This is a genomic window from Neorhodopirellula pilleata (assembly GCF_007859915.1).
GTDB lineage: Bacteria > Planctomycetota > Planctomycetia > Pirellulales > Pirellulaceae > Rhodopirellula > Rhodopirellula pilleata.
Genome location: NZ_SJPM01000001.1, coordinates 1,253,771 through 1,311,441 on the forward strand (window position 1 = coordinate 1,253,771; position 57,671 = coordinate 1,311,441).

The following is a 57,671-nucleotide window of genomic DNA, read 5'->3' on the forward strand; positions in this document are numbered from 1 at the left end:
ATCGAACTGTTCGACGAGGCCGGACGGTTGGTCGCCTCGACAACGACGGGAGATGACGGTTCTTATGAGTTTACCAATCTGCCGTCGGGCAACTACACGATCCGCGAGACCCAACCGGCCGGGTATTTTCAGGGCGGTCAAAAAGCGGGTAGCGGCGGCGGGGACGACAGTCTCGACGACGTCATTTCGCAGATCCAAATCGGCGTCGGTCAAACGCTGGTGAACTATGATTTTTGCGAAGTCTTGCCGGGCTCGATTTCAGGCAAAGTCTTCAGCGACGTCAACACGAACCGAAAGTTTGACGACACCGAACTTCCTATTTCAGGCGTCTTGATCGAGTTGGTCGACACTCAAGGGATTGTGGTCGCGACGACACGAACCGACGCCGACGGGTGTTACCGATTCGATGGATTGCCGCCGGGCACCTATCAAGTTCGTGAGACCCAACCGGAAGGATTCTTCCACGGCGGCCAGGAGGTCGGAACGATCGGCGGACGCATTCTCGCATTCGACGTGATCGGCGAGATCGTCGTTCGCGGCGGTGATGCTGGGGAGGAATACAATTTCCCGGAACTGCCGCCGGCGACCATTTCGGGATTCGTGTTCCAGGATGGCGACGCGTTGGTCATGAACAATGCGCCCGATCCGTTGGACCTTCGCCAATTTCGCGACGGGCAATTGACCGACGACGATGCACGATTGTCATCCATCACATTGGAACTCCGCGACTTCAGCGGTGTGCCGATCGACGCGGCCGGCAATCAACTCGGCGGCACCGGAGGCGTGATTCGGGTCACGACGGATGCCAGCGGATACTACGAATTCACTGGACTGCGTCCCAACCGCGTTTATTCGGTCTATCAATCGCAACCGGACGGTTTCATTGATTCGCTCGATACGGCCGGATCGACGGGCGGCTTGGCGGTCAACTTGGCGGACTTGGGCGTGGACGGTCTTGCCGTATTGACTCAGCGGCTCGCACCGGGAGCCGATCCGAACTTCGATGCGATTTTCGATATCGTGGTCGCCCCAGCGGAAACGAGTCAGCACAACAACTTCAGTGAGATTGTGATTAAGGATCAACCGTTGATTCCGCCGCCGGAGAACGATCCACCACCTCAGATTATCGCTCCTCTGGTTCCGATCCAAACATTTGCGACGCCGATCCGACCGGTCGGGTTGCCGCAGTTTGAGGACGTGCCGCCGCCGGTCCTTGCGAACGACGAATGGGAAGTCAGCTGGCACTTGAGTGTCATCAACGGCGGATTCCCTCGGGGCGATGGACAGGACGAAGAAGGCTTGTTCACGGTAGCCGGCTTCACGATCAATGATGGTCGATTAGATTTCCAAAGAGCGTCGGCCCGCGATGCCGACCAAGATGTTCTCTTTGGTGGATTGCCGGACTTTCTGTTGCAAGTGGACCTCTCGAAAGGGCGTTGGCAGTTTCTTCCACGCAAGTCCGAGCTTGGTTCCGGTGACGAGGAAACGCCAACCCAGATCCGGCTCGGACACTCCGACGCGGTCGCCTTGACGGGCGACTTTAACGGGGACGGCGTCGATGAAGCCGTTTTATTTTGGAGCGGCCAATGGTTCGTCGATTTAAACGGCAACGGCCTATGGGATGCGGGCGATCTGTGGGTGCGCATGGGCACGGAACTCGATCGTCCGGTCGTCGGGGATTGGGACGGGGACGGAAAAGACGACGTCGGTATCTTTGGTCGGCGTTGGCACAATGATGCGATGCGGATTCGCCGCGATCCGGGGCTTCCTGATCCGGCGAACCAACGTCGACGACGTTTACAACGTGAGGATTTGGTTCATCACGAACCGACCGAAGAAGAGCGACAACAACGAGTGCTGTTGCGTGGCCAAGACGGCGAATTACTCGCCGACGCGGTCGACCACGTATTCCAATACGGCGAACAGGTCGACACGCCGCTGGCGGGTGATTGGAACGGAGACGGCATCGACCAAATCGGTGTGTTCCGGTCCGGTCAATGGTTGCTCGACGAAGACGGCGACGGACGTTGGACGAGACGCGACCAACCGTACACGTTCGGTAAGCCTGGCGACGAGCCGGTCGTGGGTGACTTTGACGGTGACGGGATCGATGAGATCGGCGTCGTGCGGGGCGATCTATGGATCATCGACACCGACGGGGATCGCCGATTGACAGGTAACGATCGTCGGATTCAAGTCCCCCGTTCGAATCCGGACTCACAACCGATCGTCGGTGATTTTGACGGTGACAAGATCGACGAACCTGGTTACTACGACGCCGGTTGATGGCCGATCAAAGTAACGCGACACAAGTGTTGCCTGCTATGATGGGATGCTCCCCCGTCGTTCCCTCGTTTGCAGGCGCATCATGTTCGTCCTTTCACGCAATATCCGAGTTGCCGTTATATTGATCGGAGTCGTCGCTGGAATTTTCCAATCCGCCCGCGTTCAGGCTCAAGACCAACTCACAACGCTAACGATCAATCGAGAGATCGCGGCCAAGGCCCTTCGTGATGCGGGTGGCTACTTTCATCAACAAGTCGCTCGGCATGGCGGTTATGTCTATCACACGATGCTCGACACGAATCAGCGTTGGGGTGAAGGCATCGCTAGTGAGGATCAGATCTGGGTGCAGCCTCCTGGAACGCCAACGGTGGGGCTCGCGTTCTTGCGAGCTTATTTTGCGACCAACGACCCCGCTCTATTGGACGCCGCCCGCGATGCAGCCGAATCGCTCGTCGCGGGACAATTGAAATCCGGTGGTTGGACTAATTGCATTGACTTCGATCCCAAAGGAAGCCAAGTCGCCGATTATCGCAATCTGCCTGGTCGCGGACGCAACAACTCGTCACTCGATGACGGGCAAACGCAGTCCGCGTTGTTGTTTCTGATGGCGTTCGACGAAGCCACCGAGTTTCAAAACGCCTCGGTACACGGTTCGGTCGGGTTGGCCCTTGAAGCGCTGTTGGCGGCGCAGTTCGGCAACGGCGGGTTCCCTCAAGTTTGGACAGGCCCGATCAACAAAGGGATTTCGAAAAAAGCAAGCTTGCCCGAACAGGACGCTCAAACGGTGACACGGATCAAGAACTATTGGGACATGGCGACACTCAACGACAACGTCACCGGCTATGTCGCCGACGTCTTGATCGAGGCGGACCGGATCTACAACGATCCCAAGTTTTTGAAACGACTGATACGATTAGGCGGTTTTCTGAAACTCGCCCAATTGCCGTCACCACAAGCGGGTTGGGCGCAACAATACGACGACGAAATGCGACCGATCTGGGCCCGGAAATTTGAGCCGCCGGCGGTCAGCAGTGACGAGACGATGGAGGTCCTTGAGACGCTCATGAAGATCAGCTTGGCCACGGGCGACCGGAGTTTCCTCGAACCGATCCCGGCGGCCGCCAAATGGCTGCAGGCTTCGCGACTTCCGGCCGGTGATTTTGCCCGTTATTACGAATGCGGAACCAACCGTCCTCTGTACATGAAACGGGTCGGAAAGAACTACGAACTGACCTACGACGATTCCGACTTGCCCGATCATTATGCTTTCAAGATCGCTGACCGAACCGCGACGCTCGGCCAGAAATACAAGAACGTGTTGGCAGGCAAGCCATTGCAACCTCAAACGCCGATGTCGAAAATCACCCAACAGGCCGTCACCGCGATCGCTAGCCTTGATGACGAACATCGATGGGTCAGTGTGTACGATGGAGCCAGGTTAGTCGGGCAACCCAAGATGCCGATCGGTGCGAGGTATCTTTCGAGCGAAATGTTTGCCGAAAACATGATGGCAATTGCGGACTACGTGCGGATGATCGAGTGATCCGCGAAACAAACAAGAAACTCAAATTCACTTTAAGTGCTCGCCACTCCCCATTGGTGTTCCCGTCTCGGACTTACGATTTGCCCGAATCCTCCCCTAACCCATCCGCCACCATTCAACTTCGCGATGCCACTGTTCGGTTCCCTGACGGTATCGATGCGGTCGCGTCAGTTAGTTTGGAGATTCAACCCGGGGAGCGGATGGCGATCGTCGGACCGAGCGGTTGTGGCAAGACAACGCTATTGCGTGCCATCGCTGGGTTGCAACCATTGACCTACGGGACGATCGAGCGAGATCAAGACGAGAGCGGATTTGGGTCGACTTCATTTGTATTTCAGCAACCGGCGCTGCTACCGTGGCGACGCTCGCTCGGCAATGTCATGCTTCCGTTGGAACTGCAGAATCGAAACAAGCTTGCCGGCAGACAACAACCGGTCGATCGTGCGGGTCGGATCGAGGCGGCCATGAAGGCCCTCGGTGAGGTCGAACTTACTGAAGCAGCGGACTTATTACCGCATCAGCTATCTGGCGGAATGCGGATGCGAGTTTCGATCGCACGAGCCTTGGTGAATCAACCGAATCTGTTGTTGTTGGATGAACCTTTTGCGGCGCTCGACGACGTCTTGAGAATGCAACTCGGAGACTTGGTGACCCGATTGTGGACGACTCACGGTTTCACGATGGTCTTGGTCACACACAATATCGCCGAGGCCATCGAGCTTTGCGATCGAATTTGCGTGATGCATCGTGGCCGAGTCAGCGTCGTTTTGAACAATCCGGTTCACACTCAACATGACTTCGCTACTAAGTCAGCTGACTTGCGACGGATGCCCCGGTTCGGAGAATTTTATGGCACCGTCAGTGATCATTTACGGGAGGTCGTTCGTTCTTGAAGAATGAAATTCATGAATGAAGAATGGACCGATCGGCACGACCGAGCGAGAAAACGTTGGCTGACGGAATTAGCATTGTCGTCGGCCAGCGTGATCGTCGTTGCGATCATCGCCGTCGTGGTTTGGTACGGCAGTGTTCGTTGGTTCGATTTGCCGCGTATTTTGTTGCCGACCCCAATGGAGGTCGTCGATGCCGGCTGGCAACGGCGCGGCGATCTGCTGTCCGCTGGGGCAATGACCTTGTATACGGCCACGGTGAGTTTGATCGTGGCGATCGTGATCGGCTCATTGCTGTCGATCGTATTTAGTCAATCGAAGCTGCTCAAGCGAGCATTCTTTCCCTACGTCGTGTTTCTGCAGACAGTCCCGATCGTGGCGATCGCGCCTCTGCTGATCATTTGGAGCGGCTATGAATTCCGAACGGCCGTGATCGCGACCGTCATCATTTGTTTGTTTCCCATCGTCAATAACGTCACCACGGGATTGATTTCGGTCCGCGTTGAACATCGCGAACTGTTCCAACTTTATGGTGCTTCACGCTGGCAAACTCTCATTCGTTTGCAAATCCCGACGGCGATCCCCTATCTGATTTTAGGGGCGCGGATCAGCAGCGGATTGGCAGTCATCGGTGCCATCGTCGCGGAATTTTTTGTCAGCAATGGGGCCGATTACGTCGGCTTGGGCGCGTTGATGACGGCCTGGCAAGGCTTGTTGAAGACGGATGCCCTGATCGCCGCCTTGGCCGTTTCGACCCTGCTAGGATTGATCTTGTTCGGAGCCGTCGTGTTGATCGGTCGGTTCTTCTTGTACCGCTACACGCGGGTAAACTAGTGCTTCGTTAAAATTTAATTTTAGGGTGCGCCGAACGCTCTAGCGGGCTGTTGATCTAGTCTTCATCGAAACCCGAAGCGTGAGCGAGGGATACATACAAAGGACTTAATGGCGATGAATCCCTCGCTCACGCTTCGGGTTACGATTAAATCAACACGCCCCTAGCGTCGGGCGTTGAGCAATGCCCGCGGCTAGCGCCGTCGGCTCACTTCACTAACCCTCAATTTAAATTTTGACGAGGCAGTAGTGGTGTTTTTTTCCTTGAGGTGGACTATGTCGAAGTTTCCCATCGCGTTGACCGGATGTATCGGAGCGATCGTTTTGGTGTTGACCGGATGTGCGGGTGATCGACCGGTCGATGCCAAGGCAACTGCTCTGGCAACCGCCGGTTTGGAAACCGTTTCCGTGCAGTTGAACTGGTATCCCGAGGTCGAACACGGTGGCGTGTACCAAGCGATGGTTGACGGTGGCTATCGTGACGCAGAGATCGAGATGACGATCCGTCCGGGCGGACGAGAAACCCCGGTCGCCCCGGAATTGTTGCTCGGTCGCAGCCAGTTTGCGATCACCAATGCCGACGACGTGGTGTTGTTTCGCAAGGAAGGCGCGGACATTGTGGCCGTGTTGGCAGCGGTTCAGGACCATCCGCGTTGCCTGTTGGTTCGAGCCGACAGCGGCGTCGAGGGATTCGATGACTTAGCCGGGATGACATTGCAGTGCCAACCCGGGCGAGCGTTTTTGCCCTTCCTTCGTCAGCGTGGGTATCTCGAGGGTGTCCGCGAGGTGCCGTACTTCAACTCCATCGCCGCGATGGTCAACGATCCTAAAACGATGGTGCAAGCCTACAGCGTTGCGGAGCCTTTAATCGCCAGGCAACAGGGGCTGGAAGTGCGCACGTTGATGGTCAGTGAACTGGGGTGGAACCCCTACTCGAGTGTTTTGGTCACGACAGGGGAATTGATCCGCAAATCTCCGGAATTGGTCCGCAAGGTGGTCCGGGCGACTCAGGAAGGCTGGGTTGACTATCTCGACTCCCCCGACCGTGCCAATGAAGTGATTTTGAAAGCAAATGGCCATTCGATGACGCCCGAGGCATTGAAATTCGGTAGTGAGGAGTTACGACCCCTGGTTTACGGTGGCATTCGGGCGATCGATCAGGTCACCGACGCTCAGCGAAACTCGCTGGGCCAAATGACGCAAGAGCGGTGGCAGCGACTCCTGGACCAAATGTCCGAGCTGAAATTGATCGAGGATGGGTCGATTACCCCAAAAGATTGTTTTACGAACGAGTTCCTGCCGTAGAGGGCTGGATTCGCGGATTTCCCGCCGAATCACGATTTTCGCCGCGAAAATTGCGATGTGCGGCCGGTTCGGACCTTCATCTCTCGGCCGAAGACGCTGTCATTTGACCGGCGATCGGGCGGTAAAATGGCTTGCCGCCGATCCCAAGGGGGAACCAAAACCCCGTCTCATCCGTCCAATCCGGCAATACTGGTACAACCGTTTGGGAACCAAAATTCGTTTCGACTGTCGGGAACCCGAAGGGAATTGCCATTGAAAGGTCATTGGGGCTGAAGGCGCCGTCTCGATCCGATTACGCTGTCAGTCGAGTTAATCTGCGCGGATTGGGTGACCGCGACGGTCTGTGCCGAAAAACCTTGTCCTACCGATCCCTGCGGGTCGACTTTTCCGATACGTCTCGCTTTTCTAATTGCTCGTTTGAAATCGACGCCGATGAATCTTGCTCGAAAATTACGTCAACGTTTGGCTCAAGCTATTGCTTCGGACTCACAGACTTCCCGTCCCTCGGCCGACCATCGTCGTTCATCAGGCGGCTCCCGTCATGACGTGAAAGTTTCTGCCGCCCGGGGCCCGTTGCTGCTCGAGTCGCTCGAACGGCGCCAAATGATGGCGGGCGACGTCGAGCTGTTATTCACCGATCCGTCGGGGGATATTCCTGATATTTCGGCGATGACCGATCAATCCGCAGCAACCGGTTCGAGCAGTCGTGCCGTCGGAAATCTGGCCGCCGAAGGTGAACCTGGTTTGAATCTGGTCGCTTTGGCGAAGTGGCTGGGCGATCAAGGCTTCGAGTTCTATGGTGCCGAGTGGTGCCCGTTCTGTACCGAACAAAAACAGCTTTTTGAAGACGGCGGCGAATACCTCCCGTTCACTGACATCACGTTGCCCAATGAGACTCGGTCACAGGATCCTCAATTTGCCAGTTTGAACATCACACAGTACCCGACTTGGATCTTGCCGGATAATTCTCGGCTCGTCGGGGTGCAATCGATCGAAACCTTGATGCAACTGAGCAACTTCACCAACCCGACCGACGAGCGGCCGACGTTCGCGACGATCGGGGCTCAAACGGTGGCGATCGGTTCGCCGCTGCACATTCCGGTCGATGCCTACGACGCCGAAGGCGGCCCGCTGACCGTGACGGTCTCTGTGGCCAATCCTTCGTTGCTTTCCGCCACGGTGTTGACCGGCAATCGTTCGTTGCGTTTGGACATGGACGGTTACGGCGACATGGTGTTTGAATTGTTCGAACAACGGGCCCCGGTCGCGGCCGGACGGGTGGCGACGTTGGCGGAGGACGGTTTTTACGACGGCATTATTTTCCACCGGGTCGTCGATGACTTTGTCATTCAAGGCGGCGATCCCCAAGGGACCGGCACCGGTGGATCACCCTTGGGCCAATTCGACGACGACTTTCATCCCGACTTGCAACACAATCGCTCGGGTGTGCTGTCGTTCGCCAAGTCATCCGACGACACCAATAACTCTCAGTTTTTCGTGACCGAAGTCCCGACCCGTTTCTTGGATTTCAATCATTCGGTATTTGGACAATTGGTCGAAGGCGATAAGGTCCGCGAAGCGATCAGCGAATCCCATGTGGGAGCGAACGACCGGCCGACCAACACCGTTCGCATCAATAACGCGACGATCTTCAATGACACCGAGAACAGCGTCGTGATGTTGAAGGCGCTCGGCGGAACCGGAACGACCAACGTTACCTTCACGATTACCGATAGCGATGGGAACCAGTTCCAAGAAGTCGTTCCGGTTACCGTTACTCAGGACGTCGACGCCCAGAGTAACCCGATCAACAGCCAACCGTACCTCAACCCGATCAACGATCCGGTCGTCGCCAATGGCCGAAACGCGACGTTGCAACTCGGAAGCGTCGACGTCGAAGGCGACCCGGTTCAATACTTCCTATCGGGCACCAACGCCAACGCGACCGCGACGATCAACGCGACCACCGGTTTGGTCCAAGTGACCGCTGCGGAAGGCTTCACCGGCAGTGTCGATTTTGCTGTCGGTGTGCGTGCCGCGACCGGAGCGGGCAGCGCGTCCGATAATCAGGTCGTGACGTTCTCGTTCAATCAGTCCGCAGTCGCAACCCCCACGTCGATCGATCTGCGAGCCAGCAGTGATTCGGGGACCAGTTCGGCTGATAACATCACAAACATTGGTTCGTTAACATTCGACATCACGGGTGTGACCCCCGGGGCCACGGTCCAAATCGTCGATACTTCCGACAATTCGGTGATCGGCACGGGCACGGCGACGGGCAGCACTATCGCCGTCACAACCAACAATCTATCGGCCATCGGACAAGGGACCTATACCCTCGCCGCCCGCCAAGTCGTTGGCGGTAACACGGGCAGTTTGTCGTCAACGATTACCGTCGTCTACGACACCACGTCGCCGACCTTCAACACGGCGACGGTTCGCACCACCGCCAATGTCGACACCGCGTACTCCACCGACTTGGTGAGTGCTGAAGAAGGCAGCGGTGTGATTTATTCATTGGCCGGTTCGCCTTCGGGTGCGACGATCGTTCCCGGCACTGGCGTGATCAATTGGACGCCCACACAAGCCCAACTGGGAACGAACACCTTTACGGTGGAGTTGCGAGACGCCGCCGGAAACGTTCGCAGCGAAAACTTCACGGTCAATGTGGCGGGAGCGCCGATCGCTGGCATTCGTTTGGAACTGACCGATGCGAGCGGAAACCCGATCAATTCGATCGATGTCGGGCAACAGTTCATCTTGAACTTCTATGGCGTCGATGAGCGACCGCAGATTGACCGTGGTGGGATATTCGCGGCCTTCGCCGACGTGTTGTTCGATAGCACCTTGGTTCGCGCCGTTCCGGGTACCACGATTCAGTATCCCGTCGAATTCGGAAACGTCCGTCGCGGAACGATTAGCGCTGGACTGATTAACGAACTCGGTGCGGCTAGCAGCTTGACGACGCCGACCAACGATGAAGAAACGCTGGTGGCGAGTTTGAGGATGGAAGCCCTGGCCTCCGGTACGGTTAATTTCATCAGCGAACCGGCCGACCAAACCGGTAGCGAAGTGTTGGTGTTCTTTAACAATGAACAGGTTCCCGTCGAGGCGGTCAATTACGGCAGCACCACCTTGGCAATCGGGCAAACTTTCACCGCAGTAGCCGACACTTTCACCGTTGCCGAGGATTCCGTATCCAACCTGCTCAACGTGCTCGCCAACGACACCATCGTTAGTGGTACCGGAACGTTGAGTGTGGTCAGCGTCACGCAACCGCCCCAAGGCGGCACGGTGACATTGACCGCGGGCCAAGTTCGCTTTACCCCGACTACCAACTTCGTTGGTACGGCGGAGTTCACGTATCGCGTCTCCGGTCCCGGTGGCGTCCAAGAAACCGTTCCGGTCACCGTGACCGTCACCGGTGTCAATGATCCTCCCGTTGGTGTCGATGACACCTTTATCGTCGATGCCGGTTCGGGTGCTAATTCGCTTGACGTATTGGCCAACGAAGCCTCCACGGCTGAACCGGGTGAAACGTTGACCGTCACTGCCGTTTCGGCAACGACTTCCGGCGGTACCGTGACGATCGCCAGCAACGGACAGTCCGTTAATTACACGCCACCGGCGTCCTTCGTCGGCACCGACACATTCACCTACACGCTCAGCGACGGTAGCGGCACCGATACGGTTTCAGTGACTGTGACGGTAAACCCGACCGATAATCCGCCGACCGCTGTGGCGGATACGTTCCCCGCCACGGGCGGCGCTGCGATCAACGAAGACTCCGCTCAAGCGAGCTACGACGTGCTCGCCAATGACACTCGCGATGCGGACAACCAAGCGTTCGAGATCGTGGCCTTGGGGACGCCTTCGGCGGGTGGCACGGTCGCGATCGGCAATAACGGCGCGACGCTGTTGTATCGACCGGCAGCGAATTTTAACGGAACCGAAACGGTCACTTACACGATCCGAGATACCGGAGGCGGGCTGGCCACGGCTACCGCGACGTTCAACGTCACCGCTATCAACGACCCGCCACCGATTTCGGCCGGCTCGATCACGTTGCTGCGCAATTCCGGACAAACGACCGTGCTTTCGATCAGCGACCTACCGACCAACCCGGACACTGGCGAAGTCATCCGATTTGTCAACCTGACCACGCCGACCAACGGCGGCATCGCGACCATCTCGGCAAATGGACAGTCGATCCTATTCACGCCGCCGACGGGCAACTTTACGGGCGACATTACTTTTAATTTTGAAGTCGAGGACGCTGCCCAAGTTCGTAGTGGCCCGGCAACGATGACCGTCACCATCGCCCAATACAACGAGCGTGCGTTCGACATTCGATTCAGCGCGTCAGCCGATCGGTTCCTCAGCGGCAATTTGGCGGCTTTCACTCTATCGGGTACCAATGTGCTCAATGAAACGGTTTCGGTGCCATTGAACGCCAGTTCGGTCGTTGTCAATGATAACGGCATCCGAGTGCCTGGACTGTTGCCAGGCACCTACACGCTCAACATTCCCGCCATTCCGTTTTTGCATAACGGCGATCAATCGCGATCGATCAGCATCAACAGCGAGATCGAAGAAGGCGACGAGTCGATCGAAGTCGGATTGGGCGGCATCAAAGCCCAATACCTCAGCGTTGCCGATTGGTTCGGATCGGCACCACGGCGGGCGGTCCTCGCGGTCGTCAGCCCCGGTGGCAACGCGCTATTTGCGCAGGCCAGCGGTGCCGCCAACAGTGCCCTGTCGGGCATTACCGTCGGCATGAACGCGGCCGGATCGGCGATCACGGTCAATGCGACACGATCGACAACGGCGAACGGTTCAACGACCCAGCAGCCGGTATCCGGTTCAGCCAACATCAACGATAGCACCGCCGTTCAAAATCGCGGCGTTGCCGGTGATATGCGTTTGGTACTCGTCAACCTCGATGAAACTGGAGTGGCGCTGACCGCGCCGACCAGCGGAACCGGCGGATCGGGTTCAAGCAGTACCACGACCGCCTCCGGTGAACCGCTCAGCCCGCAGGTTGCCGCCGCGTTGTCCACCAACGACGTGTTCGTACCCGGCGTGAATCCATCCTCTTCAGCCGATTCAACGTCTCCAACCGCGTCCGGTGAGCCCCTTTTCATTGCGGAATCGGATGAGAAATTGGTGGGGTCGGAAGACCCCGTCGACGTCGCGATGACGCAGGTAACCGAGGAATTGACGCGAGTGTCTGGCGCTGGCGACGCGGTGGCAAACGACTCCCAAAAAACGGTCCAAACGTTCACTGAAGCCGTGGATCGGGTCTTGACAGACGCGTAGTCGACGCCTTTCGGGCTCGATTGAGCCCTTTTTTAGTAAAAACCCGTCAAAACGGCCGGTTTTTGCCGGTCAAGAGGGTTGCGGGTTTTTTGCCAGCGACTTAAACCTGCGTCGAATTGGAGCGAAACAGATTTGTTTTCTCCGCGTTTTCGAATCCAAAAGTCCTTTCGAGTTTCTCTCACTCCTTAAACAGGTGTCGCCCATGCCCGCAGCTATTCCACCCAAAGCTCCCACCAAAACCCAAATCCTCGCCAACATCGCTGAGGAAACCGAACTGAGCAAGAAAGACGTCGCCGCCGTCTTGGACGCGTTGGCCGTCGAAATCGAAAAGTCGCTAAAGAAGGGTGGCCCTGGTCAATTCGCGATCCCAGGTCTTTGCAAGATCGTGCTCAAAGACGTCCCCGCCAAACCCAAGCGAAAAGGACGCAACCCGGCCAACGGCGAAGAAATCTGGTTGGCCCCTAAACCCGCTAGCAAGAAGCTGACCATTCGCCCGCTCAAGGGCCTCAAGGAAATGATCTAAGGGCTCGCTGAGTCTTTCCCCGCTGATCCCTCCCACCCACCAGTGCCTTCGCCAAACCGCCTTCACCGGCCCAGCTTTGGCGAAGGTCTTTTCGTTTCTGGGCTGGAGTTTCCCGCCCCGGTTTGCTATTTCCGGTTTGCCGATTGACGCCATGCGTTCGTGATGACCGGAAACCTAGTAATGATCCCACCGAATCGCCTTCCGACGAACCGTATCGATGTGATCCGTTTCGTCACGATCATTGTTCTCGCCGTGTATGCGTGCGGTTCGAACCTTGCCGGTCAACTCGTCGCGAATGACTTGTTCGTGGTCACGGAGGTCTATCAAGGCGAGCAGCCCGAACCGGTCGAAATCCATGAAATCGCGATGGTCGAGGGAGTGTTTTATGATTTCCCCAGCAAGGACGATCAACCGTGGACGCTGTTCGATCTGCCCCAGTCTCGCGTTGTGCTGCTCGACCGCAAGCGAAAACAACGTACCAGCATCTCGACCGAAGACCTCATCCGGATTACCGCCCAAGCCGACGCGGCGGTGACCGATCCGGACATGCGACGAAGGTTCGGAATGGATGGGGTCGTCGAACAAGGCAGCGCCGGTGAGTTGCACCTGACCTACGATCAGACCCGTTATCAAGTCCATGCGGCTACCCCCGAACGTTCCGAATGGGCACTTCAATACGGTCAATTCGTCGACTGGGCTTGCCGATTGAACATCGCTCGGCCCCGAGGTGTTCCGCCGTTCGCTCGGATGCGACTCAACGAAGCAATGACTCGCCAAGGCGTCTACCCGCAACGCATCGAAGTTGAGATGGGCCGGAAAATCGGCGTCGACCCGACGCCCGTTATCGTGCGACTGAGTTCCCGCACGACTCTTTCATCAACGATCAATCCCGAAACACGCAAACGAATCCAAGAGGCTCACTCGATGCGGGTTCTCTTCGCCGAGATTCCATGGGACGAATATGAGTACTAGTTTGGCACCGGTGATTCGCAAGAAAAGCATCTCGGCCAAGATCGGAGCTTTGCTGACGTTGTGGTTCTTCAACTTCGTTCGCCGGTCAGTGCGTTTGCATGTGACCAACGATCGACGTGAGCAAATCAAACGCGACAGCACCCGGCAATTCATTTATGCAATCCTGCACGCCCACCAGGTCGCCGCCGTGGCACTGTCGGACCCGAACACGGGCGCGTTAGTCTCCCGTTCGCGTGATGGCGACATTGTCGTCCCTTTGCTCAAGGCGTGCGGATGCGTACCGATTCGCGGCAGTAGCGGCCAAGGACGCAAAGGAGGTGCGACGGCTCTCACCCAAATGATCCGTCACGTCCAATCCGGCCATCCCGCCGTGCTCGCCGTCGATGGTCCCAAAGGACCTCGCGGCAAGGTTCAAAAAGGCATCGCCATGCTCGCGCAGAAAACGGGTGTTCCGATCTTGCCCGTCGTCATGGTTCCGCAGCGGCGATACATTCTCGCCAAAGCCTGGGACCGATTGCAATTGCCGATGCCAACGAGTGTCCTGAAATGCCGGTTCGGCGATCCCATCTATGCGCACGAGCATGACGACTTGGACGAAATCTCCCGGCGCGTCGAAGCGAGTTTGGCATGGTTGGAACATTGCGTTGATCCTGAGGAAGCTCAACTGAACCGCGACCGATCCGGTGATCCAATACCGCTGGAAGTCGTGCTCGAATCTGCTCACCTGCCGTTGCCCGAAAATATGCCGACGACGTCATTGCGGCGGGCTGCTTGAAAGATCACGCACGGAGACAATCACTTCGCAACCAATAGTACCGTTTCATCTCGAAACGTCTTTGCGTTCAGATTGATGCGGGAACAATTCAAAGAGTTCGGTTTGGCCTTCGACCACGACGTAATCAAAACCGGCACGAACATGGTCGATCGATTGCCGTCGTCCTGATGGCCAGTCAATCTGAAGAGTATCGAGCACGTCGTTGAAACCGGTACCGATTGCGATGCGGCGTTGATTGGATCCCAAATAACCATCGCCCGCTGTAAGCTGGACGTGAATCCTTTGTTGACCGATGCGAGCGTTCACGTTGGCTCCGATGGCGTCGCGATGCCCCTCGGTTGCGATCAGGATCAGGCCGACCGATTGCCCCGATGACATTCCCGCAGCTGAGTTCGGTTTGGGGCCGACAACAGTTTGATTGATCAGCAGAGACACCGGTTCGAAAAGATGGGTGATGGCAACATCATTGAACCCGTCTCGATCGACATCGAGCGAAATCAGCGACCTACCTAAATGATTGGTTTGGAAATAATCGCCTAACGTCGAGCGATCCGGCTGATACCAGGTCCGCTCGGCGTCCAAGCGAAAAAGTTGTGCGGGCATGGCGTAACCGATGTCATCTCGTTTGACGTCGCTTACGTGCCCGTTCGCGACGACCAATTCAGGCAGTCCATCGTTGTCGAAATCAATCCACTGCGTTCCAAAACCGAGGTAGTCCATTGAGGGCTCCGACAAACCGGCCCGGTACGAGCGATCCATCCACAAACCATCACGGACTTGGTCATAAAACGTATTGTGATCCTCGGAAAAATGCGTCACGAACAGATCCATGTCTCCATCGGAATCGTGATCGGCGACCGCGATTCCCATCGATGCCTGTGACAAGGACCTACCACTGACGGCAACGCCTCGGGCGGTTCCGATTTCCTGCATTCCTTCGGCATCGGACGACCACAGATGATTGGCGGACATGTCATTGGCAACGTAAACGTCCAACCCCGGACGCTCGTCCAAACGTCCAGCAACCACCCCCAACCCGCGACCGGGGGTTCGCTGGTCCATCCAGGCATCGGTTGCTTCGGCGAAAGTGCCGTCGCCACGTCCCGACCAAACCCGATCCGGTTCGGGATCAAAGTCCATCGGGGTACAGGCGATGAGTTTTCCGGACACCCGCGAACGACAGGGCTTTTCGTAGGGTCGCGACCCGCCACAGTAATTGGCTTCGAACAAATCTGCGTGTCCGTCACCATTGAAATCCGCAATCACGCTGGAAGTCGTCCAGGTTTTGCCTTTCAAACCCACCGCGTCGGTCACGTCGGACCATGAGCCGTCGCCGTTGTTGCGAAACAAGCGATTGCGTCCGATATTGCCGATGAACACGTCCGGCCATCCATCGTTGTTGTAATCACCAACGGTAATACCCTGAGTAAACCCCGGATCGAATAACTGGGACACGTCGGTCACGTCGGTAAAGCGGCCGGCGACATTGCGGAATAGACGGTCGGTATCCGAATTGTCTTGCATCGGCTGCCCGTTCAGATCGGCGATCGCCAAGTCCGGCCATCCGTCCAAGTCGTAGTCGACAGCCGCGATCCCGCCTCCGTTACTTTGATAGATCCAATGCCCTTGTTGGGCCGCGTCGTCGGCGAGCGATGTGGTGTGTTGCAGTCCGAATCGTTCGGCGCGATTCGAAAATCGAATCGTCGATTCAATCGGAACCAACTCACGCGTCGGAGAACCCGTCGACGTCGATCGACCGTCCGACTCGGTCGCGGCATGAAGATCCAGATTCAATGGCGGCAAATCACTTAATTGAGACGTCAACTGATCCAGCATTTCGGAAGATTGCCAAGGCGTTTGCGGACTGAGTTTGCCGCGGATCTGGAGATACTCGCGTTTGGCATTCGGCTCCGGATCGTCCGGTAGCGTCAGTGCCATCCTCGACCACGCTTCGGCTTCTCACCATCTTCCCAAGTCCACCATCACTCGGGCGACGGCCATCGCTGCCGATTGAGACCGTGTCTCTCGTTCGTGGAGCGTTTTGACGGTGTCGTGCAATCGAGCCAGCAGCTCGTTCCTCGCTTCGACCTGTTTCGCCGCCTCGATTCGATCAATCCGCCGTAGCACGCCGATTAGATAGGTCAGCGTCTGTGAATCATTTCCGTCGTGGCGGGTCGCCGCTTCAAGAAAAGCTTTGGCAGCCGCTTCGTTCTGTCCTTGTTCTTGCAGCATGATGCCGGTGGTTAACCAAAACAACGGCGATGACTGCGCACCGTCGGGCCGATTTTGTCGCCATTCGTGAATCTGATTTGAATCGTCCAGTTCGATGACCGCTCGGCCGTAAAGGGCATAAGCGGGAACAAAGTCGGGGTGTCGTTCCAAAACCGCTCGCAACCGTTGAGCAACTTCGGCCCAACGTGAGTTCATTGCGTCGACCTTCGCGATGCCAAACTGGGCTCGTTGGTCCTCGGGACAAACGGACAATGCTTTCTCACACAGGGCAACATCCGGTTGCACCTGAGAAGGTTGTGCCAATACCGCCAATCCTTCTTCTTCGCCAAGGTTGTGTCGGGCGAGCCATCGAAGTTGTTCAATGGCCACCTCTTCGGTTCCCATGACGGTAGCCAATCCGGTTAAGTCAGATCTTTTCTGTATTGCATCGGGAAACTGCTCGATCGTTTGTTTTTGCACCCTCATCGATTCGAAGGGGCGACCGGCCGACATGTACATGGCCGCTAACCGATTCCGATCCTCAAGCGAGGCGTCAACATTCCCCTGCACCAGAGTGCTCATCAAATCCGTCGCGAGGTCCCAGTCCCGGCGATTGGCCGCGACCGAAGCAAGCATCCGTTGCACAGACTGATTTTCAGGTTCCAGTAGCAACGACTGTCGCAGCAGTTTATCGGCCTCGTCCCACTGTTGTCGCGAGATCGCCAACTGAGCTTGGTTAAGCGGATCGGACCGGTTCGGTTTCGCCGTAACCTGTTCATCGATATCGACACGGGATGAGCAACCGCCCCAAAGAATGATCGCTAAGGAACATCCGACCACACATTTAAATCGCAAGCGTTCCGGCAAAACCATTAAGAATGAACCAACAGTGTCAAGAAATCGGGAGGATCAATTTGTTCGCAAAATAACAGTTTTTTTGCGTTTTATCCGATTCATCCAAGATGACTTTTCGAGAAACATATTGCAACGTGAATGTATGCCCCGGTGAGGTACGCCTAACATCGACGACAGTTCCCTCAACTCCTGGGGATTTCGCAAATCAGCATTTGTTTTGCGTGAATTCACATGACACATCTGAATACTTGCGACGATAGTAGGGGTTGGCTATGAGCCTTTGACCGAGCATGACGCTTGATCCAGCCCCGTTCGCGGCAAAACCGGACGGTTCACGCAGCGACCTGGTCCCGCGTCGTTTCAACCCTGTGCCCATCCCCCTTTTTCCTATTCTGATTGCTTTGGAGATTCGTAATGAAGAATGATACACCGAGACGACTCGGCTTCACCTTGGTGGAGTTGCTAGTCGTGATTGCCATTATTGGCGTTTTGGTTGGGCTATTGTTGCCCGCCGTCCAGGCGGCTCGTGAGGCCGCCCGACGCATGAGCTGCAGCAACAATTTCCACCAGTTGGGCTTGGACTGCACAACTATCACGCTGCTTACGACAAGCTACCGATGAGTTATGGCGGAACTTGGCACTCTGCGGGTGGCAACGACGACACATCTAACCGAGGTCGCTTGAGCTTTTTGGTCGGCACTCTGCCGTTCGTCGAGCAACAAGCTCTTTGGGAATTGATCTCCAACCCATATCAAGTTCCTAATTCCAGCCCGGTACGAAGATACCCGGCGATGGGGCCGGTTCCATTCCGTAGCGATTACGCGGCGTGGATCACTCAGGTTCCTGCTTTCCGTTGCCCGAGCGATCCGTCGGTGCCCGCGCAAGGCTTGCCCGGCTACACCAATTATGCCGCATCCCATGGCGATTGTTTTTGGGAACAAACCGAAATCGGTATTCATGAGGACGGCACACGTGAAACCGATCCCGGCTGGGGAGAAGTCAATTCCAAGAAATACGCCCGAGGTGCCTTCAAGGCCCGGCACTTCACCGGGTTCCGAGACTTCCTTGACGGAACGGCGAACTCCATCATGGCCGGCGAAATCGTCGTCGACTCGGGCGAGAAAGAAATCGTTGGTACGGCATTGCGAGCCGACAACGCGGTCGCCAATACAGCCCCGATCGCATGGGCGACCCAAGCGGTCGGCGGAGGTCAAGTCGATCCCAATCGTCCCCAGTTCTACACCGTACGACACGGTGAATTCAATCCGGACGATCGAGGTCGTGGTCGCCAGTGGGCCAACGGCCGTGAGATGTTTACTCGTTTCCACACGATTCGCCCACCAAATAGTTACAACGTGATGCGCTGGTGGGACAACAACGGCATGTGGGGTGCCTCGAGTCGTCACCAAGGCGGTGCTCACGTCTTGATGGGCGACGGAGCGGTTAAGTTCATCACCGACTCGATCGATACCGGCAACCAAAACGCACTACCGCTGATGGATGGCGGACGCGGTTTGGGTGAAGAAAGCCCGTATGGCGTTTGGGGTGCGGCGGGAACGATCGCCAGTAAAGAAACGCTTAGCTTAGATAACTAAGATCCCTTGTTGAACGTTCGCTGATCAAGGCGTCTTGCCTTGATCAGCTTCAATGGTCAATACCTTACCTTCCTACTTTCGATACGAAAACACGAACTGATGTTGAAAAATAGTTTGATTTACGGATGCCTTGTCGCCGCGTTGTGTTGCTTCACGGTCGGCTGCGGTGGTGATACAACCACCAAAATCGCCGAACCTGTGCAGAAAACACAAGCAGAACTTGATGCCGAGTCGGCCCAAAATGCGCCTTCTCAAGACACCAAGTCTCAACGCCCGGGTGCATGACGCAATCCATTGCTTTATCCCGGCGGTGGCAGTTCATCGCCGGGATATCTTTTTGCTTGATCTCCTGTCTCGGTTGCGACTCGTCTCGTGTCGCCTCGCCTCGCCGCCGTCAACCCAAATGGCTCAGTCGTCCCGGTTGAATTCCCCGGAGACAAGACTGGCCTTGCGGCCGACCTCTTCGCCAAATGATGCAGTTGCCTCATATCAGCAACGGCTTCGAGACAATCCCGGATCGGTGCCTCTGCACCGAGATTATGCGCACTTGCTCAATGAGCTGGGACGACGCCATGAAGCGGCGCAGCATATTCGTGTGCTCTGTAAGATCGGCGATGTTCGAGAGGAAGAATTGCACTCGTTGATGGTGCTTAGCGATGCCGGCACTGATAGGCCGTTGGACCGCGGTGGCCGTGCACGCGAACGTTTTACCGCCAACGATTATCAAACTGCCATGCGAGAACTAGACTCGCAGTGTGACGGGGCTCCCGAAACAGATCGGACGGACAGCAGTGAGGTGTTGTCTTTCGCGATGCAGGCGTTACGAGGCCGATGCATATCGGAACTCGGCGACCACGAGAGTTGGCTTCATTGGATATCCCAGGACGACGGAGACCCCGAGGCATTTACCAACCGTTGGGCGTTCGCCGAGTCTTGGGCTGCGGTAGGAACTTGGCTGGTCAACGAACAGCGATTCGACGAAGCGGTCGCCCCGTTAGCCGAGGCGATCAAACTGGATCCGACTGACGTGCGGAGCTATCGCAGGATGCGGCAATGCCTACGAGCACTTCAACTTGTAGATACCGCCGTGCAATGGGACGAGCGATTCAACACATTGCGGTCGATCACTTTGGCGAGCAACGAACTCGGATCAACCCATAAAGGTGACCCCGCGAGATACCGAGTCGTCGTCGAAGGCTTGACAAAACTCGGTCGATCGCTCGAAGCGGTATTGTGGACGGCAATTTCGCTTTCTCACCAATCACGATCGACGGAGGGCCTCGACCAAGCTGCCGCTCAGCGGGAAATGGATCAATTGAATCGGACCAGAATCGAACTCGTCAAGTCGGGCGATGCTTTTCCGAGTGCATCAACGCGATTGGCAGGACTTGAATTGGAAGCCTTTCCTCGATTTGATTTGACCGCTCAACGTAAACGGTGGCTGGCGGGGGCGAAACTGATCGGATCTTCCCCACATCGCCCGAGCCAAGAAGAATCATTTCCAACCCCGCCTTCGCCGATGCCGATTTTCCGAGACGTGGCCGCTCAGGTGGGCCTGCACCACACCTACCAAGTGGCCTCCAAGCCGCAGGATGCGGGTTTCATGATCTATCAAACCTTTGGTGGCGGCGTCGCCGTGTTGGATTATGACATGGACGGCTGGTGCGATCTTTACCTCGCCCAAGGTGGATCTGACTTTCCGGAGTTTGTTGGATCGACGAGCGATCAACTACATCGTCATGTTGACGGACACTTGTTCGACGCGACGATTGCCGCCGGCGTTCTTGACTATCGCTATACGATTGGCGTCACGTCAGGCGATTGGAATCAAGATGGCTTCGCCGATCTCGCGGTCGCACACTTAGGGGCCAATGCACTTCTGATCAATAATGGTGATGGAACTTTCCGGTCCGAACCGACGGACTCTTTCAACGATCGCACGTTGGTCAGCACCTCGATCGCGATGGCGGATCTTGATGGAGATCATTTGCCAGATATCTATGAAATGAACTATGTGCATGACTCCACCATCAATAGAAAGCCATCAGTCGATGACGAAGGTATTTTTGAGATGGTCGCGGTAGCCGACTACCGTCCCGCGATGGATCGGCTACTGTTCAATGACGGTCGTGGCGAACGTTTTGTAAGACCGATTAGCGAATCGAATGATGATCGCAGTACCGGACTGTGCGTTTTGATCGCGAATTTCGATACGCATCTCGGCAACGAGGTCTATGTCGGAAACGACGTCCGCCCCAATCAACTTTGGAATCGCCAGCAGAACGGCCAATGGATTGATTCAGCACCACTGACCGGCGTGGCATTGGGATTCGATGGTTTGCGTACCGCATCGATGGGTATCGCCGCTGCGGACTTTGATCAATCGGGTTCCTTCGACCTTCATGTGACCAACTTCGAAGCGATGCCGTCTCGGTTTTATGTCAGCCGCGGATCGACATTCCAAGATCGAGCCATTTCGTGGAATTTGAATCGTTCGACCACGCCACTCATGGGGTTTGGCACGCAATCACTGGATCACGAAAACGACGGGCGGCCGGATTTGATCGTGACAAACGGGCACATCGAAAACATCCCTCTGGATACATCCCCGTTCCAGCAACCCATGCAATTGTTCCTCAACCGTGGCGATCATTTTGAGCTCCTAGAAAACGCAGACGCCGATCACTACAGCGGCTCGAAACACGTGGGAAGGTCGATTGCTCGACTGGATTTCAATCGTGACGGAAGATCAGACTGCATCGTCACACATCTTGGCGAACCGACGGCGTTGCTGATCAACCAGAGCGAATCTGCCTTCCACTGGGCCGAATTTCAGTTGGTCGGTATACGTTGCGAGCGAGATGCGATTGGTGCCAAAGTCGACGTACGCAGCGGTGCAAAGCGTTGGACGAACTGGCTCTTCGGTGGTGACGGCTACCTATGCAAAAATGAACAAGTCGTTCCGTTCGGGCTGGGCGACGCATCATCGATCGACTCAGTCACAATTACTTGGCCCGACGGGATAGAGCAAGTGATTCTTTCGCCACAAATCGACCGACGTCACATAGTAATTCAAGGGATGTAGACCGCGTATTCGGTTGGTTCGGGAATCAATGCTTGAAATCGATGCTAGAGCGAGTCTCAACGCTGTTTGCGGTATTTGCCTGGCGGAATTCCTTTGGCTCGACGAAACGCCACGCTCATGTATTCCTCACTTTGGAACCCGGTTCGCAGTGCGATCTGGGCGAGCGATAGATCGGTCGTATTGAGCAAATCGCAGATTCGGTTAATGCGGCGGCGGATGATTTCCTGATAAATCGTTCGTCCTACGGTTTGGCGAAACCGTGACTCTAAGGTTCGCCTTGATAGTGGCACGACCTTCAACACGTCTTCGACATTGATGCCTTCGCAATGGTGGTCTCGAATGAATCTCAAGGCATCAGCAATGTCGGCGTCTTGAACGGCGACAATGTCGGTCGACTGCCGCGTGACAACGCCAAGCGGTTCGATGAAAATCCCCAGCGGATCGACCGTGCCGCCGTTCATCAAGGTATCGAGTGCTTGAGCGGCTTCAAACCCGATCCGCTTGGCCGCCGGTATGACACTCGATAACGGGGGCGTACACAGGTCACAGAGCACTTCATCGTTGTCGACGCCCAACAATGCAAGCTGCTCGGGAACTTTGATCCCGACGTCTCGGCACGCTTCCAAAATCTGTTGAGCTTTGAAGTCATAACATGCCAACAGCGCGGTTCCCGGCGGCAGCGTCTTAAGCCAACGCCCCAATTGCTTTTTCTCCTGCGCGATCGTTCTTGGGACGGTCTTGGTGCCGGTGTTCGGATAAACGTCAACGGTGAAGCCGGCTTGCTCGACGAAGTGGACAAACCCTTCCTGACGCAGTTGGGACCATCGATACATCGGCTCGCCGCAGAACGCAAAGTGCTCGAATCCCCGCTCGCTCAAGTGCTCAAACGCCGCTTGACCGATTCCCATCTCGTCGATCTCGATCCAGGGTACTTCCGGCATCAACCGAGCCGCACTGACGTCGACGATCGGAATGTTCTTCGTCTTCAATACTTTGACCATGGATTCATTTTCAATCCTCGCGATCACACCGTCACCCTTCCAAGTTTTCAACCAGGGTGGTGGCCCCGCGTTGCGTTCCTGTTCAGGTAGCGAAATCTGCCACAGTTCATTTTGGTGCATGTAGGAGGCGATGCCTTGCAACAATCCTCTCGAGTAAGAATTGGAGGTCTCGACCAGCAACGCGACGCTTCGACTCGGTTTCATAGAAGGGTTCAGGTTGTGATTCCGGCGTAAAAATGGAACAATGGTGCGTTCCCCAGACGCCAGCCTAACCTAAAATCGCATGAATGATGCGCGGTTTTACATAGTTTGACGATCTGGCGTGTTTAGAATCGTCAAAATTGGTTCGGACAATCTGATTGATCCGGTTTGCTTCGGAGTTCGCTTGAACGCTTCCCTCTTGCTCTTGATCGCCTTGTCGGGAGTTCTTCCCACCCCAACCTTTCGGGTCGAGGTGGTCGATGATTCCAACGGTTGGCCGGTGCCATTGGTTGAACTGGAAACGACGCATCACCTTCGATACGTCTCGGACAATGCCGGGGTGATCACGATCGACGCTCCCGAGTTATTCGGTGTTTCGACTTGGTTTCATGTCCGCGGTCATGGCTATGGTGTCGACGCCGATGGGTTCGGCTATCAGGGGGTGCGACTGAAGCCAACCGCTGGCGAATCAATCACCGTTCGTGTTAAGCGAAAGCTGCCCGCGAAGCGAATCGGTCGACTGACCGGCGGCGGTTTGTTTGCCGAAAGCCAAAAACTCGGTGAACGATCGGATTGGAGGGAACAACGAATCTTTGGATGCGACAGCGTTCAGAACGCAGTGCTGAACGAACGTTTGTTTTGGATTTGGGGCGACACCACGCTCGCGAATTATCCGCTCGGACGTTTTCACTCGATCGGCGCCACCACCCCGCGGCAACCACTTTCCTCTCTTCATCCGCCGCTATCGCTACGCTACAACTACTTCACCGATGCAGACGGGGTGCCGGATAACCTCGCCAAACTGGCCGGCAGTGGACCTACATGGTTGTTCGGATTGGTCACGCTGCCCGACGACCAACAGCAAGATCAGATGGGGGCAACCTATTCCAAAATCAAAGACGGTTTGACGGAGTACGAAAAAGGCCTTTGTATTTGGAATCAAGACGCCCGGCGATTTGATCCCTTGAAAGTGGTTTGGCGGCAATCCGAATTGCAATCGAGGCCTCCGCCGATGCCTCACGGCCATGCGATCCTTTGGACCGATCCCGAAGGAATCCGATGGGCATTATTCGGCGATCCTTTCCCGAGCATTCGCTGTCGTGCGACGTGGGAGGATTGGTCCTCACCTGAGCGTTGGCAACCGGTCGCAGCTCCGCCGGCAATTACCGCGAAGGATTCCGGCACCACCGTGGTTCCTCACCGGGGCGCGATCGCTTGGAACGACTACCGAGGTCGATGGGTTGCCGTCTTTACGCAAAAAGACGGCGATTCGTCTTCGCTCGGTGAGATCTGGTACACCGAATCCTCTTCCCCGTTGGGGCCGTGGTCGTCGGCAATCAAAATCGTAACGCATGATCGCTACACGTTCTACAATCCACAACTGCATCCGGATTGGGTCCCCGATGGATCACCGATCTTATTGTTCGAAGGTACGTACACGAACACGTTCTCGGGCAATCCTACGGCCACGCCGCGTTACGATTACAACCAAATCCTCTATCGTCTCGATTTGGACGAACTTTCCCGCGACTGACTCATGGCCTCCAAAATTCTGTTACTTTTGCTCGCGGTGATCGTGTTGATCGGATGCGATTCACAATCTCAATCGGTGTCCGTCGATTCAGTCCCCATCGCTCGGATTTCGCCGGAAGAATCCATTGACAGTCAAATCGAATCTTTTTGTGGAGCTTGCCACGGGGTTCCTCGGCCGGAGAATTTCCCCAAAGATCGGTGGGCGGAAGAAATCGAACAAGGCTACCGTCTGTTCTTCAAGTCGGGGCGAACGGATTTACGGCCCGTCCAACCATCTAGCCGCGTTCACGAGTACTATCGTCAATACGCTCCGGAACGATTGACGATCACCCAAACGCCCCCGTTTTCGTCGCACGATCGATCGTCGGGCGAGCCGACATCCCAGGAATCGACCGAAGATACGGCGTGGTTTCTGCGTCGTGACTTCCCGATCTTGGTGGAAGACGAACCGCTCTCGATTTCACACATTTGCTGGCTCGGCGATCCAAGCCAGCAACCATCGTCTGCACCAGATTTCGAATCGATCACGCCGGCAACGAAGGTATCTCATGAACCAGCTTTGCTGGCGTGTGACATGAAACGCGGGCATCTCGTTCGCGTGAGTCTCGAAGACGGGACTCCGTCACAGACCGAATTCATGGGGCGTTTTCGAAATCTAGCTTTTGCCGAACCGGTCGATTTGGACCAAGATGGCCGAGTTGATTATTTGATCGCAGATCTAGGAAGTTTCGTGCCCGGCGATCACTCAAAAGGCAGAGTGTATTGGCTTCACCGCGACGCGGGCGACCAATGGGAAAAAACGATCTTACTGCACCGCGTCGGTAGAGTCGCGTCGCTCGAGACCGGGGACTTCGATGCCGATGGTCAGATCGACATTCTCGTTGCCGAATTCGGTTGGCGCGAAACTGGGAACCTGCATTGGCTGCGAAACACGACCACCGACGCAGGTGAACCTCGTTTCGATGCCGAGATCATTGACGAACGCTCAGGTGCCATTCAAATTCAAAAGTGCGATTTGAATGCAGACGGTCAGCTCGACTTCGTCACCGTGCTTACTCAGGAGCATGAATTGGTACTGGCATATCTGAATGATGGTCGAGGGCACTTCACTCCACAGACGATCTTCGCGGCCGATTATCCGTCGTATGGCTCAAGCGGGATCGAACAAGTCGACTTCGACGGAGACGGCGACCTTGACATCTTGATGACCAACGGCGACGCGTTCGATGATTATATGCTCAAACCCTATTTCTCGATTCAGTGGCTAGAGAATCGCGGCACCTACCCATACACCCATCATCACATCGCGGACATGCAGGGTGTCTATCGAGCGTTACCGGGTGATTTCGATGGCGACGGAGACATGGACGTGATTGCGACCGCTCTATTGCCGAAACGAATCGACAATCCGACCGATTTCCCTCTGCACAGCATTTTGTTGCTGGAACAGGACGGTGTTCAGTTTCACCGGCATGTCTTAGAAACGGCAAACTCCAATCATGCTACGCTGGAGGTCGCTGACTTCAATGGCGACGGTCGGCCGGATTTCGCCACCGGTGAATTTTGGCCCGATTCGAAAGAACGAACCCTTTCAGTCTGGATCAATCGGATGCAAGGTTATCGAACAACGCAATGAACCCGAACCTTCGCACCGGCATTATTTGGATCGTTGCGGCGACCGCGATTTTCGCCGTCGCGCTCGCTTGCTTTTGCATCGCGTTAGGGTTGGATTTCAAGAACGAAGGCTGGCAAAGCAGCGGCGGCTTTGAAAATAGCAACGCGGAGGCCGTTTGGAGTCGTCCGCTGGTCATCGGCTCGACGATCGGATTTCTGCTCTCGATTGTGATTTTCTTCGTGGGCGTCCAGCGAGTCTCGCAAAGCTCCTCGGTCGACTGATCCGGTGCGAGCACCGATGAATCGCTTCCAATAAACGGACGCGGCGATAGAGAACCAAGTAACCAGCGCTAGCGAGATCGTCGGAAAAAACCACCATGGCGAGTATCGCCACTGGATTCGCCAGTCACCTGCGGGAACGAGGATCGATTGTGCGAGAGAACCTTCCGGACGAACGTTCAGTTCGATCGGTGATGCATCCGATGTCCCGATGGCGAGAGCTGTGGCGGTCCAGTTCCCATCTTGGTAAACGACTCGGCGAATCGTTTCCGGTCGTTGCAAGTGAACTTCGATGGAGTCCTCTGGGACGATCATCGCGGGTGGTTCCACAAAGGACGACGGGCGGACTGGTTCCCATCGGATCTCACCGTCTTGGCGAACAATTGAACCGACGATATTCCATTGAGACATCCATCGGTCCCACTGCCGTTGCCTTTGTTGTGGTGATTGATTCGCGGTCACTTGCCGAGCCGTCACCCAAAATTCAGCAACCGCCGCCGGGCGAATCGATACCAGCGAATTGAATTTGGCTTGATTGTTTTCCAAATGCCACCTGCCGAACCACGACGATCGCAACGTCGCTTCGACCTCCACCATCCGGTCGACGCTCGACAAGGCTTGCCATCGCGGCAACGCACCACCACGGGGCAACGTGTTCATCCAGCTCATGCCTCCGGGAAAGTCCGGCGATGTTTGCAACCGTTGGTGTTCGGCGATCCGATTGATTCGCGGCACAAGGTCGTGATGGGCAAAAACCAAGTCTGCTGCGACGACGATCACGAGCACCGGCACCCAACGTCGTCGAGCCCCCGCAGACTTCGCGTGCCGCAAGCCCCAACCCAATGAACCAAGCCCGACGACAACAACGAACCAGTGCGTGCTGGTTGCCAGATAAGCTGATTTGGCAAGGTCTATTTGAAACGGTCCCCAATAGTAATCGGCGACACCGCTTGCTTGAGGAAGTCGATTGACCACTGCACTCAGAACGACCAAAACGACAAGCAATCCGATGAACGTTCGCCAAGCCCAGCGAACGACCGACGGGCACGGTTTTCCGGCCGTCACGGATGCACCAAGTTCCATCACCAAGGCCCCTCGCGCCAAGCCCAATGCCAACGACAGTGTTACGAAGGGCAACCATTTCGACGGATATCGCAGCGCGTCATACCCTGGAATCCAATCCATCATCCAACCATAAAGTGGCGTGTAGGATCCCATTGACGCGAGCAGCGAGACCGATCCGATAACCGTCCACTCCATCGCCATCGATGACCGCAGCCATCGCAACCAAGCTCGCTTGAATCCGATCTTGCCGAACCGTGCAATCAGCACCGAAGCGAAGAGCCAAGCCGACGCTCCCATGTAAACCGTCGGAGTCCACAACGCGTTGTCGGGACGACCGCCCTCACGCTCAAATGCGATTCGGTCCCAGCGATGATGGACCGGCCAAGGGGTGCCGTAGAGATTCGGTATCCCGAATTCAGCGATCCGCCAAGCCGGGAACGAGAACGCAAACGCGTTGGAACGCTGAACGGCTCGGTTGCCCGTCATGGACACTCGGTCGCTTTGTCGAGACCAGTCGATCGAGGCGGCGAGCTGAGGTGCCGACAAGGCCGCCGCGATTGCACAAGTCGTGATCGTTCGTCCGATCAACCAACCACCTCGTTTGTTCTTCGCACGCAGTGAAACCAGCCACTGCACCAGCAAACGTGACAACGAAACCAAACCGAGCATCAACACCGCATGAAACGCGGTCGACGGGTCGCCGCCCAAGATCATCATCGCCATCGCGACGGAGGCTAACGGAACACCGTGACATGCGTTCGCCAATCTCGCAGTCAAATGAACCTTTACGGTGGTAGCCGCAACCGAAGGACGAAGCAAAGCCCCCATCAGGAACGGCAACCAAGCGGCACTCACCAAGAACGGCGGATTGGTCGCCAAGAATAAAACCGTCCCCGATAGCGGGTAAACGATTCCGGCAATGGCTGCCGACCAGGGACGGCATCGATAGGTTCGAGCCAACCAATTCGCACTCAACGACGCCAGAATCAGATGGACCGCCACGTAAACGCTTATCGAAGTCTCGGCGGTCCAGTCGGCGGCATACACCAGCATCCGAACCGGATAAAAGACCGCAGTCGTGGTCTCACCGGCCAGTGACATGCCTGTCAAGTCGAGCGGGTTCCAAATCGCAGCTCCGAACGCGTTAAAAGGATGTTCGGCGCAGCGTTTGGCAACGTAGTCGTACAACGGCGTGTAAAAGTAGCTAACGTCGCGAAACGCCAATCGATCGGTTCCCAGCAAGACGCTCGCCAGCAACGCGACGACGCAAACAGGCCCCACCAGGATTGGCACCCATTGGGTCCAAATCCGAACGGTCAGCGAACCTTCGCTATTGCCCGACCGGAACCCCGGTCGCTTGGCTGCGGAGCATCTCGGCGCGTCCGAGGACGTTGCCGGTCGGCTCGATCGCTTGGGGAACCAGTTCAACATCGATGATTCGTTCGTCGCGAATTTCTCCCGGCCACAGCGTTTCGCTCACGAAATCCAAAACAGGCAATTGGTACCAGGGCGGCTTGATTTTGCGGCGGATCGTTTCGGTCCGGTAACCGTCCTTCTCGATTCGCAGCTCTCGGGTGCCATAGTAAACGAAGCTCGTTGCTGCGGGTGAGGTGCCGATCAATTGATTGTCCACCGACACGGTCGCACCCGGAGGGCTGGTTCGGACCGTCATCCGCCGACGCACGCAACCGCTGCACATCGCGAGTGCAATGATGACAATGAACCAAAGGTGGCGGCGAGGGTAGTCTTCGTGAAACACAGACGATCGGTGATGGCGATTCGACGGGTAGTGGCGTTTCGCACAAGGCGAACACTCATTTTCGTAACACGGAAGGATCGACCGTCACCAGACCAAATTTCAATCGCATACGCCGAGATCATCATCGAGCGCATCGAGGATCAATTTCAGTTCCGCTTCCTCGTGATCGTTGAACTGAGCCAGGAAACCATCAAATCGCACCAATACTTTTTCTTGAGCGGTGGTGACTTCGGGCGTCACCCCTTCGATCGGCTCGTCGCCCGTACAGGCGTCCGCCGCCGCCTCGGCCAAATGACGGGCTTCCTCAAACAGCACCGCGTGTTGGGAACGCAACATGTCCGCGCAAGCCGACAGTTGGGCATCCGATTCGATCGCCAAATCAAAATACCCGTATGCCTCTTCCAAACCGAAATGTAACGCGAGCTGGTCCCGTAAATCGCCAAACAATTGAATCAGTTCACCCCAATGATTCGCGGCCGCCTCCCGGGGGTGGGTCAATAACCTCATCCGATCGAGCAAGATCTTGAGATCCCGGTTGTCGTCTTTAATGTCCTTCAAAAACGCTGCGTTAACCGTCAACCGACGGTTCGGTGGTGGGGGACTCGCGGGTGAATCGGACATCAGATCGTTCCTGCCATGGAGAAAAGTGAGGTTTCTTACTATAGCCCAATCTTTCAACAATCGTCAGCGGGTGATCGCCGGACCTTTCCAGGTCTTTGCAGACTGCGTATCTTCGCTATTTGGTAGAATCCGCAAACTAGCAGAATCCGCAACCTTGTTGACGAAGAGCCCAGGCGATGGCGAACCGCAAAAACCGACGACGTTTGATTTTGGAACCTTTGGAGGGTCGCCGTTTGCTTGCGGTGGCGACCGATTTGGCGAACCTTGCCGGACGCGTTTTCGATGACCTCACCGGCGATGGATTCACGACGGGCGAACAAGTTGCCGGCGCGAACTTGAACCTATACCGGGGCGACGGTGACGGCCAATTCGAACCGGGCAGCGGCGATACCGAGATCCGAACGACGACGACCGATGCGAACGGTAACTATTTATTCGAACGGCTAACGGCGGGGCAGTATTTCGTTCTGCAACCCGAACAGACCGTCAACGGTCGAACTTTGCCTCGTTCGGTTTCGCCGCCGATCACGATCACGGCCGATCAAGTTGCCGGTCGATTGATCCGCACCATCGACGGGTTCGATCAAACTTTCCAATCGGTCATTGACGAAACAAATGACAATACCCCCGTCACCTCGACGGCGGCGGCTCCTGAAGCCATCGGCGGTTCGCGAGATTTGTTGGTGGACAAGACGAGCGACATCGGTTCGGTGCAGTTGATTGTTAACGATCCGGTGTCACCCAACCTTCTGCAGATCGCGTCGGAGGCGTTCGGCAGCGGTCGCCGGATCGTGATCTGGGACGGAGCCGGCGATGACCCGGCGGTCGTCGACGACGGTGGTTTGGGAACAATCGACTTAACCAACGGCGGCCAAGCAGCCGGCTTACGACTCGTCGTCGGTGCGGACTTGCCATCCGGCGCGGCTGTCGTGCGTTTGTATTCCGACGACGGTTCCACATCCACGCGCGGTCGCGTCAGCGAAGCGACCTTAAACATTCCGGCTCTGACAACGCAGCCGACCTCGGTCGAGTTCTTGCCGTTCGCCCAGTTCAGCACTCGACCTGGTGCGACCGGCGGAGCTGATTTAGCCAACATCGGGGCGATCGAATTCGAAGTCATCGCCGGCCCGAATTACGATGCACTGGCGGACTTGATCGGCACGATCGGACCCAACGTGATCAATGTTCCGGATTTTGATAACTTTCAATCCGCCGACTTAAGGCTCAGCAAACAACTCACCACCGCAGTTGCCAACGTCAACCAACCGGTCACGTTCTTATTGAGTCTTACCAACGACGGACCAGACACCGCCACGGGAATCGTCGTGACGGACAATCTGCCCGCCGGGATCACCTACCAAACCAACCAAACATCGATCGGAACTTTTACACCTGGAAACGGCCAGTGGTCGATCGCGTCATTGCCCGTCGGCGCCACGGCGACGTTGTCGATCACTGGACTATTGACCGCATCGACGCCGCAAACCAACACGGCGGAGGTCACCGCCGCGCAGCAGTTTGATCCTGACAGCACTCCCGGCAATTCGACCGCTGGCGAAGATGACCAAGCAACTGTCGTGGTGACGCCGTCGCAGATCGATTTGTCACTGACCAAGACCGTTTCCGACGCGAGCCCCAACGTCGATGACCCGGTTTCTTTTACACTTACCCTGACTAATTCTGGCGGCAGCGCCGCGACAAATGTCGTCGTTGAAGACAGATTGCCGGCCGGCCTCGTCTTGACGGGCAACACTCCCTCGACCGGAACATTCAATGCTTCCAATCGCCGCTGGTCGATTCCTTCCTTGGCGGCGGGCGGGACGGCAACGCTCGTGCTGGAAACCCGCGTGGCTTCACCGGGCAACTTGGTCAACGTGGCGGAAGTGATCGCCGCCGATCAGTTCGACATTGATAGCACGCCCGGGAACAATCTTGACGCCGAAGACGACCAAGCGAGCGCGATCGTCCAAACTCGAACATCGGATCTGTCGATCGACAAGACGCTCGTTACCCCCGGTTCGACGATCGGTGACAACGTGACCTTCACGATCGTCGTCAACAACGCGGGGCCCGACCCGGCGACGGGTGTTCGCGTTCGCGACGTCCTGCCCGCCGGACTCGCCTACGTCAGCGACTCGCCCTCGGTTGGGGACTACGATCCGGCGACCGGCATTTGGACCATCCCGGCGGTACCGGTGGGCGCGACCAATAACGCGACATTGACGCTGGTCGCCAGCCTGCAAAACGCGATCAGTCAAACCAATACCGCCGAGATCATCGCCGCCGACCAATTCGATCCTGACAGCACGCCCGGCAACGCCAACGCCACCGAAGACGACATAGATTCGGTCGTCGTCACACCGATCACTGTGGACTTGGACCTGACCAAGACGGTCTCCCTTGCGAGGCCCGTTCCGGGAGAGACGTTCACCTACACGCTCAATGTCCGCAACACCAGTCAAAACGACGCAACCGGTGTTGTGGTGAGGGATCCCTTGCCCGGTGGAATCATCTTCCAATCCAACACCGCCGACCAAGTCTATTCACCAACGACCGGAACCTGGACTGTTGGCAACGTACCTGCAGGAGCAACGCGAACGATCGAGATTCAAGCGATCTTGAATCCGAACCGCGCCGATATACTTAGTCCGATTTCCAATACGGCTGAGATCACCGCGACAGATCAGTTCGACATTGATAGCACTCCAGGCAATGTGATCGCCGGCGAAGACGACCAAGCCTCCGCAACCGTCACACCAGCAAGAGCCGACTTGCGGCTTTCCAAATCGGCTAGCAACCCACAAGCCAACGTAGGCCAAGAAGTCACGTTCACCATTTCGACGACCAACGACGGGCCAGATCCGTCAGGTGTTTTTACGGTCTCCGATCCCGTCCCGACCGGGGCGTCCTTGGTTCGCTCGACTCCGTCGATCGGAAGTTATGATTCGGCGACTGGAATTTGGACGGTACCTGGACTTGGTACCAATCAAACCGCGACGTTGGCGATCGTCTTGCAAACCGCTTCGCCGGGTTCGATCAACAACGTGGCGCAAATCAGCTCAGCTAGTTTGCCCGATCCGGACAGCACGCCGGGGAACTCCGTCCCGGGCGAAGACGACCAGGACGACGCCTCGATTCAATCGCAAGCGATCAATTTGTCATTGCAAAAGAGCGTCGACAAGGCCACACCACGTATTGGCGAAACGTTTCGATACACGATCGAAGTCACCAACAGCGGCCCCGACACGGCGACCAATGTGGTCATCGGCGAAACGATCCCGGCACCCATCACGCTGGTCAGTAGTCTTCCCGAAAGCGGCACGTTCGTCACCTCAACTCGACGCTGGTCGATTCCGTCCTTGGCGGCCGGCGCGACGACCCGATTGTTCTTGGACGCACGAATTGATTCGATCGCCGGTCTGCCGAGTGGCGGACTTAGCAATGATTTAACCAACACCGCCGAAGTTCTTTCGGTCGATCAAGTTGATACCAACAGCACACCCGGTAACAACGATCCGGCCGAGGACGACCAAGATTCCGCCACCGTGCGGGTTGCCATCGCAGACATATCATTGACCAAGACATCGCTCACCCCGGCACCCAATGTGGGCGATTTAGCTCGATTCGAAATCGTCGTTTCCAACGCCGGGCCGGACGTGGCGACCAACCTCGTGATCCGCGACGTCTTACCAAACGGACTCGTTTATCGATCCGACACCCAAAGCGATACGGCGGGCGATTACAACAACGTCACGGGATTGTGGACGATCCCATCCCTCGGCGTCGGCCAGACCACGTCGTTGCAAATCAACGCCGATGTGACCTCGTCGGGATCCTTCACCAACACCGCCGAGTTGATCGAAGTCGGTCAAGACGATCCCGATTCGATACCTGGTAACAATCGCATCGACGAAGATGATCAAGCGACCGCCGTGATCACGACGCCGATCATCGACTTGTCACTAAGCAAAACCGTTGATCCGTCACGGCCTTCCGTCGGCAGTGAAGTTACCTTCACACTGACGGCAACCAACGCCGGTCCCGATACGGCAACCGGCGTCGTTGTTCGCGACACGTTGCCAGTGGGGTTCCAGTTCGTATCGGCTGATCCTTCTCCCGCATTCGTTTCAAATGATGGAATTTGGACAGTCGGCACGTTGGCCAGCGGAGAGTCTCGCAGCTTACTGGTTCGCGGCACGGTGACAGCGACGGAACTGTTTGACAACCGAGCAGAGATCATCGAGGCCGACCAATTCGATCGCGATAGCACGCCTGGGAACGGGTTCAATAACGGCGAAGACGACGCGGTCATCGTCCCTGTCACGCCCGCGAGCGCGGACTTGTCACTAACCAAGACGATCAATGATGCGACACCGAACGTCGGCCAAGACGTCACGTTCACCTTGACGGTTCGCAACGACGGACCGGATGTTGCCAACAACATCGAAGTCCTCGAGTCGTTGCCGGGTGGTTTGACCAACATTCGTTCTCAAACGGCGTCGGGGACGTACAGCAACAGCGATCAGATCTGGCGACTTCCCGAACTGCGTGTCGGCGCGACGGCGACGTTGAGCTTGATCGGCACTGTAGACTTCGATGCCAACAACACGACGTCACCCATCACCCGGACCAACTCGGCCGAGATCATTGCATCATCCCAGCGTGACCCCGATAGCACGCCGAACAATCAAAGCACCAACGAAGACGACGACGCGACCGTCGAGTTTGTTCCACAACTGATCGACTTGGCATTGACCAAAACGATCGACAACAACCGACCCAACGTGGGACAGACGGTCGCTTATGAAGTCTCGCTCACCAACGACGGCCCAAGCGACGCGACGGGTATCGTCGTTGCTGATCCACTACCGGCTGGTTTGACGTTCGTTTCGGCCAGCCCCGAAGTAGGAAGCTACAACCAATCAACCGGTCGATGGTCGATCAATCAATTGAACGCCGGTGCGACGGCGCGATTGATCTTACGGGCGAGCGTCGCTCCCAACGCCAACAATGTTGATGCGATTCTGCGTGACGGCATTGTCAATACCGCCGAAGTCTTTGCGGCCGATCAGCCCGACCGTGACAGCACCCCAGGCAACAACGTTGAAAACGAAGACGACTTCGCAAGTGTGCTGCTGACGTTTCCGCGAGCGGATCTGTCGTTGACCAAGACGGTCGACAATCCAAACCCTGATCAAGACGAATTCGTCGAGTTCTTGGTCACGCTCAATAACGCGGGACCCGATCCGGCGTCGGGAATCGTAGTCCAAGAGACCATTCCACCCGGACTTGGCGACGTGACCGTCACGCCATTGGAAGGCAGCTACAACGCCGCGACGAACCGCTGGACCGTCGACACCTTGCCACCGAATCAATCGGCGTCCCTGCAGGTCCGAGGTCGAATCACGTCGTCGGCGATTTTGAACAATGCGGCTGAAATCATCGCCGCCGATCAATTCGATCCCGACAGTGTTCCCGGCAACGGACAGCCCACCGAAGACGACCTCGCGAGCGTCGCCGTGACTCCCCAAGTCGTCGATCTCAACGTTACCGCGACGGCCGATCCCCAAGAAGTGATCGCCGGTGACACATTCACGTTGACCGTGACGGTTCGCAACGGGCAAACGATCACGCCGTCAACGTTAACGCAGATCACCCCCCTGGTCACGGACATCAACCGGCCTATATCAGATGCTAGTGGCGTTGTCGTTGGGATCGATATTCCTGCGGGACTGACGTTATTGGCCGTCGACCCGACCTCGGCCGTCTTCGACCCGCAGACCGGTCGCTGGGTAGTCGGTGATCTGCCGAACGGTCAAAGCCAACAGTTGCGTTTGACGTTCTTGGTCGAGTCGGCAAGTGTCAAGTCGTTCGAGATCGAAGTCTTGGAAGCGAACGAGTTCGACATCGACAGCAATCCCGGCAACAACATCCCCGCCGAAGACGACCAAACCAGCGTTACCGTCCGCCCACCGCGAACATTGTCCAAACGATTGTTCCTGTCGCGGTAGATCTTTCCAAAGCAAGACCACCGCAACGCACTTTATGTGCGGTTCTTCTCGGAACTAGTTATTGAGTCATCCGCTTACTGGCAGGAAGATTGAGGGCAGGAAGATGATCGGCACAAATTTCCTGCCCTCAATCTTCCTGCCAGAACTGCAACACGAATCCGAAGTGAGTCCGGTGGTACTCGCTTCGCTAGACCACCGGCTAATTCGGGGCAATCGTAAAGATACTTGCGGTCATCGTAAGTGAAAACGGGTTATGCTTGGCGATCACGGAGACGTTGTTGCAAAGCGGCAAATTGGGTTGTAAGTGCGGTGATGTCCTTCGACTTCAGTTCGCCATCAGCTGTAGACGGCTCTCCAAGCAACTCCTGGAGAATCTGAATCTTGCCCGCCAATTTGCCTTCCTCACGTCCTTCTTCGCGTCCTTCTTCACGTCCCTCTTCACGGGCACCCGAGATGGCCCATTCGTAGTCTCGTTGGGCTTTTTCGCGTTGGTCATACATTTGTTTGTTCTCCGTTTTGGCGGAAATGATTTCGATCGTGGAAATGGCGGTCTCGAACTCGATACCGGGCAGCAAACGGCGAAGCGTTGCGGCATCGTAGTTCTGTGCGAAAAGCAGCAGAAACGCCCACTGTTGCAGTTTACTCGCGCCCGCAATCGTCAGCTCGTCGAGTGAAAACTTGGTCAATTCTACCGTATGGACCTCGATCGCGTTGGATAACTCTTTGCCGCTCTTGCGATCGATCATTTGGAACCGATGGTGTGGCTGCTCGGATTTCGCAAAAAGCACACGATCGAGTAGGCAAATCGAGATCGACGGGGACGCCAGGGCATAGTTGCTGCCGGGAGACAGTTGGTCGACGTACATGCTGCAGGCATAATAAACGAGTCGCTCGATCAGACCGGCATAAACGGAGACCTGCATTTCCACGTTCAACCAACGGCCGGCATCATCGCGGCACCGGACATCGAGCACGATCAGTTTGCTTTCGGCAAACTCTTGGTAACTAAACGGGTTGAGAACCTCGACGGCAACGATCGGCTGCTTGAGATTGAGAATCGCGTTGAGCAGTCCGATCAGGGCGGCCGAATTCTGAGGCAAGCCGAAGATCATCTTGAACGCGAAATCGACGGTCGGACGGATACCAAGAAGCATAACGCGACCAAACGGCAATGGGAAACGAATGGTAAGAATGCCGATAGTTTATCGAAATCAATCGGTCTTGTGTTCCCGCTGGCCTTCCCAACCGTGTTAGCCGGGCGGCATCGTGTCGCCGGGCTACGTCATGCGGCGATCTACTCCCCACCGGCGGCCTCCAGCCGATAACAGCAGCGACGCACTTCGCATGCGTCGCCGCGTCGCCTGCGGCTCCCCTTGGATCCAACGCCCGTGCGGCTTCGTGCCGCAAGCGATGGCGGACTTCCTGTCGGCCAATAAGAAAGGCCACCTTTCGGTGGCCTGTTGAAGCGTCGTTTCACTCCGGTGCAGTAAGTGGCACCTGCCCGATTCGGTATCGGACGTCGTAATCGTTCTCCGCTGAAAACCGAAAACCTAGCCTGACCCCGGCGCGAGCCTTCTCAGTAAGTGGCACCTGCCCGATTCGGTATCGGACGTCGTAATCGTTCTCCGCTGAAAACCGAAAACCTAGCCTGACCCCGGCGCGAGCCTTTCCTGCCCGATTCGGTATCGGACGTCGTAATCGTTCTCCGCTGAAAACCGAAAACCTAGCCTGACCCCGGCGCGAGCCTTTCCTGGATCTTCTTCGAATTCACGTTCACCATATGGATCGTATGCATTCAAAGTATTTGAACCAACATACTCATAGAGGCTCCATTTACTTCCCTCGTACCCAATTGGGCTCTGGAGCAAGACTCGATCGGGGGTGTCGTAGATGTTGGTGCCGGCGTTGTGGGTGAGCGTTTCATCCCAATTGTCGATCACGGAGTCGTTGTTGCAGTTCGGCAAGACGCTTCGTAAGTGCATCGGTTCCTTCGGACAGCAACACGGACTTCGTCGTAAGTGATTCCCCCAGCAGTTCCTGAAGCGTGTGTACCTTCCCAACAAGCTCGCCCTCTTCTCGTCCTTCTTCGCGTCCTTCTTCACGTCCTTCTTCACGAGCACCCGAGATGACCCATTCGTAGTCTCGCTGGGCTTTTTCGCGTTGGTCGTACATTTATTTGTTCTCCGTTTTGGCGGAAATGATTTCGATCGTGGAAATGGCGGTCTCGAACTCGATACCGGGCAGCAAACGGCGAAGCGTTGCGGCATCGTAGTTCTGTGCGAAAAGCAGCAGAAACGCCCACTGTTGCAGTTTACTCGCGCCCGCAATCGTCTGCTCGTCGAGTGAAAACTTGGTCAATTCTACCGTATGGACCTCGATCGCGTTGGATAACTCTTTGCCGCTCTCGCGATCGATCATTTGAAACCGATGGTGTGGCTGCTCTGATTTCGCAAATAGCACACGATCGAGCAGACAAATCGAGATCGACGGGGACGCCAGGGCATAGTTGCTGCCGGGAGACAGTTGGTCGACGTACATGCTGCAGGCATAGTAAACGAGTCGCTCGATCAGACCGGCATAAACGGAAACCTGCATTTCCACGTTCAACCAACGGCCGGCATCATCGCGGCACCGGACATCGAGCACGATCAGTTTGCTTTCGGCAAACTCTTGGTAACTAAACGGGTTGAGAACCTCGACGGCAACGATCGGCTGCTTGAGATCGAGAATCGCATTGAGCAGTCCGATCAGGGCGGCCGAATTCTGAGGCAAGCCGAAGATCATCTTGAACGCGAAATCGACGGTCGGACGGATACCAAGAAGCATAACGCGACCAAACGGCAATGGGAAACGAATGGTAAGAATGCCGATAGTTTATCGAAATCAATCGGTCTTGTGTTCCCGCTGACCTTCCCAACCGTGTTAGCCGGGCGGCATCGTATCGCCAGCGATGGCGGACGATCGCGTCCGCCAAAAGAAAACGCCGCCTTGCGGTGGCCTGTTGAAATGTTGCTTTACTCAGATCCGGCGGATGGGTCACCTCCCTGGATCCCGAAACCCGTGGCTGACCCTAGAGACTCCCCTTAGATTGGTTCGCTTAGCATCGCGTGAACATTAACTGCCGCATTATAAAAGTGGCATAGTCTTCCAGCCTGTGTTTTCGTTTCCACAGGCTAGTATTCCAGCTCACCTTGTTTTTCGGGTAGACCGTAGTGGATCTTGTTAAAGATCCCATGCTGAAAGGATCTTTAACAAGATCCACTACCCGAAAATTGAACTGCAGAGGAATACTAGAAGCCTATGCCACTTATTGTTCACGCGATACTTATCCTGCCAGAATTGCAACACCAATCCGAAGTGAGTCCTTACCCCACCGTCAGCCTCCCAAACATCAAAACCGTTGCCGGGCAATATTGTCATCAACCATCCCGAAGGGATCCAAGCCATTAGCCACAGGTCGCGCAGCGAATCTGTGGATTGCCTCGTTCTTAGAACTCGCGGATCAGGCCGATCGTGATGGCTTGGGCGGTCAGGTCGTTGTAGAACGCGGATCGGGATGGGCTTGCGAAACCGGTTAGTCCCGCGGGGTCGAGCTGGCTGAGGTTCAAGAGCGGGTCAACTTGCTCGCCCGCTCGCATCACGCGGCTGAGATAGATCAATCGGTATCCCACCGAAACATTCCAATCTCGGTTCATCCGGTGGCTGAGTGTCAGTTCTAATTCAGGGGCGATGGCGAACTCGTCAAAATCCTCGTTTCCCGAGTTGGTTCCTTGGGCCAACAGACCGCTATTGCGAGTCGCAACGTCGGTGCCTCCACCGACCAACGGTACTGTTGAGGTTGTCTGGCCGCTGATGTTCAAGCTCGACGTGGTGACGCCTAAGCCCAACTTCAGCATCGAGGCCAGTGACCAGCCTCCGAAACAGGTTCGGCTGCGGACGCCCAAGGCGGCTCCGTGGAAGTCGTTGTCGACCGAGAAACGATCGGTCTCGTCGAGTGTCGTACCGACGGCCAAACCGCCACCGCCGCCGATGACGCGTTTGAAGTCGTTGATCGTCAACCGGTCGTCGAGTTGGTAGTAGGCGTAACCGACAAAACCCTCGAGTTGACGGTCTGGTTCGCAGATCAACATGCCTCGTAGCAACACATCGCCGGCGGAGAACTTCGTCGAGGCGAGCACGTTGATGTTACCAGTCAGTTCACCGGGGAAGGCGACCAACTCGGCATTGTTTCCCACACCGGTCGGCGATACGTCGACGAAGGGACGGGCAAGGATTCCGAATGTGGATGAATCTGCGGCGAAGTTCTCGTCCTCCTCATCGGCAAACAAATACGACGCGGAGACCCCCAACCCGGATTCACCATGGAAGTAGTGTCCGATCTCGAACCGTCCACCGGAACGTTCGCCGTCGATGATTTCACGACCGCCGAACAAAGTTTGGGTGCCGAGTGTTGTCAGAATCCCGGCATCAGCGCGGGCGGTGCCGACCGGGCTGGTCGTGACCAAAGCGGGCACGTTTTGTCCGTCGAGGTAGAAGTGCATGTACTCCGCTCGCGCCCAAAAACCGTCCATCGGGTTGGCGAGAATCCGAGCGATCTTTTCGACTCGCGGATCAATCGGCGAACCGGCATGATGACCGCACGAGGAACAATTGCCTGCCGAGTCACATTGCCCGGTCGAACAAGACTCGCAATCCGATGCCATCGGCGTAATGTCATCGACATTCCATGGTACCAATGTGGGATCGTAGTCGCCGTCCATCTCCATCGACCCGTCGATCGGCGGAGCCAAAGTCGGAACCGAATCGCTTGCCAATTTAGACGGCAACGGGGCTCCGATTCGTATCGGCGTCGGCGCCGCACCAAGAAAGTATTCGCCTTCGTCGAGTTCCCCGTCGATCAACTCGCCCGCTTCGTTGCGGATCTCCACGCTGGTGACTTCGCCGGGTTGTTCGCCAGGTTCCTCCCGGAGAACTCGCGAAGAAGCGGGCATCGCGTAGCCACGAACGGGAATGCGACGTTTCGCTTGGGACGAATTTGAGCGTTGGGGGGATTGCGCGTCGGCCCCGAGACCGCAACACAATGTTGCGGCAATCGCCCAAGCCAAAGGAGTTCGCAGAAATTTCACGCCGTCGTTCCCAATGAGATCGTCGCGGTGTCGGCCGCACCCAACGAGGAGAAAACCGAACGGGAAAACACCCGTCGGCGTCGGGGGTAACAAACTTGAGACAAAAGAGTCAAGCGGGAAAGGATTTTTCGAGTTTCCCACCGCGTTTCATGGCAATTCAGAGACCCGTGTTTATGCTGGCAATGAGACCTTTTGCCGCCTTTCGGACTCATCGATGCCCAACTCCGCCTCACGATTTCCACGCCGTCGGCGTCGTCTGCTATTGGAACGGTTCGAGAATCGTCGCGTATTGGCTGGCCTCGGTGTCGACATCGAGTTTTCGGTTCCAGGCGTGGGGGAGATCACCGGTGATGTGCTTCGTGGTGAAACGGTCGTTGTTGATGTCAAGGTTCAAGATGTTCGTGAGGCTGCGCAAACGCCTGCCGGAGTGATCGCGTTGCCACTGCGTTATCAGTGGAACTCGAACGAACTCAATGCGGTGCGTCCGCTGGATAATCTTCCCAGTCCACTTCCTTTGGATGACGCGCTGGTGACTGGCGATTTTCCGCTGCAACGGCTCGTCCAGCCGATCGAACAATCTGCCAACGGGTCGAGGGTTTTGCCGCGTGTCCAGGGGGCGGCCTTGCCGAATCAAACGATCGGGCAAGCCCTCGGAACAACCCAAAGCGACACCTTCAGTACGCTTCAGTTCATTGCCGAGGCAAACACGAACGAGGCCGACTTCACGGTCACGCTCGCCGGATCAATGTCGTTCGCCGATGCGGCGGTTTTGGACGGCGTTATTCCGCTCGATCGCACGGTCGCTGTGGAGGGTATCCCGTTAGCCGTTCGGGCGTCGATTGGGATCGTCGGTGGTTCGCTTAGCGGAATCAAGTTCAACGACGTCAATGAAAACGGCATCCGCGACGCGGGCGAAGAAGTCGCCGGGGTGACGATTCAGTTGGACACAAACGGCGACGATGTGGTCGACTTGGAAACCGTCACCGCCAACGATGGTACCTACCGGTTTGACGATTTGCCCAAGGGAACTTACACGATCACCGAGGTCGCACCCGATGGCACGGAGGTTTTTCTTCCGGTGTCGGGCGAATACACCGTGACATTGGATCAAGCCAATCAAAATCCGACCGGGTTGGACTTTGGCAATAACGTACTGCCACCGGTGACCAGCGATGTCAGTGGCACGAAATTCGACGACCTTAACGGCAATGGCGTCCGCGATGCCGGAGAACCCGGGTTGGCGGGTATCACGATCCTCCTCGATCGCGGCAACGATAATTCGCCGGAGAGGATGACGGTCACCGACGCTGATGGCAACTTTCGTTTCACCGGTGTCACGGCGGGGAACTATTCCGTTTCCGAAATGCTGCCCGCTCGTACCGTTCGCACGACACCTGAGACACCATTCGTGATCGATGTGACACCGCCCGATGCGGTCACCGGATTGCTGTTTGGGAATTTTGGCTTGACCAACCTTGGTGGATTAACGTTTGAGGATCTTGATGGCGATGGTGTTCAAGACGCCGATGAAGTTCCGCTGCCGAACGTGACCGTCGAACTCGATCTCGATGATGACGGCACGGTTGATTTCACCACACAAAGTGGCAACGATGGACGCTATCAGTTCACGGACGTCGGGCCGGGGACGCACCGAGTCATCGAGATTGTCCCCAACGGATTCATGGCTACGACGCCGGTGTCGATCCCCGTTGAAAACCGCAGCGGTACCGATCGAAACGATCTCAACTTCGGCCTTCGCACTCCACCACCGATTCAAGGGAGCATCAACGGATTCGTTTACACCGACAACGACTTTGACGGCGAATTTGACTCCAATGAATTTGGACTTCCCGGGATCGTCGTGGAACTGTTCCGTGGTGGTGAGATGATCCGAACAACCCAAACGCAAGCCGACGGCAGTTATCGTTTTGCGGACCTGCCAGCGGGTACTTATCGCATCGTACAGACTCAGCCGGATCGGTTTGCCGACGCGTCAATTTCACGCGGTACGGTGTTACCGAGCGGCGAGACTCGCGGTGCGACCGTTGGGCTGAACACGTTCGAGGGTTTGGTCTTGGGCGATAACGAGACCGCGATCGATTACAACTTTGGTGAGATCCTGACTGCCGTTTCCAAACGAATGTTCACGGCGTCGGCGAACCTTCGTGGCGAATTGTCCAGTTCGATTTCGCCGACTGAGTTTCGCGTCAAAGGAACCGCCAGCAACGATCGGATCACGATCGAAAACCTCAACGCCAGCGGTGTTCGGATCACCATCAACGATCAAGCACCTGTAACGTTCACACCTGGGCAAGCGTCGTTGATTCTGATCGATGGCCTCGGTGGCGACGACCGCGTCGACTTCTTAGGCAGTGACGCGTCCGAGTCATTTTCCGCCACGCCTTCGCGAATAACCGTAAAGACAACGTCACAATCGATTGGTGTGTTCGGGGTCGAAGACATCCGCGTCGCGGGTGGTGGCGGCAATGACGAAGCAATCATTCGCGACACGGACCAATCGGATCAACTCAACGCGACCGGCAGCGTCGTCGCCCTGCTTGCGGAGAACGGAAGTCGCATCGGCCTCATGAACGTGCCGAGGGTCCAGGCGATCTCCGCAATCGACACGGCGTCCGATACGACTAACATCGACACGATCGACTTCGTCTTGGAACTCGCCGGAGACTGGACCGCGTCCCCATGACGAGTCGTTCGTGCGGCATAAAAACTACGACGCGTTGGCGTAGGCATCACGCAAATCGCGGATCTTGTCGTGGCCAGCTTTGACTGATCGGTATTGGTTGCTCAAGACGTCGTTCATCGCACTGCCGGCGGTTTCTTTCAAGACGTCTTCGTAGGCAGCCTTGATGTGGTCTTCCCCACGCTCGGCCTCGGCAAGAATGGCATGAGGATCGCCGCCGCTGATCTTACTGCGGACGTTGATCCAGATTCGGTGAGTCTTGGCCGCGATACTTCCGTCGTCTTCCGCATCGTCACCATTGAATTCAACAAACTTCTGCAATTGTGTTGCCATCTCGCTGCGCTGATCACCGATCTCGGTGAACAGTTGGGACAGTTTTGCGTCGTTGATCTCTTCGGCGGATTCGTGGAAGCCGTTGTAAGAATCGATATTTGCCCGAATCAGCTTTTGAAGTTTGTCGATAGTGGTTTGGTTCAGATCTGTTTTCGTTTCGTGGTTCATGTTCTAGTCCTCGTTAGGTTAGGAATGCTCGCGCGGCATAACGCCGCGACAGTCATCTTCTCACTGACGCAAAGGACATGCCGAAAGTCACGCTGCCCACTATGGGGCCGGGTGAATCCGGCGAACGCGATGGTTGTTCGTATCCCCGATGAATACGCTGCCTTCAGATCCTGCACAAATACCATGTGGGCGATCCATGTGGGCAGCGGTCGCGGGACCACCATCACCTTTCATCCCACGTCCGGTAGGCCCACTTCCGGCGATCGTCCAAATGTTTCCCGATCGTTGATCGATCATTCGGATGGCTTGATTTTCGGTATCGACGACGAACACCTTCCCATCGACAGTGATCGCGATGCCTTTAGGGCCGTTGAACGTTGCCGCTTTCGCGGGGCCGCCGTCTCCGCTGAAGCCCTGTTTGCCTGTTCCGGCAACATGGGTCCATTTTCCATCGGTTAGCGACAGTTTCCAAATCGAATGGCCTTCCCGCAGAGCCACCCAGAGAGAATCATCGTCGATCGTCAATGCCCGCGGGCCGACGACCGGCTTGCCCAACGCGGTCGCCTGATCGACCGGCAGTTTCTTTCCACCGTTGCCCGCAATCGTTTTGACCGAGCCGGAACGGAGGTCGACCCGGCGTATCCGGTGGTTACCGATGTCGGCGATATACAAACCGTCTCGGTCGTCCAGTGCGATACTGTGTGGACGATTCAGTTGGATCTCGGTCGCCACGCCGTCGTCGCCGTTGTATCCGGAAACTCCGGTGCCCGCGATGGTGGAAATGACCCCGGTCTTGGCATCGACGCGTCGAACAAGATGGTTTTGCATTTCGACGAAAAACATATTCCCGTCCTGATCGAATCGGACTTCGTAGGGTTCATTGAGTTCGGCTTGCAAAGCCGATCCACCGTCCCCGGAATAGCCCTTTCTTCCACAACCGGCGACCACGCTTAAGTCGCCCGAATGAAGATCGATACGCATCACTCGGTGGTTCTGCACCTCGGTGACATAGAGTGCGCCATTGGGCCCGACTTCAACACCGAACGGCTGTCCGACATTGATGGCGAGCGCATTACCGGACGCCCCGTTGTTGTCGGGCAGTCCGGTCCCGGCGACCGTTTCGATTCGAAACGATTCGCCGAGGTCGGCGGCCTCGACCTGTACCAGGTGGTCCAACAGCAAGACCAGAAAAACAGCAACCAGAGACACTACGATTCGTATCATTGAAAATCCATCAAGCTTCCGCCATTGAAACCGGTGACATGGCAAAGCAATCCATCATGAACTCGAGCACTTGCGTGGCGGAAAAACGCTCTTTCGGTAAACCGGGTTCATAGTGGTGCTTATTGAACACGTGAGGCAGAATATCAGACTTCGAACGCAGCGCCATCCATTCCGACGGAAATAGTAAGTCGGAAGTAGATTCATTCAATCGCAGCTCGATATCGGTGTGTCTCCGGTCCGAAAGAATGCTTTGACATCGTTCCTCGACGGCATAAGGGTTCCCCTCAAGGATCTGCAGAAAGAATCCGTCCAAGAATAACAGGCCACCCGTTAATCCGTTGTGGCTGTTGCGATTATGCGCTGTGCGGATAATGTCATAGACATCCCGGATTTGAACGTCACCGACCGCGCGACTGGTATAAAGAATTCGTTGGTACATGATTAGAATTGGATTTGAGGTTAACGAGCGTATGATTGGGGGTCTTGAGCGAGCAGTTTCATCACGGCGTCGGCCGTGATCGGTTTGCTCAAAAAGTAGCCTTGAATCTCCGAACATCCGGCCGCACGAACCGACTCCATTTCCCCACATGTCTCCACTCCCTCGGCGGTCGTTCGCACACCCAAACCGATTCCTAACGAAGCGATCATTTTGACCAGGGCGGTTGATTCGCTGTGTTGATCCGAGCCGGTGACGAATGATCGGTCGATCTTAATCTTGTCAAATGGGAATTTGCGGAGATAGTTGATCGACGAGTATCCGGTGCCGAAGTCGTCCATCGCGATGCGAACACCGAGATCCCTAATCTGATGCAGCAGACCAAGCGTCAAATCCGTTTCCGCGATCAAAGCGTTCTCGGTGATTTCTAGCTCCAATCGCTCCGGAGCCAAACCGGATTCTTTCAACGCGTTGTGAATGACTTGAAACAAGCGTCGATCACGCAGTTGCACCGGAGAGATGTTGACAGCCAATCCGATATCCTCGCTCCAACGAACGGCTTCTTTGCAAGCCTCCCGCAAGACCCACTCGCCGATCGGAACGATCAATCCTGTTTCCTCCGCCAAAGGAATGAACTGGTCCGGTCGCATCGGCCCCATCGTCGGATGCGGCCAACGAATCAACGCTTCAAAGCTAACGATCCGATTCGCTTCCAAGTCCATGACAGGCTGATAGTTCAATTCGAAACCATCGGACTCGATCGCAAGTCGCAACTCGGTCTCGAGTACCCGACGCGTTCGCATCGCCGATTCCATCTTGGGTTCAAAATAACGCAACACGCTGCGTCCGTACGACTTTGCACCGTAAAGAGCCAAGTCGGCGTTCTTGACCAAGTCCTCCGAGTTGTCAGCGTCGTAAGGTGCGATCGCCACACCGATGCTCGCCCCCAAGAAAAGCGGTTGTCCGTCGATGATGAAAACATCATTGAGACTTTCGATGATCTGGTTGCCCAGCCGTCTCGAAGACGATGGTTGGTGTTGGTCCGCCTGCATGATCACAAATTCATCACCACCGACCCGAGCGATCAGTTCACCGTGTTGACAAAGCTGTTGAATCCGATCGGCAACGGCGACCAAAACCTCATCTCCAATCGGATGACCATACATGTCGTTGATCGGCTTGAAATGATCTAGGTCGATATAAAGGATCGCGATCTCTTGGTCGTCCGACATCGTTTCGACCCGCGCCGAAAAAACCTTGGTGAAGGCGTGGCGATTCATCAACCCCGTCAAGGCGTCCAAGCAAGCTAGCCGAGACAGGTCGGCCGACTCGTTTTGAAATCGCCCGATGTCTTCGTGTAGCATCACCCAACCACCATCCCGCTGAACGCGGCATGTGACGGCAATATGACGGCCATCGGCCGTTTGCCAAATGCGAGAGACTCCAGGAGACGCGAAAGCATCTGTCATGGCGTCGCGAACGTCTCGGCGGTCAATCAGGCCGATAATCTGGCCGATCGACTGGCCTTCCAATCTCAGATCGGAAGGCGCGTCGTAGAGATCGCCAAACAACGCGTTGGCATGGACCAAGCGGTCTCGTGAATCGAATCGACAAAGACCAAACGGTAGACAGTCCGTCCAGGATTCGTTGGCGTCGGAACCGACGAGAGTTCGACGGTCTAAGAAATCACCCTTCGTCTGACGATCGGTCAGACGATCCATACTATGCATCATGATTTGCCCTCAAAAGTTGCCCCGTCGCATCTCGTTCGATAACCTCCACTCAAGCAGGCACGAACTATGGCGACGCAGGCATATAGCACCGCCCCTTTGACCGAGTGCTCAAAATGAAACCTTTCGCGGTTCGCGATGATCAATCCTCAACGCGACGGTGCGGTTTTAAGGTCTGTTCGTTGTGCACCGACGGGACACTGATCGAGTGATCATCAGCTAGTTCACTAAGTTGATCATGTGGCGTTTTTTCGCCACCGGTCGTGCAACACAACGAAACTCGGCACGAGCACGGTGCGAACGTACAGGGTATCAATCAAGACGCCCAAGCCGAGAGCGAACCCGAGTTCGGTGATCCCACGCAGAGTGGTTTGCTGCAGCGTCCCGGTCGTCTCGACCGGGGCTCCGAACAAGCCGCTGAGCATCGGCCACCAAGCTGACGACGTCATACTGAGAAAGGTTGCCGCCATGACAAAGCCGCACGCGGTAACGATCCCACCGGTGCGGGCAACCGCTCGTCGCACTGCAGCCAATGAACCGAGCCGGCGACGTTCTTCCATGATTCGCGTGACCAAATAAACATTGTAATCTTGCCCGACGGCCACCAAAATCACGAACAAGAACAGAGGCAACTTCCAATCCAATCCCAGGAACTCAGGTCCGTCGAGAAAACGGAAGAAGTAATACGTCAGCCCCAAGGTCGCGTAATAACTCAACAACACCGTCATGATTAAATAGATCGACAGCACGGTCCGCCGAAGTACCAGGATCAAGACCGCCAACACCGCGACGATCACCGCCAGTTTGATTCGCCGTGTGTCCGACAGCGTTACTTCACGAAGGTCCACGATCGACGGCGTCGTTCCGGTGTAAAGTAGTTGCCACTGGGTCCCCGTGAGTGCCTTGGCATTGTCGAATGATTTTTGTATCCGCGAAGAGATGACGTCCAAACGATCGGCTGCGTCTCGGGAAAACGGGTCGACGTGAACAATCACATCGAGCCGTAGCAAGCGATTGGTGTATTCGGGTTCCCCGGCGATGAAATGCAAACGGGCCAAGCGGTGATTTTGTAGCGTTCGCCGCCGCCACGCGTCGCTGCTGAGCAGTCCCATGTCGCGATCAGGGGGGAAATCGCCCAGCGGATCGCTCATCGTTCGAACGCGGCGGACGCCTTCGGTCTTATACAACAACTTAGCCAACCGATCGCGAGTCTTGGCCATCGTTTCTTCGTCTTGATCGCGATCGGCCAACGCTAAAACCGAGATCGGTGCGAGTTCTCCCACACCAAAATGTCGATCGAGCAAGCTCATGCCCTGGCGACTGCTGGACAGGCGATCCAACTGGCCGGCCAAATTGTAGGTCACGCTCTGTTCGTGGACGGCACCACCAATCGCGGGCAAAATCAAAAGTATCCATCCGGCGGCGAGAGTCCATTTCGGATACCGCGTCAGCGCGATCGCCATGAAGTTCCAGAACCGACTTCCGGAGTTCAGCAAGCTCTTGCCTTTGGTCGAGTCGCCTTCATAGAGGTCCCGGGTAGACAGTAATTGGATTTTAGGCTGTTCCGATTCCCGCGTGATTCCGGTCGGCCAAAAAACGATCGGCCCGAGTAGTCGCAACAGGGCGGGTGTTAACGTCATGCAAACCAACAGCCCGACGCTCAAACAAATAGCAATGATCGGCCCGGTGTGATGGAATTTTCCGAAGTCAGCAAACCACAACATTCCCAAGCCGACGATGGTAGTCATGGCGCTACCAAGCAACGCACCGGAGACGTTCGATAACGCCCGTGTGCAAGCCACCGGCCAAGGGTGCGAGGCGGCTTCCTCACGAAGCCTTGCGATCAAGAATAAACAGTAGTCCGTTCCGGCTCCGAACAAAATCACGACAACAAAAATGCGACTCGTCGTGTAAACCCGCAAGTCCAGCCCCGCCCATTCTAAAAACACCGAAGCGCGGGTCAACATCGTGACCAACGCCATCGCCGTAACCACCGCCACGCCGATCGAAATCAACGGAACAGCCACGAGCAGCGGAGCACGGTAAATCACCGCCAAGATGATCAGAATCATCGCCACGGTGAACCACTCGGTATAAGTAATCGCCGAGCGTGCGGCCAACAAAGTTTGCCCACCGATCGCCGCCGAACCGGTAATCCGCACCTTTAAATCTTGCGAAGGTCCGAGCTCATCAACACGAAGGTATTCGGTTTGGTAATCGCGACAGCGGTCGATGATCGCTTGAAGCTCTTCGAGCAACTCGATGTTGCCTGTCGCCGCCAATTCACTCGACAATGTCAAGACTGCGATCTGAGCACGAGGACGCTTGAGTTGACCGCCGATGACAGTATCTTGCCAACTGTACAAATCCAGCAACACTTTCCAAGCATCCAAGTCTCGTTCGGTCACGGGCTTGGTTTCGGTGGCGATGTCCGGTCGCAAGACGACCGCTGCTTCGAGGTCACTAACGATCAACGACGTATCGGTCTGCGCGTCCGGTGAGAGACGCGTTGCCAATTGGCTGCGATCCCAAAACGCGATTGCCAACCGAGGTTCATAGTCAGTAACTTCGGCCTCTGGGACACGATCACCTAGTAGATCATAGAACTGTTGATCGATTTCGAGAGCTTGGTCGAGTGCCTCGGAGGCCACATCGAACCAACGTTGGGTTGCGATCGGTACAGCGGCATCGGCCGGATTCAAATCACCCGATTGCAATCGCTCCGCCCGCCGCCAACTAACCTCGGCCAACCGATGGTAAACGCGTCGCAGAATATCCAAACCGAGCAATCGATCCGCAGCGGTCCATTGGTCGCTGTCCTTGGCCAAGACGATGACGAGGCTGCTGCGGGCTCGCGTTCCCGTGAACGCCCGGTCGAGTATCCGCCCGCCTGCCACGCTCGTTTGAGTCGCCGGTAAGTATTCGAAGTCGCCATCTAACGCCACCGCGTTCCAAGACGGGGCAAACAGCTTTGCCATTATTGCGAGCAACAACCAGACGATCATGATCCATTTCGCGTTGGCGATGATCAACTTGGCGAACGAAGACTCGGTCTCGGTCGATTCGCCATCGTGCGTCGCGGCCGATCCGCTGTCGTTAGTCACGTGAGGAGCGTCTCCGGTCGCGATCACGAGAACTCGATTCCGATTTTTCCGATGTGACCTCCGCTGCCGCCCCCAACGTCGCCATCGCTTGTCGCAGTGTCTCGGCGGAAACGTCGCCTGACAATCGAACGATCTCGATTTCGCCGCCGGGCATCGCCGCTTGATCCAGTTTGTCGATCATCGAGACGATTAAATTGAGCAATGATTCCCCTTCGGCGCTGACAACAATCGTGTTGCCGATTTCATCGACACCCAGCGACAACTTGCCGTTGAAGGAAAAGTCGTTGCCACCACCGCTTTGTCCGGATTCCGAATCTTCCAAGCCTGATCCTTCCTCGCGATTGCTGGATCGTTTGACGTTCTTCTGCCCTTGCTTGCCGCCGGCGAACGCTTTGTCATTGCTGCTCAGAAGATCGCGGTAGGCGTCTTTCACCGTGTCCGCAATTTTCTCGGCTCGGCCATACTGGATCGTGACTAATTTGGTGTAGCGACTGCGTTTGGAATTGACTGGTTCGGGCACGTCCCACAAGCGAATCAATTCTTCGATCGTTCGCAATTGCTCGGCACTCGCACCGCTCACGATGATCGTGTTGGTATCAGAATTGGCCAAGAATCGAAGTTTGCCGGTCTTCGCCAGTCCGGTCGGCGACTTCTTTTTATCATCGTCGCCGTCACCGAAATACCAACGATAAAAATTATCCGCAGACGAATCGTCTTTGTCTTCGTCCTCTTCAAAGTACTCTTCCAAATCGAGTGTCAACAACGTCACCGACGCATGCTGAACTTGAAATACGTGATAAGGACGACGCGGCGGCTTGATCTCCAACATCAAGTTCTCGAGCTGATCAAGTGCCTGGGTATCTTGCGACGAGAGCACCAAATTCCCTTCAGAATCGATGCGGATTTCGATCGGCGGTTTGGACGCGGTGGGATTCGACGCCGCTTGTTTTGGCGAGGAATTTTGAACCGTTAGAGTCGTGGCGGTCTCATCGCCGCTCGGCCGATACGCACGTTGAGTTAGTTCCACGTCATCTTCACTGACCTTCGCGGGCGGATCAGGCAAGACACTCTCGGTGCCTTCCGATTCGGCGTCCTTTTCCGCGTCTTCCAGGACCTTTCGCTTCGCTTCTTCGATCGGATCGACGAACTCGGATTCTTCCGGCAATACCAATTCATTGCCCGACATGGATTGCCACTGGGCTTTGAGTTGTTTGAGATACTCGAGTGTCTCCGGCGTTGTTGACGCTTCGATCGTGCGAACCATTCGCCCGCTTCCTCCCGGTGGAGGCAGTTCGCCGAGTTTCATCAACAACGTGCGAACTTCTTCCATCTCGGCCTCGTTGGCCCACAACAGCACCTGTCGGTATCGCGTGTTGGCGGCGACACGAAACTCATCCTTTTCCTCGTCCTTGTCATCGTCGTTTCCACCGAAGCCGTAATAGTACGATCGGCGGTTGTTGCCGCTGTCCTCTTTTTCATCTTTCTGTCCCATCAGAAATGCGATCGACTCGGCGACCTCGGCCGGCTCCAATCGACGCAGTTGCAAGACCTCGAAACGACGTTTGCCACCGTCAAGCCGTTCGATCAACGACTTGATGATGAACCGGTCGGCGGCAGCCCCCGAAACGATGATCGCCGAGTTGTCTTTGTCGACCCGGATTCGCGTGTTGGGTTCGAGCACGTTCATCTCTTGAGCGATCTCGATCAGCTTTTCAGGATCGAGCGATACCAAACGAAAGACCTCGACCCGGGCGCTCGCGTCGGCGAGTGATCGCAAAGAACCGCCGGGCACGTCGATCCGTTTGAGGAACTCGGCCGCGACCGCGACTCGATCAATCGGTGCCCGCACGAGCACCGAGTTTTGCCGAACGTTGGCGACAATCGAAATCTCAATTTTCTGGTCCGGTTCGGGCGGCTTTCCCTGTTGCTGTTGTTGCATCCGCTGCATCATTTGGATCTGCTCGCGCGACATCGGTGACGGGTCATCCTTCTTCACGCCCAAGAATTCTTCGAGCAACCGCTTGGCCTCTTCGGCCGGAATATGCTGCAAACGAAACTCGGGTGCCAACGCGTCGCGGCTCGCGGCGTCGCGTTCTTCCGATAATAGCGAGGCGACTTGACGCAAGTTCACCGCTGCATCCATGATCTCGATCCGATTGGTCGTCGCCAACGGCGTGATCTTGCCGGCACCACTGAGCATCGCTTTGAGTTCTTCACTGAGCTTTTCAGCGGACAACCAACCCGCATCCAACATCGTTCGAACAAACGTGTGGTCGGGCAACTTCTTCAGTTCATCGGGATCGACTCGGTGGACCATTCCCGGATTGATCGCGTCGGTCTTGACGATCGTGATACCGCCGTCGAGTTGCAACATCGTGTAACCACGCGAGAGCAAATGTCGATTGATCAAGTCCGACGTTTCACGCACGTCCAAACGTCCGGGACTAACCAAGTTCACCAGGTCGCCGGGCAATTCTTGCCAATCGATCGGTTCGTCAGCGATGTCGGATAACCAACCGATGATCGAAACCCAACCTTGATTTCGAAATTGAAAACCAACTTTTCCATCATCGCCCAAGGTTGCTTTGAGTTCCGCCGGGTCACCTTCGGGGACTTCTAATCCGTCACGACGAACGATCTTCGGCTGCGACGATTCGGCACCGCCTTCTTTATTCTCTTCGCCGGGTTTTGCATCACCGGGTTTCGCGTCGCCGGGCTTTGCGTTACCCGGCGGAGAGGGACTGGAATCGCCCGGCTTTGATTCGCTACCGCGTTTGATCGCTTCGGCTTGCGCTCGCGCCATCGCCGCGCGCGGGTCCTCGTCTGCAAATGTCTTGCCGATCGCGGGAACGAATGAACCGATCGCGAAGGTAGAAAAAATGAGACACCAAGCGATCGAGAAGAGCACCTGCCGTCGAAGTGGGGAAAACCTCACGGAGTTCTGCCAATCAGAAAGGGGGCGGAAAGTCCAACCTAATGGAGGAAGTTGGGGCTTCCAGTATGACTGCGCGCCGGCCAATTCACAAACACGAACCGAGAGCCTATCCGAAAAGGGGCTGACTCTTTGGAGGCAGTCGACATTCGTTGCCTATTTTTATCGCCGCAAAGGGTCAGCAGGCCAGGGTCAGCCCCCTTTTGGATAGGTCCTTAGCGTCGCGGCAACCAACCCGCGACCGACGGTTGTTTCTTCAAAGAAATCTCCGATTCGCAGCGAATATCACGGTCGTCGGACTGCAACCGGGCAAAGAAAATGACCGAATCACCCTGAGGAACACGATCTTTCCAGCGGATCGGCACCGTCATCGCGTATCCATTGCCTTGGTTGCCCCGGCTGAGGGTTTCCAGTTCATGAAGCTGTTCAGTACCAAAGTCCCACCGACCCAACTTAGCATCGTCGCCGGTCTTGGTCGGATCCAACGCGATGATACTCAAGTGAATCGAGCCTTTGGGCAAAGGACGGGTTTTGATCGCGGTTTCTGCCTGAAGACTTTCGGTCGGGTGAATACTGCGGCCCAGGATCGCGATCGGATGACCATAAGCATCGTCAGCGCGAACGACCAAATCCACTCCCAAAGACATCGAGGATTCCGACGATTCAGCCGCAGTCGATGTCTCGGCATCGTTTGTTCGTACTTGGCTGGAAGTTGAATCGATGCGGATTTTCGTCGGCTGCAGTTCAATCGGCGGCACCGAACCGGCAAGTTGGCCAAGACCGCCGAGCATCGTTGTGCTCAATGGAAAGTCGATTTTCCCCGGCGGTCCGTCCGGGCGTCCGTTGGGCGCGTTCGGCGGCGTCGGTATGCCGGGTTCGATCGGATCGATCTTCAGGTCATTGGTGCCCGGTGGCATGGGGCCTCCCGGTGCGGGCAACAGATCCGGAATCATCATCGGCCCAGACGGCTTCCGGGGCGGCGAACCGGATGAAGACGGATTCGATGGTGGTGATTGCAGTTGTCCTGGGTCCAAGAGCGTGCCCGGGTCAACCAAACCTTCCGAATCCATCTGAGGTCCGGGATCGGTCAACTTGCCGGGGTCAACTAACGTGCCCGGGTCGACCAGCGCGTCGATATCCGGCAAATCGCCGAAATCTCGGGGCTGGGTAGCCGATTCCGATCCGGGCTTGGGCGGCTGATCGGTCGACGCGTCCGGCCGTGGCTTGGGAACCGAGGCGGGAGGTGGGGTGTTCGGTGATTTCGGTCCGGGCGGGATCGTTTCGAAGGAATCCGGCAACGGTACCTTGGATTCGCCGCGACTGCGAAACGCGTCGTCGACCGGGGCGTCGTCGAATCCATGGCCGAGGTCGCCTCCCTGACCCGATCCACGATACGGCTCCGCCGGAATCAGTGGTCCGTCGGTATTCGAGTTTGGATCAATCAGGTCGCGCAGCCGTCCGCCCCGTCGAGAAGGAGGCGCGTCGTCGGTCGCGCATTCATCGCTTCGGGCTCGCTCACGACGAAGCTTGTCGATCAGGACACGATTCTCGTAGTCGGCCTCGTAGAGTTGGTCCTCGAGCACCCGAACTTCGCGCTGCAGATTCTGTCGATAAAGATCCTCATGAGCCCGGCCGCGACACCCCGACAGAACGACCATCGCCGCCAATCCGCCGCCACCCAAAATCGCCTTGACGAGGCAGCGGCCGACACCAGCCGACGCGTCGGACGGGCAACGGCCGGCTCGAGCAGGTTCCGGTTCGACAATGAGGAAGGGGCTAATCAAGGCTATGTTCGCGAGGGACCACCAAAGGCCAAATCAAGAAGGCAAAAAGTTTTGTAAATTCAGCTCAAGTTGGGGTTATCAAAAGCCGACAACAGGTGTCAACGGGAACGGGATTCAATAATTTTTGCATTTCCTCAGCGGCCAACGCCCTTGACGCCTCGGAACTCTGCTCGATAAACTCTGCCCCTCACGCGACCGAAGATGTCCGCGTACCACGAAACGGCCCCACCCAGAGCCGATTCGTCGATCCTTTACCGGATCTACCCATCTAAGGGGGATTAGCTCAGTTGGGAGAGCGCTTGCATGGCATGCAAGAGGTCATCGGTTCAAGTCCGTTATCCTCCACTATCGGGGACAAGAAGCCCTTCGGCGAGTACGTCGAAGGGCTTTCTTATTGTGGGGACTAGAGTTACGTCATCGAGTCGGCAGTTCAACCAGACGATTTCAAGGATCTGACGTTTTTCATCGTATTCCGCTGTAAGCCATTTCTGGCTAAGGGTTTGAGAAAGTTCAAACACCCTTGATGCAAGTTCCGCGTTTTCGTCGCGTGTACGGTTTAAGGCTTCGAGTTGCAGCACGATGGAAGCGTGCCGGTCTCGGAGTTCCGTGTTCTTTTTTGCGAACGTATCGTCGTCAATCTGACCGTCGATTCGCAGGTTCAAAAGACGATCCTGCTGGTCGGCAAGTAACGTCGATTGACGTTGAAGCTCCGAACGCATGCCTCGCGTTTCTGCTTGGGCATCCTTGGTTTTTGAGGCGAGTACGGCCCGGAACCAGTCACGAATGCTATCGTCCTCGATACGGATTTTGTCGAAGAAGGCCAGCACCTGAGCATCGAAGTCTTCTTCTTTGATTCTCGTGCGGGGATGCCCCGGCTTGTTGTACTTGGTGCAGCGGTAATAGATGTATTCGCGTGGTCCGCTTTTCGTTTGCTTGGTTTTGATCTCACCAGTGATCTTGTGGCCGCAGAAGTCGCAATCGATGAGGTCGCCCGCGAACGTGAGCGTGTGAGTGACCTGCTGTCGGTTTCCAAGTAACGTCTGAACGCGATCCCAAGTGGTTCGGTCAATCAAAACGTCATGCTTGCCCGGAAACCAGTTTCCCTTGTACCGAATCTCGCCGATGTAGGCTCGATCGTTGAGCATGTTGTGGACTGACGTGCGTTTCCAATCTGGATTGTCTGCACGGTAAATGACACCTTCGTTCTTGAATCGTTTGACGATTCCATCAAGCGTGCAATTGCCGTAGGCGTAGAGTTGAAAGATGTAGCGGACGTTGGCCGCTTGCATAGCAGACCACTGTGGAAGTCGCGTCCAAGTAGATTACCACCACATGTTCACGGCTATTGTCCGTGAGTACAGTCCTGACAAACTCCGCGACTTGATGTGGTTCGGTGAAGGAAGATCTCATTTCTTGAGTGGTTCGATAATTGACGATCACCTCTCGGATGTGCGTTTCCTCAATATCAGGTTTCGTTTCAAGTACATTCATATATCCTCTGTTTTGAAAATCGCAGGCAACTCGGCAGGTTGCAGCGTTGGTTTTTCCATTCGTAGTGCCCGCCGCTGGCGAATTCAGCAGACACGGCAAGTCAAGGTGGAGCCTCGGCCTCTTCAACTCAACAGCCGGCCGAGCAGCAGCGGCTCGCTATAAGCGAACGCGGACCTTGACGCCGTGATATGATCAGGACTCCCAAGGCGGGGACCTCTGCATTCGGCCATTGTCTGCGTTAGGGATGTGCAGGGGCGTAAGCGTCCGCACGGACCGAGCGTTTAGCGAAGCCCGTAGCAGCCCGGCCCGCAAGGGAAACGCCCGAGAATCACATTTCCTTTCACCAGAGAACTGCTTGCGCCAGTAAA

At 56.1% G+C, this 57,671-nt stretch carries 33 protein-coding genes, 1 tRNA gene and 1 pseudogene (1 of these 35 cut by a window edge); 17 read left to right on the forward strand and 18 right to left on the reverse strand.

The features are described from left to right. The 9 genes from Pla100_RS04015 to Pla100_RS04055 form a co-directional block, all read left to right on the forward strand. On the forward strand, nt 1–2,286 hold the final stretch of the coding sequence (locus tag Pla100_RS04015) for an SdrD B-like domain-containing protein (protein ID WP_146576636.1). Its footprint begins 2,835 nt before the window's first position; 2,286 of the gene's 5,121 nt are visible here — the last part of the coding sequence; its start codon lies off the left edge, out of view; it ends in the stop codon at nt 2,284–2,286. 82 nt (nt 2,287–2,368) lie between these two features. Beyond that, the gene (locus tag Pla100_RS04020; RefSeq protein WP_197167676.1) at nt 2,369–3,829 is read left to right on the forward strand and encodes a pectate lyase; all 1,461 of its coding nucleotides are present in this window, start codon (nt 2,369–2,371) and stop codon (nt 3,827–3,829) included. Nucleotides 3,830–3,909: 80 nt separating this feature from the next. Further along, complete coding sequence (locus tag Pla100_RS04025) at nt 3,910–4,722, forward strand: ABC transporter ATP-binding protein (protein WP_231602670.1); 813 nt, start codon at nt 3,910–3,912, stop codon at nt 4,720–4,722. A 12-nt stretch (nt 4,723–4,734) separates the two neighbouring features. Then, nucleotides 4,735–5,553 carry an ABC transporter permease gene (locus Pla100_RS04030; RefSeq protein WP_146576312.1) on the forward strand — a complete coding sequence of 273 codons (819 nt, stop codon included), beginning with the start codon at nt 4,735–4,737 and terminating at the stop codon, nt 5,551–5,553. 273 nt (nt 5,554–5,826) lie between these two features. After that, nucleotides 5,827–6,855, forward strand: coding sequence for an ABC transporter substrate-binding protein (locus tag Pla100_RS04035; protein WP_146576313.1), 1,029 nt, complete (start codon nt 5,827–5,829; stop codon nt 6,853–6,855). A 432-nt stretch (nt 6,856–7,287) separates the two neighbouring features. Beyond that, on the forward strand, nt 7,288–12,174 hold the full coding sequence (locus Pla100_RS04040; RefSeq protein ID WP_146576314.1) for a tandem-95 repeat protein: 4,887 nt from the start codon (nt 7,288–7,290) through the stop codon (nt 12,172–12,174). Between the two features lie 202 nt (nt 12,175–12,376). Further along, a complete protein-coding gene (locus Pla100_RS04045) occupies nt 12,377–12,697 on the forward strand; it encodes an HU family DNA-binding protein (protein ID WP_146576315.1) in 321 nt (106 codons plus the stop codon). A 180-nt stretch (nt 12,698–12,877) separates the two neighbouring features. Next, a complete protein-coding gene (locus tag Pla100_RS04050; protein ID WP_146576316.1) occupies nt 12,878–13,669 on the forward strand; it encodes a hypothetical protein in 792 nt (263 codons plus the stop codon). Further along, nucleotides 13,659–14,444, forward strand: a complete 786-nt coding sequence (locus Pla100_RS04055; RefSeq protein WP_146576317.1) for a lysophospholipid acyltransferase family protein — start codon at nt 13,659–13,661, stop codon at nt 14,442–14,444. The genes Pla100_RS04050 and Pla100_RS04055 overlap by 11 nt, the downstream gene beginning before the upstream one ends. Nucleotides 14,445–14,489: 45 nt before the next feature. Here Pla100_RS04055 and Pla100_RS04060 read toward each other — a convergent pair whose 3' ends face one another. Further along, the gene (locus Pla100_RS04060; protein ID WP_146576318.1) at nt 14,490–16,382 is read right to left on the reverse strand and encodes a CRTAC1 family protein; all 1,893 of its coding nucleotides are present in this window, start codon (nt 16,380–16,382) and stop codon (nt 14,490–14,492) included. Between the two features lie 21 nt (nt 16,383–16,403). Beyond that, the gene (locus tag Pla100_RS04065) at nt 16,404–17,495 is read right to left on the reverse strand and encodes a tetratricopeptide repeat protein (RefSeq protein WP_146576319.1); all 1,092 of its coding nucleotides are present in this window, start codon (nt 17,493–17,495) and stop codon (nt 16,404–16,406) included. Between the two features lie 429 nt (nt 17,496–17,924). Between Pla100_RS04065 and Pla100_RS04070 the strand changes: the two are divergent. From Pla100_RS04070 to Pla100_RS04075, 3 genes and pseudogenes are all read left to right on the forward strand, one after another. Next, nucleotides 17,925–19,105: pseudogene (locus tag Pla100_RS04070) on the forward strand (DUF1559 family PulG-like putative transporter). A gap of 39 nt (nt 19,106–19,144) precedes the next feature. Beyond that, nucleotides 19,145–19,390, forward strand: coding sequence for a hypothetical protein (locus Pla100_RS30320; protein ID WP_197167678.1), 246 nt, complete (start codon nt 19,145–19,147; stop codon nt 19,388–19,390). Between the two features lie 235 nt (nt 19,391–19,625). After that, nucleotides 19,626–22,190, forward strand: coding sequence for a CRTAC1 family protein (locus Pla100_RS04075; protein ID WP_231602672.1), 2,565 nt, complete (start codon nt 19,626–19,628; stop codon nt 22,188–22,190). A gap of 56 nt (nt 22,191–22,246) precedes the next feature. Here Pla100_RS04075 and Pla100_RS04080 read toward each other — a convergent pair whose 3' ends face one another. Next, nucleotides 22,247–23,395 (reverse strand): AraC family transcriptional regulator, encoded by a 1,149-nt coding sequence (locus Pla100_RS04080; RefSeq protein WP_146576321.1) that lies wholly within the window; start codon nt 23,393–23,395, stop codon nt 22,247–22,249. Nucleotides 23,396–23,576: 181 nt separating this feature from the next. On the opposite strand from Pla100_RS04080, the gene Pla100_RS04085 reads away from it, so the two are divergent. Both Pla100_RS04085 and Pla100_RS04090 read left to right on the forward strand, forming a co-directional pair. Further along, nucleotides 23,577–24,926 (forward strand): DUF4185 domain-containing protein, encoded by a 1,350-nt coding sequence (locus Pla100_RS04085; RefSeq protein ID WP_146576322.1) that lies wholly within the window; start codon nt 23,577–23,579, stop codon nt 24,924–24,926. Nucleotides 24,927–24,929: 3 nt separating this feature from the next. Further along, a complete protein-coding gene (locus Pla100_RS04090; protein ID WP_146576323.1) occupies nt 24,930–26,561 on the forward strand; it encodes an FG-GAP repeat domain-containing protein in 1,632 nt (543 codons plus the stop codon). Between the two features lie 83 nt (nt 26,562–26,644). Here Pla100_RS04090 and Pla100_RS04095 read toward each other — a convergent pair whose 3' ends face one another. The 3 genes from Pla100_RS04095 to Pla100_RS04105 all read right to left on the reverse strand — a co-directional run bounded on the left by Pla100_RS04095 (nt 26,645) and on the right by Pla100_RS04105 (nt 30,263). Further along, the gene (locus tag Pla100_RS04095; RefSeq protein ID WP_146576324.1) at nt 26,645–29,176 is read right to left on the reverse strand and encodes a hypothetical protein; all 2,532 of its coding nucleotides are present in this window, start codon (nt 29,174–29,176) and stop codon (nt 26,645–26,647) included. A 37-nt stretch (nt 29,177–29,213) separates the two neighbouring features. Next, a complete protein-coding gene (locus tag Pla100_RS04100) occupies nt 29,214–29,642 on the reverse strand; it encodes a PEGA domain-containing protein (RefSeq protein ID WP_231602674.1) in 429 nt (142 codons plus the stop codon). A gap of 99 nt (nt 29,643–29,741) precedes the next feature. Further along, nucleotides 29,742–30,263, reverse strand: a complete 522-nt coding sequence (locus Pla100_RS04105; RefSeq protein ID WP_146576325.1) for a hemerythrin domain-containing protein — start codon at nt 30,261–30,263, stop codon at nt 29,742–29,744. A gap of 176 nt (nt 30,264–30,439) precedes the next feature. Here Pla100_RS04105 and Pla100_RS04110 point away from each other — a divergent pair, with 176 nt between their 5' ends. Beyond that, the gene (locus tag Pla100_RS04110) at nt 30,440–36,274 is read left to right on the forward strand and encodes a SpaA isopeptide-forming pilin-related protein (RefSeq protein WP_231602675.1); all 5,835 of its coding nucleotides are present in this window, start codon (nt 30,440–30,442) and stop codon (nt 36,272–36,274) included. A 251-nt stretch (nt 36,275–36,525) separates the two neighbouring features. Here the strand turns inward: Pla100_RS04110 and Pla100_RS04115 are convergent, their stop codons facing one another. From Pla100_RS04115 to Pla100_RS04130, 4 genes are all read right to left on the reverse strand, one after another. Continuing rightward, nucleotides 36,526–37,428, reverse strand: coding sequence for an Rpn family recombination-promoting nuclease/putative transposase (locus tag Pla100_RS04115; RefSeq protein ID WP_146576326.1), 903 nt, complete (start codon nt 37,426–37,428; stop codon nt 36,526–36,528). Nucleotides 37,429–38,194: 766 nt separating this feature from the next. After that, nucleotides 38,195–38,446: a hypothetical protein gene (locus tag Pla100_RS30325; protein ID WP_197167680.1), complete on the reverse strand. Its 252-nt coding sequence runs from the start codon at nt 38,444–38,446 to the stop codon at nt 38,195–38,197. Beyond that, nucleotides 38,447–39,100 (reverse strand): Rpn family recombination-promoting nuclease/putative transposase, encoded by a 654-nt coding sequence (locus Pla100_RS04125; protein WP_146576327.1) that lies wholly within the window; start codon nt 39,098–39,100, stop codon nt 38,447–38,449. A gap of 662 nt (nt 39,101–39,762) precedes the next feature. Next, nucleotides 39,763–41,400, reverse strand: coding sequence for a BBP7 family outer membrane beta-barrel protein (locus Pla100_RS04130; protein ID WP_231602677.1), 1,638 nt, complete (start codon nt 41,398–41,400; stop codon nt 39,763–39,765). Between the two features lie 214 nt (nt 41,401–41,614). On the opposite strand from Pla100_RS04130, the gene Pla100_RS04135 reads away from it, so the two are divergent. After that, the gene (locus Pla100_RS04135; RefSeq protein ID WP_146576328.1) at nt 41,615–44,104 is read left to right on the forward strand and encodes an MSCRAMM family protein; all 2,490 of its coding nucleotides are present in this window, start codon (nt 41,615–41,617) and stop codon (nt 44,102–44,104) included. Nucleotides 44,105–44,128: 24 nt separating this feature from the next. Here Pla100_RS04135 and Pla100_RS04140 read toward each other — a convergent pair whose 3' ends face one another. The 7 genes from Pla100_RS04140 to Pla100_RS04170 all read right to left on the reverse strand — a co-directional run bounded on the left by Pla100_RS04140 (nt 44,129) and on the right by Pla100_RS04170 (nt 55,812). Continuing rightward, nucleotides 44,129–44,602, reverse strand: a complete 474-nt coding sequence (locus Pla100_RS04140; protein WP_146576329.1) for a PA2169 family four-helix-bundle protein — start codon at nt 44,600–44,602, stop codon at nt 44,129–44,131. Nucleotides 44,603–44,701: 99 nt separating this feature from the next. Continuing rightward, a complete protein-coding gene (locus Pla100_RS04145) occupies nt 44,702–45,826 on the reverse strand; it encodes an NHL domain-containing protein (protein ID WP_146576330.1) in 1,125 nt (374 codons plus the stop codon). A 10-nt stretch (nt 45,827–45,836) separates the two neighbouring features. Further along, on the reverse strand, nt 45,837–46,265 hold the full coding sequence (locus Pla100_RS04150; RefSeq protein ID WP_197167681.1) for a BLUF domain-containing protein: 429 nt from the start codon (nt 46,263–46,265) through the stop codon (nt 45,837–45,839). A 20-nt stretch (nt 46,266–46,285) separates the two neighbouring features. Beyond that, nucleotides 46,286–47,995 (reverse strand): putative bifunctional diguanylate cyclase/phosphodiesterase, encoded by a 1,710-nt coding sequence (locus Pla100_RS04155; RefSeq protein ID WP_146576332.1) that lies wholly within the window; start codon nt 47,993–47,995, stop codon nt 46,286–46,288. Nucleotides 47,996–48,228: 233 nt separating this feature from the next. Then, a complete protein-coding gene (locus Pla100_RS04160) occupies nt 48,229–50,997 on the reverse strand; it encodes an MMPL family transporter (protein ID WP_146576640.1) in 2,769 nt (922 codons plus the stop codon). Between the two features lie 91 nt (nt 50,998–51,088). Next, on the reverse strand, nt 51,089–54,004 hold the full coding sequence (locus Pla100_RS04165; RefSeq protein WP_390620551.1) for a secretin N-terminal domain-containing protein: 2,916 nt from the start codon (nt 54,002–54,004) through the stop codon (nt 51,089–51,091). 239 nt (nt 54,005–54,243) lie between these two features. Then, nucleotides 54,244–55,812, reverse strand: a complete 1,569-nt coding sequence (locus Pla100_RS04170) for a hypothetical protein (protein WP_231602679.1) — start codon at nt 55,810–55,812, stop codon at nt 54,244–54,246. Nucleotides 55,813–56,084: 272 nt separating this feature from the next. Here Pla100_RS04170 and Pla100_RS04175 point away from each other — a divergent pair. Beyond that, nucleotides 56,085–56,157: transfer RNA gene (locus tag Pla100_RS04175), tRNA-Ala, on the forward strand. Here the strand turns inward: Pla100_RS04175 and Pla100_RS04180 are convergent. Then, the gene (locus Pla100_RS04180) at nt 56,148–57,101 is read right to left on the reverse strand and encodes a recombinase family protein (protein ID WP_146576333.1); all 954 of its coding nucleotides are present in this window, start codon (nt 57,099–57,101) and stop codon (nt 56,148–56,150) included. The two genes, Pla100_RS04175 and Pla100_RS04180, sit on opposite strands and share 10 nt — an antisense overlap. Nucleotides 57,102–57,671: the final 570 nt, after the last annotated feature.

Excerpts from the sequence above, each read along its gene's own strand:
- Pla100_RS04020 (WP_197167676.1), top strand. The coding sequence starts at position 2,369 with ATGTTCGTCCTTTCACGCAATATCCGAGTTGCCGTTATATTGATCGGA.
- Pla100_RS04125 (WP_146576327.1), bottom strand. The coding sequence starts at position 39,100 with ATGCTTCTTGGTATCCGTCCGACCGTCGATTTCGCGTTCAAGATGATC.
- Pla100_RS04180 (WP_146576333.1), bottom strand. The coding sequence starts at position 57,101 with ATGCAAGCGGCCAACGTCCGCTACATCTTTCAACTCTACGCCTACGGC.
- Pla100_RS04090 (WP_146576323.1), top strand. The coding sequence starts at position 24,930 with ATGGCCTCCAAAATTCTGTTACTTTTGCTCGCGGTGATCGTGTTGATC.
- Pla100_RS04105 (WP_146576325.1), bottom strand. The coding sequence starts at position 30,263 with ATGTCCGATTCACCCGCGAGTCCCCCACCACCGAACCGTCGGTTGACG.
- Pla100_RS04050 (WP_146576316.1), top strand. The coding sequence starts at position 12,878 with ATGATCCCACCGAATCGCCTTCCGACGAACCGTATCGATGTGATCCGT.
- Pla100_RS04140 (WP_146576329.1), bottom strand. The coding sequence starts at position 44,602 with ATGAACCACGAAACGAAAACAGATCTGAACCAAACCACTATCGACAAA.
- Pla100_RS04150 (WP_197167681.1), bottom strand. The coding sequence starts at position 46,265 with ATGTACCAACGAATTCTTTATACCAGTCGCGCGGTCGGTGACGTTCAA.
- Pla100_RS04135 (WP_146576328.1), top strand. The coding sequence starts at position 41,615 with ATGCCCAACTCCGCCTCACGATTTCCACGCCGTCGGCGTCGTCTGCTA.
- Pla100_RS04060 (WP_146576318.1), bottom strand. The coding sequence starts at position 16,382 with ATGGCACTGACGCTACCGGACGATCCGGAGCCGAATGCCAAACGCGAG.
- Pla100_RS04055 (WP_146576317.1), top strand. The coding sequence starts at position 13,659 with ATGAGTACTAGTTTGGCACCGGTGATTCGCAAGAAAAGCATCTCGGCC.
- Pla100_RS04110 (WP_231602675.1), top strand. The coding sequence starts at position 30,440 with ATGGCGAACCGCAAAAACCGACGACGTTTGATTTTGGAACCTTTGGAG.
- Pla100_RS04030 (WP_146576312.1), top strand. The coding sequence starts at position 4,735 with ATGAATGAAGAATGGACCGATCGGCACGACCGAGCGAGAAAACGTTGG.
- Pla100_RS04160 (WP_146576640.1), bottom strand. The coding sequence starts at position 50,997 with ATGATCGTCTGGTTGTTGCTCGCAATAATGGCAAAGCTGTTTGCCCCG.
- Pla100_RS30325 (WP_197167680.1), bottom strand. The coding sequence starts at position 38,446 with ATGTACGACCAACGCGAAAAAGCCCAGCGAGACTACGAATGGGTCATC.
- Pla100_RS04035 (WP_146576313.1), top strand. The coding sequence starts at position 5,827 with ATGTCGAAGTTTCCCATCGCGTTGACCGGATGTATCGGAGCGATCGTT.
- Pla100_RS04080 (WP_146576321.1), bottom strand. The coding sequence starts at position 23,395 with ATGAAACCGAGTCGAAGCGTCGCGTTGCTGGTCGAGACCTCCAATTCT.
- Pla100_RS04045 (WP_146576315.1), top strand. The coding sequence starts at position 12,377 with ATGCCCGCAGCTATTCCACCCAAAGCTCCCACCAAAACCCAAATCCTC.
- Pla100_RS04040 (WP_146576314.1), top strand. The coding sequence starts at position 7,288 with ATGAATCTTGCTCGAAAATTACGTCAACGTTTGGCTCAAGCTATTGCT.
- Pla100_RS04115 (WP_146576326.1), bottom strand. The coding sequence starts at position 37,428 with ATGCTTCTTGGTATCCGTCCGACCGTCGATTTCGCGTTCAAGATGATC.
- Pla100_RS04155 (WP_146576332.1), bottom strand. The coding sequence starts at position 47,995 with ATGATGCATAGTATGGATCGTCTGACCGATCGTCAGACGAAGGGTGAT.
- Pla100_RS04145 (WP_146576330.1), bottom strand. The coding sequence starts at position 45,826 with ATGATACGAATCGTAGTGTCTCTGGTTGCTGTTTTTCTGGTCTTGCTG.